Source organism: Maribacter orientalis (assembly GCF_900109345.1).
Lineage (GTDB): Bacteria > Bacteroidota > Bacteroidia > Flavobacteriales > Flavobacteriaceae > Maribacter > Maribacter orientalis.
The window spans coordinates 57672-115342 of record NZ_FNZN01000008.1; the positions used below are offsets into that span (position 1 = coordinate 57672).

Below are 57671 nucleotides of genomic sequence, written 5' to 3' on the forward strand. Positions count from 1 at the left end.
AATATTCTATTAGTTCCGTCTTTCGGGGACTGTAGATCTAATGGTTTTGAAAAAGTTAAATTAGGAAAAGCATTGCTAAGAGAAATTGAATCATCAACTATAGGCGTGAGAGCTAAATCTTCTTTATCACTACACGAAGTAATTATAAATGAAGATATACTCAAAAGTACGAGACCAATTCTTTTCATAGTTATAGATTTTACAACTATTTACGAATTAAGTTAGTCAATCAGATGTTAAAGGTATCTTGTATTTATAATAAAAAACTTTCAATGGCTAAATCGTAACTTTTAAGTCCGAAGCCAAGAATAACTCCACTTGCAGCAGCAGAAATATAAGAAACATGCCTAAATTCTTCGCGTTTATGGGTATTTGAAATATGAACCTCCACTACAGGTGTCTTTACTGCCTTTACCGCATCGCCAATACCAACCGAGGTATGCGTGTATGCCGCGGCATTTAAAACTATACCGTCATAGGTAAAACCTGTTTCTTGAATTTTTGAAATTAGTTCTCCTTCGATATTAGATTGAAAGTACTCTAACTCAACATCTTTAAATTTGAATTGAAGTTTTGAAAAGTAATCTTCAAATGTTTCAGCTCCATATACATCGGGCTCCCTTTTCCCTAACAGATTTAAATTGGGACCATTAATTATGATAATCTTCATGTATCAAAAGTAACAAATGTTGATTAACAAATTGATAAGAAATTGTAGAAGTACATTTACTTCATGTACTATTCGACCTTATCTCCGAGTTCTATATTTCGGCTCAAAATTATACACTATACCAAGAGTTAAAGTAGACCAAGTAGCCTCGTCTAATTCAATACCTGTATAGGAAAAATTAATTTCTACACTAGAGCTCATTAAATAGGCAATTGTAGGTCTGTAATACAAACCCCCATCATTACCTTCACTAACACCTAACGCCCAACCTACATTACCACCGAATGAGAAATCGTTTGATGTCCAAATACGTATACCTGCTGATAAAGGGGCAAACTGAACTGGTTTTAAATCAGCGCGTACAATATTAGATTGAAATGTTTCTGCAAAACCATGGATAAAACCTACTGCAGGCCCTATGTCTACTACTTCACCTAAAGGATACATGTATGAAACATCAGCACCAACAACTACGCTAAGTGCCTCATTAAAATCATTAAAAGGTAGACCTGCTTGAATACCCATCTTAAACCCTTCTTGAGCGAAAATCTGGCTCGTAAAAATGGCCATAACTAGTAATAACAAGGTTTTTTTCATGTTTAGTGGTATAATTTTCATTAACATAGAACGAATTGAAACAGCAAATAGTATACAACAAAAGCGTATAAAAAAGGGGAACTATGTTCCCCTTTTAAATTCAAATGACTTTAACACTTATTCAATTACATATCTAATACCTATAGCGAAAGCCCCAACTTCATTACCTAAATACTCCCCAAGACCAATAAAAGGTCTCCAATCGAAAGAAAAAGCTAAAGGAACATTGTTTATTTTATAATCAAGACCTGCTGCAGGTCTAAGAGCTACCTTTATACCAAAACCATCACCTATTAATAAAATTGATTTGGAATTAATTAGAGTAAATATAAAAACCAACAATAAATCTTCATATACCAGAAAACCAATATTTAATACCAAGTATACTTTAATTGTAATTAATGTAATATCTATCTTTAAACCATGAATTGGCATCATGCTCTTAAAGATTTTACCATGTATCTTAAGTTAGAACGTGGGTTATCAAAAAATTCTATACAAAGCTATACTCGAGATATTGAGAAACTAATGTCTTTCTTAGATTCACATTCGATCACTGTCAACCCTATTCAAATAGAAAAAGATATCGTTCAGCGATTTATATATGAAATAGCCAAAGTGGTCAACCCCAGATCACAAGCACGAATCATATCAGGCCTTAAAAGTTTTTTCAACTATCTAATTTTTGAGGATTTTAGAAAAGACAATCCGTTAGATTTAATTGAGTCCCCAAAAATAGGGCGAAAATTACCGGACACTCTTTCTGAAAACGAAATAGATAAATTAATTCAGGCTATTGATTTAGGATCTAATGAAGGGGAACGCAATCGTGCGATGCTTGAAACTTTGTATGGTTGTGGTTTACGGGTTTCTGAACTTATTGACTTGAAAATATCTGACCTATTTTTTGAGGAAGATTTTATTAAAGTTACCGGTAAAGGCGATAAACAACGTTTTGTTCCAATTAGCACCGTGAACAAAAAGTATATTAATATTTATAGAAATGAAATACGAGTACACGTTAATATTCAAGAAGGATTTCAAGATATACTTTTTCTTAACCGACGAGGAAAACAACTTACAAGAGCTATGATTTTCACCATTGTAAAAAATTTAGCGGTTACTATTGGGTTGCATAAAAATATAAGTCCGCATACTTTTAGACATTCCTTTGCCACTCATTTACTTGAAAATGGTGCCGATTTACGTGCCATTCAGCAAATGCTTGGTCACGAAAGTATTACTACGACAGAAATTTATATGCATGTGGATCGGTCACATTTGGCAGAGGTCATGAATACCTATCACCCAAGAAAAAGTAATTAAAATCTTATCTAACTACCTATAGTTTAAACTGCTGGCATTTCAATTAAACTTTCACCAAAAACACCAATTCTAGAATTATTCAGCTCAACATTACTTTTTACCTCTATCATAAAATTTTCGCTAATATCATAACCCGTACCAGCTATAAAACCAAGCCGATATGGACCTGGAACATTGATATAACTACCGGTTTCAGCTTCCAATTCCATTCCAGAGAATAAATAGAATTTATCATTTAAGAAGACTTTGCTCACCAAATTTGTTCTAAAGCTTTCTGTTAACAAATACGTATCATAAAACCCTTGAAGTTCAATTTGTGTAGATTTAGATATTCCATATTTTACCATGAACGATTTATGCACATCACCAATAGCAGAAACGGGATATGCATGCCCAGAAATTGATAATCCAGTTAATGATGAAAGACTATTCGTTGGAGATGTTTCTTCCGTAGTCTGACCAATAGCAATAATTACAAACAAAAATAAATAACCACACACCAATACTTTCAAATCACAGTTTTTTAAAGTGATGTTGATTTCCTGTAGTAGGTATTCTAAAAATAACGGTAAAAGAACTACTTATCAAAACTAACCTCCAAACTTCTAGGTATTAAAGCACTTTGACCTATAATCCTTAATGATTATATACTTTATGAATTGCCTTAATCCTTAAACTGACTGTAGTCTCTTCTAAAAGGTCTTATAATCAAACGAGCTTCACGATCAAACCTAATATAGTTATATACCCAGTTTATGAATACAACCATTTTATTTCTAAATCCGATTAGGAAAAACAAGTGTACGAACATCCAAACAAACCAGGCAAAGACGCCTTGAAAACGATATCCTTTTATATCACAAACAGCTTTATTTCGACCAATTGTCGCCATACTACCTTTGTCAATATATTCAAATGGTTTCATCGATTTCTGTGTCAGCAACCGCTCTAAGTTCTCCCCTAATAATTTACCTTGCTGTATAGCAGGTTGTGCAACCATAGGATGCCCACGAGGATAATCTTCAGTTACCATACAAGCAATATCACCAATGGCAAAAATATCAGGATGGCCTTTAACTTGATTAAATTCATTAACATTGATTCTATTACCACCTGCTATTAAATCTACTGCATCCAAACCTTTAATTCCTGCGCCTTTTACCCCTGCAGCCCATACTACAGTAGCAGTTTCGAAAACCAAATCAGTTTTTGTCGTTACTGTTTTACCATTATAACCAGTTACCCTAACTCCTTTCCAAACTTGAACTCCCAATTCCTCTAAAAAATCTTCCGCTTTTTTTGAAGCCTGAGCACTAAAACCTGGCAAAAGACAATCACCACCTTGTACTATGTTAATTTGCGCCCTTCTGGTATCTAAATCTGGATAATCTTTAGGCAGAATACCCTTCTTAATCTCTGCCAATGCACCAGAAAGCTCAACTCCTGTTGGACCACCACCAACGATAACAAAATTCATTAAAGCATCTCGCTCATGATAGTCGTCGGTTAAAAGAGCTTGCTCAAAATTTTCAAGAATTAAACTTCTAAGATTAAGCGATTGCGGTACAGACTTCATCGACATGGCATTTTTTTCAATCTCTTCATTTCCAAAGAAATTGGTTTCAGAGCCAGTAGCTACAACCAAATAATCATATGAAAGGTCACCTATATTTGTATTAATTTTCTTTTTAAGCGGGTCAACATTATCGACCTCAGCTAAACGAAAATAAAAATTATCATATCCGATTAAAACCTTTCGTAAGGGATAAGCAATAGAACCTGGTTCAAGACCACCTGTAGAAACTTGGTATAATAAGGGTTGAAAAGTATGGTAATTATTCTTATCTAAAAGCACGACTTGTACTTCTTTTTTACTTAGTTTTTTGGCTAAGGAAACTCCGCCAAACCCACCACCTATAATAACAATTCTAGGATAGCTCGAAAGTGGTATGTTCATAATGTATTACTTAAATGCAAAACTAAACAAATCCACTTCTACTTTAAAATAATATTCTGTTTTTAGTATATTTAAGGTCTAACTACAAACAATTACAAAAATGCAAAAAACCTTAGTTTTATTGGCGGTACTTAGTACTTCCTTTTTTACAATACAAGCTCAAAAGAGCGAAAAAGAAATTCTTAAAAATTTAGAGCAAAAAAGTGAAGATTATGGAAATATAGCCCAGAACATATGGGAATTCGCAGAAATGGGCTACCAAGAAGAGCAAAGTTCTGGCTTATTACAAAGGACATTACAAGATGCTGGCTTTACCATTAAAAAAGGAGTTGCGGGCATTCCAACAGCTTTCATTGCAGAATATGGTAGCGGAAGTCCTGTTATAGCTATTATGGGTGAATTTGATGCGCTACCTGGCCTTTCTCAAAAAGCGACAGCTGAAAAAGAATCGGCAGGGAAATCGGCCGGACATGCATGTGGTCACCATCTATTTGGCACAGCATCTACGGCTGCTGCGATTTCAACTAAAGAATGGTTAGAAGCTAATAAATCTAAAGGTACCATTCGTTTTTATGGCACACCAGCAGAAGAAGGCGGTTCTGGAAAAGTATATATGGTTCGCGAAGGTCTTTTCAATGATGTTGATATTGCCCTTCACTGGCACCCTGGAGACGAAAACGAAGCAAATGCAGGTGCAGCATTGGCGAACAAATCTGCTAAATTTAGATTTCATGGCATATCGGCCCATGCGGCGGGTTCTCCTGAAAAAGGCCGTTCTGCTTTAGATGGCGTGGAAGCTATGGATATGATGGTCAATTTGATGCGCGAGCATATTCCTCAAGAAGCTCGAATACATTATGTGATTACAGATGGCGGTAAAGCCCCAAATGTGGTTCCTGATTTTGCTGAAGTATATTACTATGCTCGCCATAATAAACGTGATGTTGTTATTGATATTTTCGACCGTATGGTGAAAGCAGCTGAGGGTGCTGCTTTAGGTACTGGCACGACAATGGATTATGAAATGATTGGTGGTACGCATGAACTATTACCAAACCTTACTTTACAGAAATTGATGCACGAGAATCTTTCTGAAGTAGGTGGTATTGAATACACTGCTGAAGAAAAAGTGTTTGCGGATAAAATTGCAATGTCATTAGGAATGGATAAAGCAGATTTAGATACTGCAAAAAATGTTCAACCTTATAAAACGGAAGCTAGAGCTTATGGCTCTACCGATGTTGGTGACGTTAGTTTCACTGTACCTACAGTTGGTTTTGGAACTGCAACATGGGTACCTGGAACCCCTGCACATAGCTGGCAAGCAGTTGCTGCCGGTGGAACATCTATTGGTAGAAAAGGAATGATGGTTGCAGCAAAAACGTTGACCAAAACAGCTATTGACCTGTTCAAGGATAAAAAATTGATAGAAATGGCAAAGGCTGAATTCCTAGAGCAAAGAGGTGCTGATTTTAAATACATACCTCTTTTAGGTGATAGAGCACCTGCATTAGATTATAGAAATTAGAATTCAATAAGTATAGTTAAAAAAAAAGTGCCAAGGTTTCCTTGAGCACTTTTTTTATTTATTTAAAGATTTATTGTAACAAATAAACCTTTTATATGACTAATCACATAAGATCAACCAACCAACAGTGAACAAAGAACTTGAACACAAATTTGTGACCGAGCTACAGAACAATCAAAATATTGTTCATAAAGTGTGTACGCTATATACAAACGACCGCGACTCTCACAACGATTTGTTTCAAGAAATTACTATCCAATTATGGAAAGCATACCCCAAATTTAGAGGTGATGCAAAATTTAGTACGTGGATGTATCGGGTAGCTTTAAATACAGCAATTACCTTGTATCGCAAGCACAAGAGAAGGATTGACACCGCTGATTATGAATCAATTATTTTTAAGATAAAAGCGGATGAATATGATGAAACAGAAGAAGTACAATTAAAATTGATGTATAAGGCAGTAAAACAATTAGGTGATATCGATAAAGCCTTGGTCTTTTTATATCTAGAGGATAAAAACTATACCGAAATTTCAGAAACTTTGGGTATAACAGAAGTAAATGCAAGAGTGAAAATGAACCGTATTAAAACAAAATTAAGAACCATTTTGAATCCATAAGCGTATGACGGATGAACTGGAATTATTAAAGAGAGACTGGCAGAAGAAGGAGTTTGATATTCCTAAATTGAGCTATGAGGATATTCATAAAATGATATGGAAGAAATCTTCTTCTATTGTGAAATGGATTCTAATCATAAGTATCTTAGAATTTACACTACCACATTTATTATACCTATTACCTTCGATGCAAGAGGGTATGGAGGTTTACAAAAAGATTGGAGTTTCCAAATACCTCTTTATTCTTTCTATTTTAACGTATTCTGTTGCATTTTACTTTATTTTTCAGTTTTATCAAAGATTTAAAGAAATTTCAGTACTCGATAATTCTAAAAATCTAATGCGTAAAATTATTAAAACACGAAGAACAGTTAAACACTATGTTATTTTTTCATTATCGATGATTATGGTAACTATAATCATAATGATTATAGGTGTTTATTTGAGTGACAATATTACCCTAGCTTTTCCTGAATTAAAAGAAGGGCTCAAAAACATATCCCAAGATAAATTAAAGATAACTGTAATGCTCTCAATAGGTATTTTTGGAATAATACTAACCTTATTCATGGGAGGTATTTACTTCCTTTTATACGGTCTTTTACTAAGAAAATTAAAGAAGAATTATAGTGAGCTAAGACAATTGGAATTTTAAGACTTTTTCCATTTACGTTTCTTATTCTCTTCTTCGTATGCCAATAAGTCTTGCTTAGAAATCACCTTTAAAAAAGATGGGTGCTGTTCAATAGCATACTCTAATTTTTCTATAATTGATTCCGAAGATTCATTATCATAATCTATATGCAAAGGTTCTTTAATAACCATTGATTGAAGTATCCCTTTTTTCTTGATACGAAGGCCTTTCTTATCAAAAGAACGCCGAAAACCATCAATTACTACAGGTACAACTACAGGTTTATATTTTTTAATGATATGCGCTGTTCCTTTTCGTAAAGGTTTCCAAGGTGTTGTAGTGCCTTGAGGAAAAGTAATTACCCAACCATCATTCAAAGCTTTACCGATGCTAGAAATATCGCTCATTTTAACCTGTCTTTTCACATCTTGTCCTTCTGACCGCCAAGTTCGTTCAACACTAACCGAACCTGCATACGCCATAATTTTGGTCAAAAGACTTTTCTTCATGGTTTCGGCAGCGGCCACATAGTACATATTCAATTTTGGCTGCCAGATGTATCCTAAGTTTTTGATAGAATCTTCACGACCGCTTAAACTTGCATTAAACACATGAAACATTGCCACCACATCCGCAAAATATGTTTGGTGGTTGCTAACGAATAGTACATTTCTATCTGGTAAGTTTCTAATAATTTCTGACCCTTCTATCTCTAAAGTGTTGAAACGTTTATAGCGCTGATGTGATAACACCGCTAGAATACGAATTAGCCATTTTTTTATAAATAAATTATGCCCGAAAGGGTTTGTCTTAAATAATCCCATAGAATGCTAAAATAAATAAATATGCCTTATAACACCTGCTTTAATAACTCTTTAATCTCGTTTAACATCATTGCGGTGGCTCCCCAAACAATATAACCGTTTAATTTAAAGGCAGGTACTTCAATATCGACGGCATATGAGGTAGATAATTTTTTTGTTACGATTTTATTTTCGTCTAAAAAATCAAATAAGGGTACCTCTAAAATCAATTCAACCTCATTATCCTGCTTAACAAATGGTTTTGGATTTTTATACAAGCCAATAAAAGGCTGCACTATAAAATTACTAGGTGGAATAAAAATTTCTGATATCTCTTTAATCACCGTTACATCAGTTGGCTTCACTCCTACTTCTTCATGCGTTTCTCGCAACGCAGTAGATAAAAGTCCGTCATCATATTTTTCAGCTTTACCACCAGGAAACCCTACTTGATTAGAATGAACTCCTTTATAGGTTTTACGAAGAATTAGCAATAAATTAGTGTTTTGACTAATTGTAGGATAAAACAATGCCATAACAGCTGCCTTTCTCGGGTTTCTAATTTTTAGATTTATTTCTCTAAATTCTTCGAATCGACCTTCTGGTGCCATTTTATATTGCGAAGCCTCCCCCGGAAGCGGTAGATCTTTTATTTTTGATATCCGTTGTTCAAAAAAATTGAAATCCATGAATTCACTTAAATTCTATTTGTATTTTATTATTACGTTTATACTTCTTAGTGTAGGTTGCAAAGATACTTCTAACAAATCTGAAAGTACAATATCTGTGCCAACGGCAACTATAGATTCGACACAAACTGAAGCAAACACAACATTGCAACAAGAGGAAGTAGAAAAATTTCAACTTACCGAGGATAATGCCATAGACTTCTTTTTCAATTATGAGAAAACCTTAAAATCGAATAAGGTAAAAATCACTACAAATTTAGGAAGCTTTACCGTAGAATTATATGACAATGTACCATATCACCGTGCAAATTTCATTTACCTAACCCGAAAAGGCTATTTTGATTTCACTCAATTTCATAGGGTTGTTAAGAATTTCATTATTCAAGGAGGAAATTCAGATGATCGAAAAACCGGAAAGAAAAGAACTGATATCGGTAGATACCTACTGCCACCTGATACCAGAAAAGGACATAAACACGACCGAGGAACTATTTCAATGCCAAGTAGTGAAATGGATAACCCGCATATGCTAGCATCACCCTTTGAGTTTTTTATAGTAGTTACAGATCCGGGTTCTTATCACCTAGACGATGAGTATACGCCCTTCGGTAGGGTCATTGAAGGAATGGACGTGGTTGACAAAATAAACAATCAGCCTGTTGGTGAAGGCGATTGGCCCATGCAGAATATTTATATTGAAAAGGCAGAAGTTGTTGAGTAGTAGATGTTGGTAAAATGATTTTTTATAAGATTAGCCGTATTCTAATTAATTGTTATCGCGATATATATTTGGTAATGAGATCTTAAACCGAACAGCCAAGACCCTCATAATAATTATGGTTAGAATCGCCAAGGAATAAGGTATGGTATTATCAATAGGAAATTGAATAAGAAGAAAATAAACTAATCCGCCTAAAATACATACCGTAGCATAAATTTCCTTTCTAAAAATTACTGGTATTTCATTGCATAATATATCTCGTATTACTCCACCAAAACACGCTGTTATGGTACCTAAGGCTATGCACATAACTGGTGATAAATCTGCAGCCAACCCTTTTTCAATACCCACCATGGTATAAAGACCAATACCAATGGTATCGAATAGAAATAGCGATTTTCTAACGTATTTTAATTGTTTTACAAATACTATTGCCAGTAAAACGGTAATGACTATTATAAGTAGGTGCATTGGTGTATTTAACCATCCTACGGGTCTAATACCTATTAATAAATCACGCAAAGTACCGCCACCAACAGCAGTAACAAAAGCTATTATCAGTACGCCGAAGACGTCTAACTTTTTATCCATAGCTACCAAAACACCTGATATAGCAAATGCAATGGTTCCTAATATATCAATGATAAAATAAAACATCACTTATAACTTTTGGGTAAAGTAATTATAGTCTTTAATAACGATATCAACAAAATCAATAGGTTTTAAATCTGAAGATATTTCTAGGACCTTTTTAATTCTGTCGCTAAGCGAAAGTATAACATTATGATTACCGTTTCTTTTGGCACTATCATAAAGTTCTTTAATAGTTTGCATTTCTCCGTCTTTAAAGATGGTAACATGAGAAAATGTTGGTATATAATCTGAAGGTAATTCTCTAAGTAACGTATCTTTTAAAAAGACCCGTTTTTTTTCGCTTATTACGGTCGTACCTGCTGCTATATCGCCAACCCTTTGTCCCTTACCACGAATAAGAATGGTTAACACGGCTATACCACCAGAGCTTATTGACACATCTATAATCCGAAGAATCCACCTCACAAAATAATTAGCAAAACTAGGCTTAGTGCCATCTAGTTTAACAACTCTGATCTTCATAAAACTCTTACCAATGGTTTTACCATCCATAAAAGTTTCAAATAACAAATAATATAAAAATGCTGGAAGGCCTAAAAGCATATAAACTGCCCATTTATCACCTAAATCAATATCAATTACGGAAAGAAACCATAACATTAAAATATAGTAAATTATAATAATGAGCGAATCTATAATAAAGGCCAATATACGATCTCCTAAATGAGCGGTATTTTGATCAATACTTATATTTTGCGCGGTTTCTATTTGAAATTGTTCCATAGTTTTGTTTCTTTGAGATAAACCCTAAGCTTATGCGCGAGGCTGCTTTTGTGAAGCAAAATAAAGATAAATGGTCTACTTTTGAAAGCGCTCTGGATAACAAAACGAATATTGCTCCAAATGTTTTGTCTGATTTGTATGTTGAAATCACAGATCATTTAAGTTATGCTAAAACGTTTTACCCTAAAAGCAATACTGAATTTTATTTAAATTCAATTGCCTCACAAGCACACCAAAAAATTTACACGTCTAAAAAAGAGCCTAAAAACAGAATTCTACGCTTTTGGAAAACTGAATTTCCAACCATGTTTGCACAACATCATAGAGAATTACTAATTGCTTTTTTAGTATTTTCATTTTTCACCTTTGTAGGTGCCTTTTCTGCGGCTAATGAAGGTGATTTTGTACGTTCTATTTTAGGAGATGGTTATGTTAATATGACATTGAACAACATAGAAAAGGGAGACCCAATGGCCGTTTACAAACAAATGGGTAAGTTTAATATGTTTTTGGGAATCACCATTAATAATATTAGGGTAGCACTAATGGCCTTTGCTTTTGGAATTATGTTAGGAATTGGAACGCTAATGGTTATGCTACAAAACGGAATAATGTTAGGTAGTTTTCAATACTTCTTTTATGAAAAGGGACTTTTATGGGAATCTGTTCGAACTATATGGATTCATGGAACTATAGAAATTTCGGTAATTATTATCGCTGGTTGTGCTGGATTAGTTATGGCCAACGGCATGCTTTTTCCTGGCACATTTACCAGACTAGAATCTTTTAAAAGAGGGGTTAAAAACGGATTAAAAATTATGGTAAGTACCATTCCCTTTTTCGTTATTGCAGGTTTTTTAGAGGGTTTTGTTACCCGCCATACGGAAATGCCAGACTGGCTTGCAATTTTAATCATATTAGGATCTTTAGTACTAATTCTTTTTTATTACGTTATATATCCATATCAACTAAACAGGAAAATCAAATTACATGAAAGCTGATTATATAGAATTTAAGAAACAACGAGAATTAGGTGATATTCTTACAGATACATTTGCATTTTTAAGAAGCGAATTCAAACCTTTTTTTACAACGTTTTTTAAGATTGTAGGCCCCTACTTATTAGCCATGATTTTGGCATTGGTATTTTACATGTTCTATGCGGGTAATTCCTTTAGTTTAATATTTACCGGCGTTGGCTCTGAACTAAATAACATAGCCTTAATTTTCGTTATTGCTCTTGTGTATATGATTTCTATTGTTTCAGTTTACACCATTTCGCAATCTACGGTACTGCATTATATTAAATCATATGCCAACGGTAAAGGAACCCCCGATTTTGAAACCATAAAAAAGGAAGTTTATGCTAGCTTTTGGAGTTTCATAGGCCTTGGAATTTTGGTAGGCCTATCTATTTTTTTTGGCTTGATGATTTGTATCATACCCGGTATTTATCTTTATGTCCCATTAATGTTAGCCTTTAGTGTTTTAGTATTTAATAAAATGGGGGCTTCAGATGCCTATGGGTATAGTTTTAAATTGGTAAAAGATGAATGGTGGATAACCTTTGCTACTTTTTTTGTTATTGGCATCATCGTGGTAGTAGCATCTTGGGCATTCTCCTTACCCTTAGCGATTTATCAATGGGCGAAAATGGGAATTTTATCTGGTGAAATGGATGCAGAAAGTATGATGAATATTTTTGAAGACCCTATATACATATTACTTAACGTAGTGGGTACGATAGGTCAGTTCTTACTAAATCTTATCAGCGTAATTGCAGGTGTTTTTATCTATTTTAACTTAAACGAGAAGAAGAATTTCACTGGAACTTACGAACGCATTGAAAATTTAGGTCAATCTCGAGATATTTAAGAATGCTGTATAGGTTAATGCTACTTTTTTTATTTGGATGTTGTTATACAATATCTGCTGCCCAAAAAGACACGCTTACCGTTAAACTTGACACCTTAGAACTTGTTCAAAAAAAGATTGACCAAAGCGAACTCGACGTTTTTAGAGACAATCCAGATTTTAATTATGAGATTGTTAAAAGTACCGCCCCAGATTGGTGGGTGTCTTTTAAAAATTGGTTATCCAATCTCATATTACAGTTCTTTGAATGGATTTTTGGAGTAGAGAAGGCGTCAGGTATTTTTAATGTTCTTTTAAGAATACTACCCTATCTTTTATTAGCGATACTTGTTTTTATTCTTATAAAGTTTTTCATTAACGTAAATGCAAGAGCTCTAATTTATAATCAGAAAGCGGAATCACTGGTCACCTTATCAGAAGAGGAACATATTATTAAAAATGAAGATATTCAAATGCTAATTCAAGAAGCACTTGAGCACAAAAATTACAGGCTAGCCATTCGTTACTATTATCTCTTAACGCTAAGGCTAATGAACCAAAAAGAGATTATTGTGTGGGAGTTGCAAAAAACAAATGCTGATTATTACAGAGAAATAGAAAAAATAGATCTAAAAAAACCTTTTGCTAACATTACTCGACTCTATGAATATATCTGGTATGGTGATTTTCCCATTGATGAAAACAAATACCTAAAAGCAGAAGCTAATTTTTTATCCTTAAAAAATATTTTACAAAATGGATAAGAAAGGAACTATCTATATTGTTATCGCTGTAATTTCTTTGGGTGCTTTGATGCTGCTTCAGTATAATAAAACAAAAGAAATAAACTGGTTTGAGTCGTATGTGCCTTCTCATAAAATACCATACGGCACTTATATTTTCAATCAAATTATTCCTAAATTATTTGATGGCCAAATTGAACATATAACTATTCCTCCTTTTGAATTTCTTCAAAATAATAAAGACATAAGTGGCACCTATTTTTTTGTAAATAATCAAATTGCTTTTGAAAAAACAGAATTAGAATCGCTCTTAGAATGGACTTCAAAAGGCAACATTCTTTTTATAGCTTCAAAAGGTTTCGAAAAAAAGTTACTTGACACCCTAAACTTAAAAACAGGAAATTTATATGGAGGTTTTGATGTAAGTCAACTTCAAAACCATGAGTTGGTGAACCCAAACCTAAGAATTCAAGATAGTATCACTTTTGACAGAGGTACCTATTCACCTTATTTTAATGAAATAGATACCTTACAAACTGTTGTCGTTGGCAAGTTTAAGGTTGAAAAATCAGAGAATAATGAATTGAAAGACCTGAACATCAACATTATCAAACAAAAATTTGGCGAAGGTGAAATTGTCTTATCAACCTTCCCCGAAGCATTTACGAATTACTTTTTATTAAATGGAAACAATAAGGATTATACAACAGGTTTAATTTCCTATTTTGAGGGTTCACCAACAATTTATATTGATAACCATTATAAAAGTGGAAAGTCTTTTTATACTTCTCCAATGTATATATTCTTGAATACAAAAGAGTTAAAATGGGCTTATTATACCGCTCTTATTGGGATTTTAATTTATATCGTTTTTGAAGGCAAGCGAAAGCAAAGGGCAGTACCAGTTGTAATTCCTTTGAAAAATCAAACATTGGCTTTTACTCGCACAATTTCAGATATGTATTTTGAAAAAAGTGATCAAAAGGCAATTAGTGAACACAAAATAAATTATTTTCTAGATCAACTACGGTCTAATTTCTTTATAAGTGCAATAACTTTTGACGATACTTTTTATACTAGTCTTGCGGGTAAAAGCGGACAGTCTTTTGAATCTGTTAAAAAGTTATTTACTTACATCAAACATCTTAAGAATAGAAGTCAAATCACAGATACCGAATTAATAGAATTGAATACCCTAATACAAAAATTTAAAGCGGATGGAAAATAACGAGCAAGCTACAGATGACCTAAATTTTGATAACCGTATACCTCTAGATGGACTTCAAAAGGCAGTTTCAGACATAAAATTAGAACTTTCAAAAGTAATTATAGGGCAAGAAAATTTTATTGAACTTTTAATTGTCTCCCTATTGGTAGATGGCCATGTTCTAATTGAGGGCGTACCTGGTATAGCAAAGACCATTACGGCTAAATTATTTGCAAAAACCTTAAAAACAGATTTTAGTAGAATTCAGTTTACACCAGACTTAATGCCTAGTGACATTCTTGGAACCTCAGTTTTTAATGCAAAAACTACAGAGTTCGAATTCAAAAAAGGACCCATATTTTCTAACATTATTTTAATTGATGAAATTAATCGAGCTCCTGCCAAAACACAAGCAGCCATGTTTGAAACTATGGAAGAACGGCAGGTAACCATGAACGGTACAACCTACCCTATGGATGCCCCTTTTATGGTTTTAGCAACTCAAAACCCAATTGAACAAGAAGGCACCTATGCCCTACCAGAAGCTCAACTTGACCGTTTTATTTTTAAAATTAAAGTAGAATATCCTAATCTAGAAGAAGAAATACTTATTTTAAAAACGCATCATGAGCGCAAAGGCGATTTGCCACAAAAAGAAATTAAAGGCGTTTTAACCCCTAAAGAATTACTTCGATTTAAAAAACAAATTCAAGAAATTATTGTCGAAGAAAAAATCTTTAAATATATCGCAGAGGTTATAAATAAAACACGAAATCATCCGCATCTTTATTTAGGCGGGTCTCCCAGAGCTTCTATTGCTGCCTTAAATAGCGCAAAAGCTTTTGCTGCATTAAACGGACGTGATTTTGTAACTCCTGAAGATGTAAAAAAAGCCATGGTCCCTATCTTAAACCATAGAGTAATCTTAACTCCTGAGCGTGAAATGGAAGGGATTACAACTGAAAGCGTAGTGAAAATGATTATGGAAAGTGTTGAAATACCTAGGTAAATGCAGTTTTTAAAATCATTATATATTAATAATACCTTTTTTATATACTTAGCTGTGCTTTGCGCTAGCTTTATATTATCGTTTTGGTTCAAAGTAATCTATCCTATTTCTTGGGTACTTCTGCTTTTATTAATTGCTTTTTTTATTTTTGATATATTTCTCTTGTTTGCAAACTCAAAAGGTATTTCTGCTCAAAGAGAACTCCCAAAAAAGTTATCTAACAGTGATTTTAATTCTATCGAAATTCGATTCGAAACCTTTTATCCTTTTAAAACCTTTTTAACAATTATAGATGAGTTACCGATTCAATTTCAAAAAAGAGATTTTGAATATAAAACGATTATTTTCAAAGGACAAAAAAATGAATTTAATTATAAAGTAAGACCAGTAGAGCGCGGTGAATATGTATTTGGAAATCTAAATATTTTCTGCTCATCTCCTCTACGAATTATCAAAAGGCGCTTTGTTTTTCAAAAAGACCAAATGGTTCCTGTATACCCATCTATAATTCAAATGCAACAATATGATTTTTTGGCCATAAGCAATCGGTTGTCTCAAATTGGCTTAAAAAAAATACGTAAAATAGGACATACCCAAGAATTTGAACAAATAAAAGAATATGTTCAAGGTGATGATATTCGTACCCTTAACTGGAAAGCTACTGCAAAATCTAACCAATTAATGGTTAATCAATACCAAGATGAAAAGTCGCAACCTGTTTATTCAATTATTGATACAGGAAGAGTTATGAAAATGCCCTTTAATGGTCTAAAATTATTGGATTATGCCATAAATAGCACTTTAGCATTCTCAAATGTTGCCTTAAAAAGAAACGATAAAACTGGATTAATTGCTTTCTCTAAAAACTTAGAAACCTATGTTCCGGCAGTTCAAAAAATAACGCACTTGAACACCATAATGGAAAAGTTATACAGTATTGGTAATGATTACACTGATGCTGATTTTGGTTTACTTTATGCTCATGTGAAACGAAAAATAAACCATCGAAGCCTTTTACTTTTTTATACCAATTTTGAGCACATCTCCGCCCTTAAAAGACAACTACCTTATTTACTGGCACTCTCTAAAAAACATGTATTGGTAGTTATATTTTTTGAAAATTCAGAATTAATAGAATTAATTTCTACGGATGCCGAAAACCTACAAACCATTTATCATAAAACCATTGCCGAAAAATTTGCTTTGGATAAAAAATTAATACAAAAAGAATTACAGAAATACGGTATACAAACTATTCTCACTAAGCCAGAAGAATTAACCATTAACACAATAAATAAATATTTAGAGATAAAGGCAAAGGGACTACTATAAGCCTACTTTAAAAAATAAGTAGCCTGTAATTCTGAAGTAATATCTCCAGTTCCATTTTCAACAAAAGTTGGCAAATCTAATTCTTGGTCCAAATCTAATTTAGCTACCAAGCAACCACATTTTTTTCCATTACCACTCCTTATTCTACTGTTACTAGTCAATATGTCTAAAGCCATACCAGAAAGCACTCCTCCTAATGTTGTATAAAGTACATCTTTCGCCTCCCATTCATTGCCCCTTGGTTTATCATATAATGTTTCTTTGGCCATTCCAACAGCAAAACTACTTCCCACTGCACCTACCCATTTCCAAACCCGTTGACCATTAGTTATCTTATCTGCAGCATACCCACCAGCAACACCAATAACGACTCCAGCTCCAATATGCTTAGCGGCATCACGTGGATTTTGCGCCACTAAATTTGATAAAAAAAACAAAAGAAATAGAGATATTATTAGTTTCATAATAATGGGAGAAATTCATCAGTATAACGCATTTTAGGAGACTAAATTATGTCAGGCTATGATTTGATTGAAAATCATTTGAATGCTGTAAAAGGCCATATTTAATTTTTAAATCATAGTATTACTAGCGTAAAGCTTAGAACAAAAAAACGACTAACTTTATAAATCAATATAAAATAATAATGAAGACAATTTTACATAAATCAGACACCAGAGGACATGCTGATCATGGATGGTTAAATTCATATCATAGCTTTAGTTTTGCTAACTATCATAACCCCGAGCGCATGAATTTTGGGGTATTAAGGGTATTAAATGATGATATGGTTGCTGCAGACCGTGGATTTGGAACTCACCCTCACAGTAATATGGAAATAATATCCATACCACTAGAAGGTGATCTTCAACATATGGACGATATGGGGAATTCTACAGTTATAAAATCAGGTGATGTTCAGGTAATGAGCGCTGGTACAGGAGTCTCACATAGTGAGTATAACAAGAATAAAAATGAACTGGTTAAATTTCTACAAATTTGGGTAATTCCGAATAAAAGAGACGTAACCCCTCGTTACGATCAAATTTCTATAAAAAATATAGAAACCAAAAATAGTCTATATCAAATTCTCTCTCCAAATGAAGATGATAATGGCGTTTGGATTCACCAAGATGCATGGTTTCATTTAGGAGAATATGAGCCTGGAAAAATGGATTCGTATTCCATAAAAAAAGAAGGAAATGGCGTATATATTTTTGTATTACACGGTGAAATCGTTGTGAATGACCAAGTATTAAATAAACGAGATGGTTATGGAATTTGGGAAACTGACTCATTTACCCTAAATACGAATAGCGCTGCTAAAGTATTGGTTATAGAAGTACCAATGAGTAATTAGCTATTTTGTAGACTTCATAAAAAATTAGAGAAAACTATTGTGTTTAAAAAAGGCGCCAAATAAAGGCGCCTTTTTGGTTTTTTAAACGGCTACTTTCTTATATTTAGGTAAAATATGACGCTAATATAAATTCCCCTCCTCCATATATTTTATAACTGAAAATAGAAATTTGGTGAACGAGCAGTTAAGTTTTTCTTAAATGGTAAACTTATGAGGATTGATGTATTACTTCTAATATTATAATTTGAACAACTTGTCCATAACCAATACAAAACCAACATGTAAACTCCTTGAAAAAGGCAAACTACTAGAAAATTTTGGTACAATAACCTTTATTTCTTTGATTTGCTCAATTATAGTACTTATTGACACTTTCTTCAATTATTCTAGTTTAGAACAAATAATTGCATCGGTCATTGCCATGGGCTTTGGAATAGGATTTCTTTTGAATCGATTAAAATACAATCATGCCACCAGATTATACATGACATTCTATCCGCCGACGATATTTATGTTACTCATTTTTCTAATTGGTGGATTTTTTGGTCAGGCAGTAGGTTTTGCTACTATGGCATTTTTGGCATTCATAGGGTTTCGGAATAATCCGAAAATGAGAATTATCATTATCACCTATGATATTCTAGCATTTATAATACCAACTGTTTATATTCAGATTTACGGACCTTTATTAGGTGTTATTGAAATTCCTTACGATGAAATACTTGTATTTATAGCTTGCTTAGGTTGGCTCTCGCTAATATTTCGAATGTATGATGAAACTAAAACCAGAACATATACTACCGCTTTAGAACTAAACAATAAAGCATTGAAAGAAAGTGAAATAAATCTTAAAAAAGCACAGATCGATTTAAAAAAACAAAATAAGGAACTGGCGGTATTAAATAATGAATTAAAATTAAAGAATAAACATATTGAGGAATTCACTTTTATTGTAACACACGATTTAAAAAGTCCTTTAAATAATATAAATATTATTGCCAAAGAATTACAATATCAACATTTATTAGCTGATTACACAAATTTTGATAGCTTTTTAAAACATTTAAATGATAGCTCTGCAAGATTGACAAACTTGGTTCAAGGCTTATTAAAATATGCGGAAATCGGCGGTTCCAGTGAAATGGAGACCATAGACATCAATGAAGTTATTAATGTTGTACTCGACGATTTATCAGAAAAAATAAAAGAAAGTAATGCCGAAATAATTGTGGAAGAGATGCCAGTTTTAATCGGCAAATCCAATGACCTTAGAATGTTATTCCAAAATTTAATTCATAATGCCCTAAAATTTAAATCATCGAATAAAATTCCGCGTATTACAATTCGGTCTGTAAAAGTACCTAGCTTTTTTCAATTTAGTGTCGAAGATAATGGCATAGGCATTGCTAAAAATCAACAAGACAATATCTTTAACGCCTTTCACAAATTACATAACCATGCAAAATTTGAAGGCTCAGGTATCGGACTTTACGGTAGTAAAAAAATTATCGATCACCACCAAGGTCAAATATGGGTGGAGTCTGAAGAACAAAAAGGCTGTAAATTTCACTTTACCATAAGTACTAATCTTATAGAACATAACACAATTGAAGATCCCATTTAAAATTTAAAAAACCTTCTTATGAAACAATTTTTAGCAACTCTAATATTAATACTGTCCATAAATAGTAGTATCGCTCAAGATAGTGCATTAAAATTGGGCGTTGCCGGTCTTACACATGGTCATGTTGGGTGGATTCTTAGTAGGGATTCTCAATCCGATATTAAAATGGTGGGTATTGTTGAACCCAACAAGCAATTAGCGCAAAGACTTTCTGATGAATTTGGCTTTTCCATGGAAATCGTTTTTGATACTATGGATGAAATGATAAACAAAGTAAAACCAGATGCTGTAGCTGCTTTTGGCAATATAAAGGAACATTTGAACGTAGTGGAGTCATGCGCCCCAAAGGGCATACATGTGATGGTAGAAAAGCCTTTAGCCACCAATCTTGAGGACGCTAAAAAAATTGAAGCATTGGCTAAAAAATATAAAATTCATGTGTTAACAAATTATGAAACTTCATGGTATGAGACCAATGTAAAGGCAAACGATTTATTAGAAAAGGGAACTATAGGCGATTTAAGAAAAGTTATCATTAGAGATGGTCATAAAGGCCCAAAAAAAATTGGTGTTTCTGATGAATTTTTAGAATGGCTATCAGACCCAATATTAAATGGCGGTGGTGCCATTACAGATTTTGGCTGTTATGGAGCTAATCTGATGACTTGGTTAATGAAAGGTAAACGACCAAATAGTATTACTGCCGTTACTCAACAGTTACAACCAGAAAATAACCCTAAGGTAGATGACGATGCTACCATCATTTTAACCTACGATAATGAAATGGCCATATTAGAACCTTCTTGGAATTGGCCTATAGGCAGAAAAGATATGGAACTTTATGGTACAAAAGGCGCTATATTTTCTGACAACCCTACTCAATTACGATTAAGACTTTCAAAAGGATATAGCGATTATACTGAAGAAACATTTCTTTTAGGGGAACGTGAACACCCTTATAATGATCCCTTTTCAGTTTTTGCCGCTGTCATCAATAAACAGTTAATTTTAGAACCATACAATGTTTATTCTTTAGAGAATAACATAATTACTATGGAGATTCTACAAGCGGCCATAACAAGTTCTAAAACTGGTAGAACCATTAAACTTTAATCAAATTCAACTTCTATATTTTTACACTATGAAACAAATTCTAACTACCCTATTCTTAATTACATGTCTCACAGGTTTTTCTCAAAAATCTATTATAGGATTTTCTCCTGAAAACACCGAAAAACAACTTCAACTAGAAAAAAGTTTTGAAGAAAAATTAAATGCCACCAACTTAGATCAGTGGATGCAGAAAATGGCTGCAGAGCCTCATTGGGTCGGTACTGAATTTGGTGAGAAAAATGCTAAATGGATTAAAAGTCAGTTTGAATCTTGGGGCTATGATACCAAAATTGAAACCTATCAAATTTTATTTCCTTATCCTACGGAAAGGGTTTTAGAACTAACCGGACCTACGAAATATACTGCAAAATTAACCGCAGTTCCTGTAGAAGGAGACCCATTTACTGCGCAAGGTGATGCACTTTTGCCGAGCTACAATGCATTTTCTACCGATGGTGATGTAGAGGCCGAATTAGTATTTGTCAATTATGGTATTCCTAAAGATTATGAAGAATTAGAAAAACTTGGCATAAGTGTAAAAGGGAAAATTGTTATCGCTAAATATCAAGGTTCATGGAGAGGTATTAAGCCAAAGTTAGCTGCTGAAAAAGGAGCTATCGGCTGTATTATTTACTCAGACCCTGAAGATGATGGTTATGGCCAAGGCGATGTGTACCCTAAAGGTGCTTATAAAAACAAAACAGGCGTGCAGAGAGGTTCTGTTATGGATATGCCTACTTACCCAGGTGATGTTTTGACTCCAGGTTATGCAGCTACTAAAGATGCTAAAAGATTAGATCGAAAAGATGCGCCGACCATTACAAAAATTCCTGTATTACCCATTTCATATGAAGATGCGCTACCTCTTTTATCTGCATTAGATGGTACGGTAGCACCTGAATCATGGCGAGGTGGTTTACCTATAACGTATCACATAGGTCCTGGACCAGCAAAAGTACACCTGAAACTTGCTTTCGATTGGAAACTGGTTCCTGCACATAATGTAATTGCCACATTAAAAGGTTCTGAATTTCCAGACCAATGGGTAATGCGTGGTAATCATCATGATGCATGGGTTCATGGTGCAAACGATCCTATTAGTGGTATGGTAGCCCTTATGGAAGAAGCCCGAGCAATCGGCGAACTTGCAAAAAAAGGACAGAAACCAAAACGAACTTTAGTGTTTTGTGCTTGGGATGCTGAAGAGCCGGGTCTTATCGGATCTACTGAATGGGTAGAAGATCATAAAAAAGAATTACAAGAAAAAGTGGTTGCCTATATCAATACCGATGGTAATGGTCGTGGATTTTTAGGTGCTGGTGGTTCACATTCATTACAAGCAATGGTAAGTGAAGTTGCTGGTTCTGTAATAGACCCACAAACCAAAGTATCGGTTAAAGAGCGAAAAATTGCTTCGAATATGGTTAATGGCGGCGCTGATTCTTTTGAACTATACGCACTAGGCTCGGGATCAGATTACACTCCTTTTATACAACATGCAGGTATCGCAGCGTTAAATTTAGGATTTGGCGGTGAAAATGGTGGTGGCGAATACCATACTATTTATGATACATACCCTCATTACAAAAGATTCAAAGATCCTGAATTTGCATATGGTGTAGCTTTAGCAAATACTGCCGGACTTATAACTTTACGTTTGGCAAATGCGGATGTGCTACCGTTAAATTTTACACAATGGCATTCTACTGTTTCAAATTACCTAACTGAAATAATCAATGAAACGGATAACATGAGAAAAGATGTTCTTAAGCATAACACAATGGTAGAGAAAAATACATATCAATTAGCAGCTGATCCAACAAAACAAATTAATAGCCCTACTAAAAAAGATAGGATTCCTTATATCGACTTTTCTCCTTTACAAAATGAATTGGTTTTACTAAATGAATCTATAACCGAATTCGAGAAAACAAATACAACTTCACTTTCTAGCAAAATGAGAAATGAACTCAATAAGAAACTCATGAAAGCTGAACATATGTTAACATCTGAAAAAGGACTACCAAGAAGACCATGGTTTAAACATCAAATTTATGCTCCTGGTTTCTACACAGGTTATGGCGTTAAAACACTACCTGGAGTTAGAGAAGCTATTGAACAAAAAGATTGGAAAGAGGCGCAAGAACAAATTGAATTATTAACTTCTACTTTCAAGAGTTTTAATACATTTATTAAAGAAATGAACGAGAGTATAAAATAAAAAATTATGGATTCAAAATATAAAAAGGTTTTTGGCGGTAATAGTATAGAAGCCCATAGAGTGGAACTTACCTTAAAGGATAACAATATTGAACCTATTCTAAAAGATGAAAGTGAGTCTGCACGTATGGCAGGTTTTGGAGCACCTTTATCTGATATCATTCAGATTTTCGTTCATGAAGATGAAGAAGTAAAAGCCTTGGCATTAATCACCCAATTAAATTGGGATGAATAAGAATAAAAAAAAGCCTCCATAATTGGAGGCTTTTTTCACTTAAAAGTATTTTATCCTTTAGATAAAGGTGTTATTTCTAACTTTCTGAATTCTACAGGGCCATGATCTCCTTGAATCATTATTGGTCCAGCTTCGGCTTCGTTATTATCCAAAGCACCACCTGTCATACCATCGATATTTTGGTTTGAAATAATTGTCTTACCATTTGCAACAATAGTTACTCGCCTACCAATTAAAGTGATATCGAACGATTGCCACTCCCCAGCCTTCATAGCCACATTCTCACTCGGAGAAAGTAAACCATAAATTCCACCAAAATAAATAGAAGAAGCTTCCAATCCTATATTATCTGCTATTTGAACTTCATAGCGACCTCTTAAATACAAGCCACTATTACTACCTTCAGGATATCGAAATTCTGCATGTAATTTAAAATCTTTAAACTTCTCTTCAGAAATAAGATTAACGCCCGATTTAGTACTCGTTAATACACCATCAATTACGGCCCATTGATTACCTTCCTTTATTTTCCATCCATTTAAATTCTTGCCATTAAAAAGCTTTATGGTCTTTCCTTCTTTTACATCGTCATAAAAAGGTAGAATCGGAGATTTTGTAGCCGTCCACTTATAGGTTTTACCATCAACATAAATCATAGTGCCTTCAAGTCCGTCACCAACTATTTTTCCTTCAAACTCCATATTAGAAGCTCCTGGTTCCCACTGTGGTGGAATTTTAAATGAGAATAAATCTCCATGTTTTTCTATTTCTGCAACAGGTCGTGCACTACCGAATGCATAAGTAAACCTACCTATTAGAGTATTTGTACCTGAATGTCTAATTTCTAGCCACGATGGTAATTCTTCTCCTTCTTGATCAATTGTTAAATTCCATTTTCCTTCTAAAGGATGCCCTTCTTGCCCAACCATAACGTTTATGCTTAGGGTAGCAAAGCAAAGAAGAGTAAAAGCTGTTTTTATTGTATTCATAGTATTAAATGTTTGATATGCTTTCAAATATACTGGAAGTTTTAACATACTGTTTCTACTCGAAGACTTAAATTCTATCAAAATCAAAAAAAATTCATATTTTATATATCATGTTAATAAATAAACTACAATAGTTTTTCATTATTGATTAATTACAATAATCGTTACATTTAAACTTTAAATCAACCTGAAATCAAAATGACATCATTTCAAAAGTTTTTGCTAGGCATTTTTACCATATGCCTTTTAACTATTTCCTGTGAACAAAAAAAACCAATTGAAATTCCTTTAACCATTCAACAAGATAGCACTGAGCTACTTGAAATGGCAAAACTTGCTAGGGAAAGTATTTCAGCGAAAGTAGCTGATGGTTTAAAATTGAGCCTTTGGGCCTCAGACTCTTTAGCACCAGATCCTATTGCCATGGATATTGATGATGATGGTAACATTTATATAACCCGATCTAACAGAAATAAAAATTCAGAATTTGACATCCGCGGACATAGAGATTGGATGACAGAATCCATAGCGTTGGAATCTGTTGAAGACAGAAGAGCTTTTCTTCATAAAACCTTCGCTCCTGAGCTTAGTAAAGAGAATGAGTGGTTTCCTGATTTAAACAATGATAGCATTCACGATTGGCATGACCTTGCAGTAGAACAAGACGAAGTTTGGATGTTAGAAGATACCGATAAAGATGGTATAGCCGATATCTCTACTCAAATAATGAATGATTTTAACGATGAAATCAATGATCAGGCAGGAGCACTTTTGGTTAGAGATGAAGATGTTTTTGTAGGTATTGGTCCGGGTATGTATCGACTTACCGATACTAACGGTGATAAAATTTTAGATACAAAAACGAGTATTGCAACTGGTTTTGCAGTGCATATTGGCTTTAGCGGTCACGGTATGTCTGGGGCAATTGAAGGACCAGATGGAAAAATTTATTGGGGAATCGGCGATATTGGAGCAAATATTACTACAGTTGATGGTGAAAACCATAAATACCCAAATGAAGGGGTTATCGTAAGAAGTAATCCTGATGGCTCTAATTTTGAAGTATTTGCACACGGACTTCGAAATACCCATGAATTTGTTTTTGATGCGTATGGTAATATTATTTCATCAGATAATGATGGTGACCACAAAGGTGAAAGTGAAAGACTGGTTCATATCGTAGAAGGCTCTGATGCTGGTTGGAGAGCTAACTGGCAATATGGAAAATATACAGACCCAAAGAATAATGGTTATAATGTTTGGATGGATGAAAAACTATTCGTTCCTCGTTGGGAAGGACAAGCAGCTTATATTATGCCTCCAATCCAAAATTTTCATAATGGTCCTACAGGAATGAGATATAACCCTGGTACCGCACTTGGTAAAAAATGGTTGGATAAATTCTTTTTGGTAGAATTCGTTGGCGACCCTAGCCGTTCTCATATTTGGTCTTTTGATTTGAAACCTAAAGGAGCTTCTTTTGAACTAAACACAGATGAATCTATTTTATCGGGCGTATTACCCACAGGAATTGATTTTGGCCCTGATGGGGCTTTATACTTGGCCGATTGGGTAAATGGTTGGGGAAGTAAAGATTATGGTAGGGTCTGGAAGTTAGATGTAACAGAAGAAACTAACGATCTAGCCCAAGAGCGATTAGAGACCCAAAGATTAATGAAACACAACTATAAAGATGATAAATCAGAAAATTTAGTAAAACTATTAAGTTACGGTGATATGAGAATTCGCCAAAAAGCACAGTTCGAATTGGCCAAGAGAACCTTTTGGGGCTACCGTGCATTAAAAGATGTCCTTAAGAACGACGAAAATCAGTTTGCGCGTATTCATGCCATTTGGGGAATAGGGCAAATTGCTGCCAATGATAAAGATGATGCAAAGCCATTACTTGAATTATTGAATGATAGCGATCCAGAAATTATAGCTCAAAGTGCAAAGGTTTTAGGTGATTTGAGATATGAGGCAGCAGCCGATACTTTAATTTCCTTAACTACTCATGAAAATGATAGAGTTAAATTTTTCGCAGCTCAAGCATTAGGTAGACTAAAATATGAAAAAGCCGTTGAACCTCTTTTAGCAATGATTGAAGCAAACAATGACCAAGACCTTTACCTTAGACATGCTGCCGTTTTAGCGCTTTCTAGAATCGGTAACGCAGAACCACTTTTAGCCCTTGCGAGTAGTGAAAATAGAGCTCTAAGACTTGCAGCCGTTCTGGTTTTACGAAAATTACAAGAGCCCAAAATCTCCATCTTTTTGTCTGATACAGATGAATATATCGTAACCGAAACTGCTAGAGCTATTAATGATGACCTTTCTATTGAAGGCGCCTTACCTTCATTAGCTACAATATTGAATAATGAAAAGTATACCTCAGAACCTCTTTTAAGAAGAGCCATAAATGCAGCATTACGAGTAGGTGGAGAACAAGAATTAGATATGCTAATTAATTTTGCAAAAAGAACAAGTGTAACTAGTAGCTTAAGAGGTGAAGCTTTAGCTGCATTAGGTACTTGGAACAACCCTTCTCTCTTAGACCGTGTGGATGGTAGATATAGAGGAGAAATTATTAGAGAAGGTAATTTACTGCAAGAAAAAATAGGGAAAGATATTCCAGCGTTACTAAAAGACCGACAACCTGAAATTCTCATCGGTATTTCAAAAACTCTAAGCGCCATTGGAATAAATACATATAATGATGAATTGTATTACATATTTAAAACAAACAAATCACCAGAGGTAAGAGCATCCGTCTTAAATACTCTAGGTCAACTTAACTTTGATAAGATGGAAGCTGCCATGATTATAGGCATGCAAGATTCAAACGAACAAGTGAGGACTTCTGCTGTGGGATTATTAGGTCAATTAAATCTTCCTAAAGAAAAGTTGCCTGCCATCGTCGGACCTATATTTAAAAAAGGTTCTGTTTCTGAACAACAACGAATGTTGAATGTTTTGGGTGATTTACCTGTAGAAAATAGCAATACCATTTTAGCTAGCCTTATTGATAAGGCAAGTAAAAATCAATTAGACCAAGGTATACTATTAGATCTTATGGAATCGGTAAATGCGACCGACAACCCTAACCTAATCGCTCAATTGGATAAACTCAAAAAAGCTGGCTATTCTGCAGATTCTTTTGAAGAGACCCTTCACGGGGGCAGCTGGTGGGCTGGTAGAAATGTTTTTAATAATAACCCTACTGCCCAATGTGTTAGATGCCATGCAGTCGACGGGTCAGGTGGTGAAGTTGGTCCGGCATTAGATAATATTGCCAATGTGTTAAATAGAAAACAAATACTTGAAGCTTTAATAGAGCCAAGTAAACGACTCGCGCCAGGTTATGGTACAGTAACACTGACACTTAAAGACGGTCAAAAAGTACAGGGTGTATTGATTGAAAAACGTGCGAATGATATGCTATTAAGAACTTCTGAAGCAGAACCATTAGAAATTCCTTTAGGAAGAATTGCTAAACAAGAAAATTCAATGTCCGCAATGCCTGCCATGGGTCGTATGATATCTAGAAGAGAATTACGAGATTTAATGGAATATTTAGGAAGTTTGAAGTAATAATGGGTGATTAACTACCTTATGAAAAAATAATTACAATAAAATTAATATTAAGAATAGTTCTTTAGTAAATATTTCAGTTTTATTACCTAAATTTAATTCGTTCTATTTGGCTAGAAACAAGAAAGTTATACACCAATGCTAAACAAGACTTTTTTCAACTTTTTATGTTAAAAATCAAATACTTGCAATATTTAAGACGATTTTGATAAAAGAAAGAAACATTAGTATCGATATAATTAAGTGTATTGCGGCTATACTTATTACCAACTCTAGTTTCGAAATATTATACCCAATTAGCTCGTTTGCAACGGGTGGAACAATGGGTAATAGTTTATTTTTCTTTGCCTCGGGATTCACTATTTTTTTGAAACCATTAGGACGATTTGACCAATTTTATAAAAAAAGAATTAATAGAATTTATCCAACAGTATTCGCTTGGGCCCTGTTAAGTACTATTTTTTTCGAGGATACTAAAAATATCTTTGAAATCATACTTTATGGAGGGGGATGGTTCATTTCATGCATTATGATACTTTACATCTTTCTTTATATAGTTAATAAAACAATGTCCGAAAGGTTAGTCTTAAGCGGAATTATATCGTTTTTAATTGTTCTTGTTTGGTTCTTTGTTATAGAAAAACATGCCGATAGTTCATTTTATGGAGATAATTCTTTTTTCAGATGGGCTTTCTATTTCCTGTTTATGCTTTTAGGGGCTATATCGGGGGTTTACCAAAAACAGATTACACATCATTTTACTAAAAATCTTATAGCCATTTTATTATTTATCTTGATATTTTATGTAATGCTTTATTATTCGAGACTAAATATCATCCCAAAACAAATAGAAATAATATCAATATTACCCTTATTAGGTATGACTTTATATTTTTATAAGTTAGGCAGCACAAAAATAATGAAGAGTATTTATAACCATAAAATCTTTGGTACAGCTATAAAAATAATCGGTGGGCTTTGTTTAGAAATTTATTTAGTCCAATCTTCTTTATTAACTGATAAAATGAATGACATTTTTCCTTTAAATATAATCGTAATGTTTATGATTATTTTAATAGCGGCATACATCCTTAGATGTGCCGCAAAGTTATTCTCCCAAATATTTAAAGAGCAAGATTTAGATTACAAAGAAATTTTTCGATTATATTAAAATGCGACTTTTGATGATAGTTTTACTATAACAATCTATCTTGAAAAACATATAACTCTTTTTGTAATAAGAGCTACAAATTCTCTGTATTAAAGATGGTATTGTAATTGAGATTATTATATAATCCAAATACTCATCCACAACACCAACCTACTTTAAAATAGTTTTCATGAACAAGGATATTGTATTTATTTTAGGGTTGATGACTGTTTTCTTTTATTAATTGTAAACCTGAATCAACGTTTAAAAATCAACTTAAATAGTGAGTTGAAATTTAAGTTTAAAAAACTTCTGAAAAAGAAATAAAAAATATCCTCTCGCTTTTGGAAAGCCATACCGGAGAAAATTCTACACTTGAAAATTTCAAGTTAAATGGATGAAATTTATTTTGAAGAAATAAGAAAGGATTAATTGGAAAACGATGCCTTAATTATGTGTCTATTAAAGCATATTTAATCTTCAATAGACTCCTCTTGCACGCAATATAATAGCACTTATGGTATAGATATGTAAGTAGAAACTTGTCTTAACAACGTTAAAAAATAGAAACCTGAATTTTAGCCTCGGCGAATTCCAGCATCATTTCTTTTATAATTTTACTAGCAGATTTAATGTCATGTATCAATGCAGATACCTGACCTATTTCTAGCTCGCCGTCTTCTAAATCACCTAAAAACATACCTTTTTTAGCTCGACCTCGTCCTAAAAGTGATTTTAGTTCTTCAGTAGTTGCTCCTTTTTGGTATGCACGTTGAACCTCATGATAGAACTTGTTTTTTATCAGTCGTACTGGGGCAAGTTCTTTTAAGGTTAATTGAGTATCTCCTTCTTGAGAATTTACTACCATTTTCTTAAAATCAATGTGATTCGACGCCTCTTCACTTGCAACAAATCGACTACCAACCTGCACTCCATCGGCGCCAAGTATCATTGCCGCTAACATTGCTTTACCTGTAGCTATACCACCTGCTGCAATCAAAGGAATAGTAATTTTTTCTCGCACTGTTGGAATCAAAACCATGGTAGTGGTTTCATCACGACCATTATGTCCGCCTGCCTCAAAACCTTCGGCAACAATAGCATCTACCCCAGACTCTTGTGCCTTCAATGCAAATTTTAAACTGCTGACAACATGTACTACGGTTATTCCTTTTTCTTTTAAAAACGTGGTCCAAGTTTTCGGGTTTCCTGCGGATGTGAATACAATTTTTACATCCTCCTCGATAATGATATCCATCAGTTTGTCAATATCAGGATATAACATGGGTACGTTGACACCAAAAGGTTTATTGGTTGCCTTTTTACATTTTTGAATATGCTCTCGCAAAACATCCGGGTACATGCTACCGGCACCTATAACACCTAAACCTCCTGCGTTTGAAACAGCACTGGCCAATCGCCAGCCGCTAGTCCACACCATACCACCTTGTATTATTGGAAATTCAATGTTGAAAAGTTTGGTGATTCTATTTTGCATAAACCAAATTTAAGAATATCATTTTCAAGGTATGATATTACGCCTTGATATAAGTACCCCTAATTTAAGAAATAACACCAGAACCAATAAGATCATCTTCTAAATACCAAGCTACGAACTGACCCTCGGTAATCGCAGATTGCATTTCCTTGAAATCAACGTACATACCACCTTCAACTCTATACAATGTAGCCTCTTGCAATTCTTGTCGGTATCTAATACGTGCTTTCACTTTTAACTTCTCATCGATTTTCAAGGCTAAATCTTGACGAACCCAGTGAATTTCCTCGTCAATTACAAATAATGTACGTCTGTATAAACCTGGGTGAGCTTTTCCTTGACCTGTATAAATGAGATTTTCCTTAACATCAGTATCGATGACAAAAAGGGGCTCTTTTGTGCCACCTACATGTAATCCTTTACGTTGACCTTTTGTAAAATAATGGGCTCCTTGGTGTTCACCAACTACTTTACCATCAGTTAATTGATAAACCGGTTTTTCGGAATAATATTCTAGCTCTGAATTTATATCGGTAAATGTTGGTGTAACCCTTTCATATCTTTCGAAGTCGGCAGGCACCTCAACAATTTTACCTGTTTTAGGTTTTAGTTGTTGCTGCAAAAATTCTGGCAAACGAACTTTACCTATAAAGCATAATCCCTGCGAATCTTTTTTATCCGCAGTTATCAAATTCATTTTCGACGCAATACGTCTAACCTCAGGCTTTGTCAACTCCCCTATCGGAAATAATGTTTTTGACAATTGCTCTTGTGATAACTGGCATAAGAAATAAGATTGGTCTTTATTACCATCTTTACCTGCCAATAACTGGTATGTTTCTGTACCGTCGGTGTTGTGCAAGATTCCCTTTCTACAATAATGACCTGTGGCTACATAATCTGCACCCAATTGCAAGGCTATTTTCAGAAAAACATCGAACTTTATTTCTCTATTACAAAGCACATCAGGATTGGGGGTGCGGCCCATTTCGTATTCCCTGAACATATAATCAACAATACGTTCTTTATACTCAACACTCAAATCAACGGTTTGAAAGGGAATACCTAATTTTTCAGCAACTATGAGAGCGTCATTACTATCTTCTAACCATGGACATTCTTCTGAAATCGTAACAGAATCATCATGCCAATTTTTCATAAACAAGCCAATAACATCATAACCTTGTTCTTTTAACAAGTATGCCGCAACGCTTGAATCAACTCCTCCTGAAAGTCCAATAACTACTTTTTTCATCTATGCATTTTGTCGTAACAAAATTACAAAATTTCATTTCAGATTAACTTTTTTCTAAGTGGAGAGATTTCTATTATTTGAGATAACGATATTCAAATAGAAATTTGAAATAAAATTACAAATCACATCTAATGATATCGTTAAAATTGTTAAACTTTTGTAAATAATAATTAAACGATAATTATATCAATATTTCCCAAAATGCTTAGATAATCTATATTTCAAAACGATTATTTTACTATAATCAGTTTAAAACCAAATTAATTTTAACATATCGTTAATTTTTACATTTAATATTTTGTTTAGTTTAGCTTTAAATAAGTTAAACAATAAATCTAAAAACATGAAAAATCTTGGTAAAATTCTAAAATCTACAGCATTGGTAATGCTGCTATTCTTCGCGACGTCTTGTAGCGATGATGACAATGAAAAACCCGTTATTATTGTAGATAACGATAATATTGTTGAAGCGGCGCAGAAAACAAGCGCTTTAAGTGCTTTGGTTTCCGCTTTAGCTAAAGCTGATGAGAGTGCGAACAACGACTTAATTGCAGCTTTAAGTAGTGAAGGTCCATTTACTGTTTTAGCCCCTACTAATGATGCATTTACATCTTTATTAGCTCGACTAGACGGATTTGATTCTCTAGATGATTTCAATAATGAACAGTTACAAGATTTATTGGCCACCATTCTAAAGTATCATGTTGTTTCTGGTGCAGCGGTAAGTTCAAGCGCACTAACAGAAGGTCAATCTATTACTACATTACAAGGTGAAAACCTTACTGTTAGCTTAACAAACGGTGTTACATTCACCGATGCTGCTGGTGAAATTGCTACAGTAACTTCGGCTGATGTAGAAACAGAAAACGGTATTGTACATATTATTGATAAAGTATTAATTCCTCAAGAGGCTTTAGACGCCCTAAGTGATGTCTTGTTAGTGTCAATTACAGATTTGGCCATTTCTGTACCAAGTTTGAGTATTTTAGTAGATGCCTTGCTTGCGGCTGATGGTGATTTACCAACGGTATTAGCAAACGATGGTCCATTTACTGTATTCGCTCCTACAAACGAAGCTTTCGAAGCATTTTTAGCTGCCAACAATTTTAATAGCCTTGATGAAATTCCCACTGAAGTACTTACGCAGGTTTTACTTAACCACGTTGTAGCAGGTACCATATTATCAACCGATTTGACAACTGGATATGCTTCTTCGCTATCAACCGCCGGTCCTAACGAGGCTAATCTTAGCATGTTTATTAATATAGAAGATGGTGTCGTTATTAATGGAACTTCCACGGTAACCGCTGCAGATAATAAGGCGATTAATGGAGTAGTGCATATTGTTGATGTAGTAATTGGTCTACCAAATATTGTTGATCATGCTGTGGCAAATCCTAATTTAACATCTTTAGTTGGTGCTCTTACAGCCGATAACAATACAACATTTACTACATTATTATCCGATTCAGAAACTGACTTCACAGTATTTGCTCCTCTAAATTCTGCTTTTGACAATTTTACAAATCCTTCAGGTAACGAGTTAAACACTATTTTGGCAAACCATGTTATTTCTGGTGCCGCCGCTAATGCAGCCAGTCTTTCAAATACTTATTTTAATACGGCAGCTACTAATGCAGATGGTGACAATTTGAGTATTTATGTGAATGTTGATGACGGAGTTAAATTAAATGGCGTAAGCTCAGTAGCAGCTGCTGATATAGTTGCAACTAATGGAATTATTCATGCTGTGGATACTGTAATCGACTTACCAACTGTAGTTACTTTCGCTACGGCAGACCCTAACTTCAGCTCACTAGTAGGAGCATTAACTGCAGAAGGTCAACCAGATTTCGTGAGTGTTTTAAGTACGCCTAACGGAACAGCTCCTGCCCCTTTTACGGTTTTCGCACCTATTAACGATGCGTTTGCCGCCTTAACAGAAGTGCCAAGCGGAGATGTGTTAACAGCAGTTTTGAATCATCATGTTATTGCTGGTGCTAATATTGTTTCTGGAGATTTAAGCGACGGATTAACGTCTCCTGCCACCTTAGAAGGTGATACCTTAACTTTTACTATAGATAGTGACAGCAATGTAACAATTACAGATGGTTCAGGTAATACTGAAATTGGTATTATTGCCGTTGACGTTCAAGCGAACAATGGTGTTATACACGCTATCAATACCGTTATGATTCCTAACACAACTAACTAACATTTAATATCATAAAATAAAAGAGCCGCAAATTGCGGCTCTTTTTATTTCGAATAGAGTTTTAAAGATGAACGTGTTTTCAAATCTATTATAGATGATATTGTACTTTTTGCTGACCATAGGACTAGTTACGGAATTGTTTATGTTGTTTATAAGGTTCTATTTCCACTAAAAATAATTGACGCTTTGCATTAAGTTGAACTGAATTGAAAAACAAAAAACCTTCCTCAATAAAGGAAGGTTTTTTTACTCATAAATATTCATACATCAGCAATCACTCCTTTAGCATACAATAACCTCTCCTTGACAACTAACTTTTTTGAGAACCTTAAATTAATTACATATTTACCATCCCAAATCTTACCAAACCAATCCTTAATCAATGGCAAAAGCCCTTTCAAATTTGAAAGGGCTTTTCTTTTATAAGTTGATAATGAAATAGTACTATTTCTTCTTATTAGATTCTGCCTGCTCCATCATTTCACGCATTTTCTTCTGAAACTTGTTCTCTTTCTTAGGTTTCTTTTTGTTCTCCTGTATCTGGGCATGAATTTTATCATTGTCCAATATAAAGTTCTTTATGACCAGCATAATACCAATAGTAATCATGTTAGATACAAAGTAGTACAAACTTAAACCACTCGCATAATTGTTAAAGAAAAACAACATCATAAAAGGCATTAAGTACATGATAAACTTCATGTTCGGCATACCTGGTTGTGTTGGCATATTCTGACCAGTAGTCATCATCATATAGAAAAAGATAGCTATAGACGCTAAAATCGGAAATAAACTAACGTGGTCTCCATAAAAAGGAATTGAAAACCCTTCTGGAAATTGATAAATCGTATCGAAAGATGAAAGGTCATCTGCCCATAAAAAAGATTTTTGTCGTAAAGCAAATGATGTCGGGAAAAACATGAAAAGCGCATAAAATATGGGCATTTGTATCACTGCAGGTATACAACCACTCATTGGACTCACGCCAGCCTTACCATACAATTTCATGGTTTCTTGCTGTTTTTTCATCGCATTGTCCTTATACTTTTCGCCTAGTTCAGTAATTTCAGGCTTCAACACCTTCATCTTCGCTTGAGACAAATACGACTTGTACGTTACCGGAGACATTGCCAAACGTACCAAAATTGTCATAATAACAATAGCTATACCATAGGGAAAATACGTACTAATTAAAGAGTAAAAAGGTGTAAATACATAACGGTTGATCCAACCGAATATACCCCACCCAAAAGGAATGGAATCAACCAAACCTAAGTCTTCATACTGTGACAGCGTATCAACATCTGTTGGCCCGAAATACCAATGTAAATCCTTAGATATCTCCCCTCCTTCTAATTCTAATGGTAGAACAGATGAATATTTTTTTGTAAAACCAAAAGTTCTACTTTCTTCTTCGACAAGATTAACAGAGGTTAAATCACCGCTTTTAAAAGGTTGATCAGCAGCAAGAATACTACTAAAGAAATGCTGTCTATACGAAATCCATTTTACATCTTCTTCCGTTTCTTCATCATCGCTACCTTCTGAAAGTTTGCTTATTTTATCATCTTCATGATTATAGGTTAAACGTGTATAACGATTTTCGTATTGAATACTTTTTGAATGACGTATGCCCTTTAATTTCCAATCTAACTGAACTGGCTTACTAGTACTTAGTACATTATCCAATCCTTTTGACTTGATTGTAAAATCGACCAAATACTCATTAGGCTTCATCACATATCTATATTCTAAATATTGATTAGTAGATGTTCTTGCCTTTAAAGAAAGTACTTGATTTCCGTTATCGTTGGTAAGTGTTGGTTCAAAATATAAATCTTGAGTATTTAATACTCGGTTGTCTGATGTAGAAAAATCTAACCCAAAAGAAGCATTACCATCTTTAATTAAATAAACCGGCACAGAATCATAGGTTACGAAATTCTTCATTTTCGCTTCCGTAATCTGTCCACCTTTATTACTAATCTTTAAAAGAAGCACATCGTTCTCTAATGTGGTAATTTCATTCGATGGTTTTGTAAAACCAAAAGCTCCAAGTTTTCCTTGGTAATTGGCTACGGCAGTTGAATCTTGCAAATCTAACTGAGGAACTTCATTGATTACAGTTTCAGTTTCTAAATTCTCAGATGCCTTTACAGCCTCAACTTGCTCTTGTTTTGCCCTTTCTGCCTCTACCTCTTCTGGAGTCGGTTGATTTTGGTAAAACATGAAGATCAGTATTCCGAAAATAAGCACGAAGCCTATGATGGATTGTACATCAAATTTCTTTTCTTCCATGTGGTATTTCTAAATTAATTGGGAATATTTGATTTTTAAGAAAGCAAATATATGTCCAAATATGAAGTTTATGCCAATGTGGCATTAGTTTGTGATTTTTTATGCTCTAAAGCCGCTTTAACGAAACCTACAAATAATGGATGTGGATTGGCTACCGTACTTTTATATTCTGGATGATATTGCACACCAATAAACCATGGATGGTCTTTTAGCTCCACTATTTCAACCAAATTAGTTTCCTTATTAAAACCAGTAGCTAGTAAACCCGCTTTTTCTAATTGCTCTAAATAGGCGTTATTAAATTCATATCTATGACGATGACGTTCAGATATTTGCGTGGCCCCATTATACATTTTCTGAACTAAACTACCTTCTTTCAAATCACAATCCCAAGCACCTAAACGCATTGTACCACCTTTATCTGTGACATTTTTTTGTTCTTCCATGATACTGATTACGGGATCTGGAGTATTCTCGTCCATCTCTGTAGAATTTGCTTCTTTAAGTCCTAATACATTACGAGCATATTCTATAACAGCCATTTGCATTCCCAAACAAATTCCTAAGAAAGGTATTTTCATTACACGTGCATACTCTACAGCTTTTACCTTACCCTCAATACCACGTTCGCCAAAACCAGGTGCAACCAAAATTGCATCTAAGCCCTTAAGCTTGTTTTGATAATTCGAAGAAGTAATGTATTCTGAATGTACAGATTTCACATTTACCTTAACTTCATTCGATGCTCCTGCATGTATAAACGACTCTAAAATAGACTTATAAGAATCTTGTAATTCAACATATTTACCTACTAAACCAATAGTAACTTCATTCTTAGGGTTTTTATGTCGTAAAAGAAATTCGTTCCAACGGTCTAAATCAGGTTCAACCGTATTTGGCAATGCTAATTTTTGTAATGTAACCGTATCAAGTCCTTCTTCTTGCATCATTAGAGGAACATCATAAATAGTAGAAGCATCTATACTTTGTATTACTGCCTCACGCTTTACATTACAAAACAGCGCCAATTTATCTTTGATTTCGTCAGATATCTCGTGTTCTGTTCTACACACAAGAATATCAGCTTTTATACCACTCTCCATTAAGGTTTTTACAGAATGCTGCGTAGGCTTGGTCTTTAACTCACCTGCTGCAGAAAGGTAGGGCACCAAGGTTAAATGAATAACTATGGCATTATTATCTCCCAATTCCCAAAGTAACTGACGTACCGCTTCTATATAAGGTAGTGATTCAATATCACCCACTGTTCCGCCTATTTCAGTAATAATAATATCATACTCACCACTATTTCCTAGTAACTGAACACGTTCTTTAATTTCATTCGTAATATGTGGAACTACTTGTACTGTTTTACCCAAAAACTCTCCTCTTCGTTCTTTCTCAATAACGCTTTGGTAGATTCTTCCGGTAGTAACATTATTCGCTTGAGAGGTACGAACATTCAAAAAACGCTCGTAATGACCCAAATCTAAATCAGTTTCGGCACCATCATCGGTTACATAACATTCGCCATGTTCATATGGATTTAGAGTTCCTGGATCCACATTAATATAAGGGTCCAATTTTTGTATGGTAGTTTTGTAGCCGCGAGATTGCAGTAATTTCGCCAAGGATGCAGCAATAATGCCTTTTCCTAAAGATGAAGTAACGCCTCCCGTAACGAAGATGTATTTGGTTTGTGCCATTTATAGAATTCTATGTTACGGGATACAAAGTTACAAATTGAGGTTAGAACTTAACGAGTTTACTTCGGAAAATGTTTTTGTATTTTTCGAATTATTGATTCTAGGCCGTTTGTTTTGATTTCTAGCATAGAACGCAATAAATCTCCCAATTTACCATCAGGAAATCCTTTTTGTTGAAACCACACCAAATAAGGCTCGGGTAAATCTACCAAATACCTACCCTTGTGTTTACCAAAAGGCATTCGGTAATGAGCCAATTCTATTAACTTTTGCTTATCTGGATTTATTTCCATTTTTAAATCTAAAAAATTTATCTTTAAGGAATCAACAATTCAATCAACATGAAAAGAAGAAATTTTATTGGAACCTCGGCAGCAGCCTCTGTTGGATTCTTAACCACTTCAGCTGCAATGGCGAACAATAATAAAGTAGCTCAACCTGACAAATTAAAGTACAATATAAACCATAGTGTTTGTTATTGGTGTTATGGAACGATACCATTTGAAGATTTTCTTAAAAATTTAGTAGAATTGGATATTCGGTCCATTGATTTGGTTGGCCCAGATGAATTTCCACTTCTAAAAAAATATAACATTCATGCTTCTATGTGCTGGGGTGCTGGCTTAGGAATAGAAAAAGGATGGAACGACCCTTCTTTACATGAAGAATTAATTAAGGATTATGAGAGAGTTATACCTTTAGTTGCAGAAGCCGGCTACACTAACCTAATTTGTTTTAGTGGCAATAGAAATGGAATGAATGATCTAGTAGGGATGCGCAATTGCGCTGAAGGTCTAAAAAAACTTATGCCACTTGCCGAAAAGCATGGGGTAGTATTACAAATGGAACTTTTAAATAGTAAGGTGAACCATAAAGATTATATGTGCGACACATCTGAATGGGGCGTATCGCTTTGTGAAACTATCGGTTCAGAAAATTTTAAACTTCTTTATGATATCTACCATATGCAAATTATGGAGGGAGACATCATTAGAAACATAGAAGATTATCATCAGTATTACGGTCATTACCACACCGGTGGAAACCCTGGCAGGCATGAAATTGATGAAACACAAGAGATTTTTTATCCAGCGGTAATGAAGGCTATTTTAAAGACGGGTTACACAGGTCATGTTGCTCAAGAATTCGTACCAAGTTGGGATGATAAATTAGCAGCTTTAAAACAAGGCGTTACTATTTGTGATGTTTAAAGAACATATTTTATGAAAAGCAAAAAAGCACTTCTACTTGAAGTGCTTTTTTTAGTTAAATCTGAAATATCATTGATTCTTAAGCCTAGTCTCAATTTCATTAACCCATCTCTCCTGTACAATTAAATTTCTAGAATAGTTGGTCTCCGAATCGTATTTGTTTTGAAAATCGTTTAGTTGACGAAGTGTAGTCTTATAGATTTTAAGCACTTCTTCTTTTACATTTTCAGTAAACTTTGTTTCAGCTAATTGTTTACTCATTTTACGAGCATATAACTCAGTAATATCAAAATGTAGTTGTTCGTGCATTAAGGTAACATCATTACAAACTTCTGGTTTATACCAAGAACGCGTAGGATAAAAATAAGCACTAACCGTATACTCTACTTTCAGCTCATTATTTTCATAGGATGTTGAAAAGTTGTAACTAATACCACTGGCAGTTGTTGCAGCAGCAATTGAAGTTATGGGTGCTGGTCCTTTAAAATCTGCCCATGTAAATCTAAAATCTGTCGACCATTCTACTTCCTCTTGACTTTGAACCAATGGAACAGAGAACAATATCAACAAAGAAAAAACGAGATATGTTTTATCTATAAATCCCAATGATAGGTTATTACTTTCTCTATATCTGGATGCAAACTATATAGCACGGGACAGGTATCTGCGGTGTGCTTTAAAATTTTTCTGTCCTTTTCAGATACTTTCTTAGGTAAATGAACTTCCACCTCAATTTTAGAAATTCTTCTGGGTGTAGCCGCCATGTGTTTGGTAACAGACGCTGTAGTGCCTTTTAAATTCACCTCAAGACCATTTGCTTTAATTCCCATCATGGTGAGCATACAACTTGCTAAACCAGTAGCAACAGTATCGGTGGGCGAAAATGCCTGACCTAAGCCATTATTATCTACAGGGGCATCAGTTACAAATGAATCATTCGATTTAAGATGAACACATTCTGTTCTTAATTCTCCGTTATAGGTAACTTTTGATGTCATTTATTCTAGTTCTATAATTCTTAAATCATCAATCATCATTATATAAGATGATTGATTATAGTAACCAGCAACCCCTTTTCTTTCATAATTGAACTTATTACCACTATATTCTGTTTCACCAATAAATCTAGAAACATCAATTAAATCGTTTTTATAAGCCAACTTCAATAACAAATCAAACGTTAGGTCAAAACCTCTAACTGCATATCGGTCAGGATAATCGCCAAAACGTTTTCTATAACGTTCAACAAATGAATTGTTCGCAACTTGACGATTTACTGAAGGGTACGTAAAATTTAAATTTGATAAGTGTGTGTTAGATATTACCTCATTCTCAAATGCTGAGTTCATATCGGTAGTAAACATTCGAACACTAACTTTATCATTTCCTGACAAAGCATCAAAAGCAGTATTATTGAAAGAATTTAAAATTGAAACTACACTTGCTATTAATTTGTAATTATCTGATTCGACAAATACCCAGTTTGGAACTTTATCTGAAAGTAGTGTTTGTAACTTATCTCTATTAATACCTATATTCTTTTCTTCTTCCTTTACAACAACAACTTTAGCTGCCGGAAAACGCTTTAAAATTGCTGTTTGCTCCAATTTACTATTCTCATCAGCAATTATCAATATTGTTTCATCTTCATGTTTAGATTCAGCATAATCTAGCATATGTTTTAACAAAACCTCTTCATCAGTATACGAGAAGAAAACATTATTTAAACTTATGTCACTTTTTGCAGGTACGGGAGCTATTACCGGAACATTAAATTTGGCCGCTTGTACAGCAGTTTCCTTTAACGATGGAATATCTAAAGGCCCGAAAATGGCACTATATCCTCCTAACTGCTCGGCTTGTAATATCTGCTTCGTTTTAATCAAGTCTAACTGATTATCAAACGTTTTTACATCAATTGAAACCCCTAAAGATTTCAATGAATCTAAGGCTACTAATGCACCTGAATAAAGACCCAAACTATATTTAAGGCTATTTCTAGAATCAATAGTCTTTTCAACAGCTTCCTTATCACTCAAATTCAACTTATCTAATCGAAAAGGCAACAAGAATAATACCTTAGGAACCACAGCAACATCGATACTATCAATTAAATTAACCTTATCTAACACCAAAGAATTCTTCACTTCAAAATCACCTACTTTATCTTTTGGTAATTTTAGAACCATACCTGCCTTTAGACCATCTTTTAAATCAGGATTCAATTGAACCAATTCTGCCCAAGTCATACCAAATTTTCTAGTTAATCTAAACTCATTTTGCTTTTGCTTAACCTCATAGAATATATAATTATCTGTATTTATAACCCCTGCCTCTACTTTCTGCTCAGGAATACGAATTACCATACCTTCTTTTAATCCGCCCCGTTCTGTAATTTCAGGGTTCAGACGAACGATTTCATCTGACTTTACTCCGAATTCCTGTTCTAAACGATAAAAATTCATCTTAGCCGGTACTGTATATGAGGTATATATTTGTGTTACCTGATTTTGAACACTGCTACCTGCAATTTTAGGCATCAAAAGCTCATACCCTTCAGAAAGATAATTATTGGTTTTAGATAAACCCGGGTTCAGCACCAACATACTATCAATGGTAATACCGTATTTATGTGCAATACTCCATCTCGTTTCTTTTGGTGCGACGATATATTTTTCAAAATCATTTTCATTCAACCCAATTTCTTCAATTTTTGATGCGTTATACTTAGGTATACGCAACTCCATCTTTTTTTGTAATGGAGAAGCATACAACTGGGTATTATATTTTTTAAGCTCTTCTTGGGTAATTTTATACTGTTGCGTTATACCGAAAATAGTTTCCTTTTTCCTTACCCTATGGGTCGTATAACCTATTGGCTCTCTTGCAACAATAGAATCTTGCATTCTATCGTTAATTGCACCAGAAACTGAATTAGCAGGCTTAGTAGCAGTTTTAGCTCCTGGCACTACTAAAATAGTATTAGGTCTTAATTGCTGACCTTGTTTTATCTCTTTATTATACTGAAGTATATTGGCAGGGGTAACTCCGTACATTTTTGAAATGCTTTCTAAAGTTTCTCCAGATTTAACTTCATGGGTATTGAACTTTTGACCCATGGCCGTGCACGAGACCAATAAGCAAAATGCCCCAATGATGTAAACTTGATTAAATATATATCTCATATTATTCCCATTCTATTGTTGCTGGAGGTTTTGAACTTATATCATATACGACACGATTTACTCCAGGGACTTTATTAATGATGTCATTTGACGTTTTTTGTAAAAACTCATACGGTAAATTCACCCAATCAGCAGTCATACCATCTGTACTTTCGACAGCTCTTAAAGCTACACATTTTTCATAGGTACGCTCGTCACCCATTACCCCTACACTATTTACAGGTAGAAGCATTGCGCCTGCTTGCCATACTTTATCGTATAAATCCCACTTTTTCAATCCATCTATAAAAATCGCATCCACTTCTTGTAAGATAGCTACTTTCTCTGGGGTGATGTCACCAAGAATTCTAATTGCCAAACCTGGACCTGGAAAAGGGTGCCTACCTAATAATGCTTTATCAATTCCTAAACTTGCTCCTACTCTTCTAACTTCATCTTTGAATAACATTTTTAAAGGCTCCACAACTTTTAATTTCATAAAATCTGGCAAACCTCCAACATTATGATGACTTTTTATCGTTTGCGATGGACCACCTGTCGCTGAAACAGATTCAATCACATCAGGATAAATAGTACCCTGTGCCAACCATTTTGCACCTTCTACCAAATGAGATTCATCATCAAAAACTTCTATGAATACACGTCCTATTATTTTTCTCTTAGTTTCTGGGTCACTCTCCCCTGCCAAATCATTCAAAAAACGTGCCGAAGCATCTACGCCTTTAACATTAAGCCCCATGCCTTCGTATTGCTTCAATACCTCTGTAAATTCGTTCTTTCTTAAAAGTCCGTTATTGACGAAAATACAATGAAGGTTTTTACCAATAGCTTTATGTAATAATACCGCTGCCACTGAAGAATCTACTCCGCCAGACAAGCCTAATATTACTTTTTCATCGCCAATTTTCTCTTTTAATTCTGCTACTGTCTTATCTACAAAAGCATCGGGAGTCCATGACTGTTCCATCTTGGCTATCTTAACTAAAAAATTTTCTAAGACTTGTTTTCCATCTGTAGAATGATACACCTCTGGGTGAAATTGAATAGCATAGGTGTCCTCACCATCAAATTTAAAGGCTGCATTCTCCACATCATGAGTACTTGCTAATAATGTAGTATTCTCTGGCAGGTGCTTAATTGTATCGGCATGGCTCATCCAAACTTGACTGCCTGTACTTATTTTATCTAAAAACGGGTCATTCTCTATAACAAAACTAAGATTAGCCCTACCATATTCCCTTGTATTAGATTTTTCCACACTACCACCATTAAAGTGTGCTAGGTATTGAGCTCCGTAACAAACACCCAATAAAGGTTTTTTACCACGAATTTCAGATAAATCAGGATGGACCGCATCTTCACCCCTAACTGATAAAGGTGATCCCGAAAGAATTACTGCTTTATACTCAGAAAGGTCTTTTGGTAATTTATTATACGGTTTAATTTCAGAGAAAATATTCAGCTCACGTACACGTCTACCAATCAATTGCGTGTATTGTGAACCAAAATCTAATATTAGGACTTTATTTTGCATGGGCAAAAATAGCAAATTGACCGTTCTTGAAAAGTATCTTTTAGTTATATTTAAACTGGATTTCAATATTTTTTATGAAACATGTAAGTGCAATTATTTTTGGAGCGGCTATCATCATTGCTGCCTATTTTTTAGGAAATGCTTATGTACAAAGAGCTAATCCACCTCAAATCATATCAGTAACTGGTTTAGGTAATGAAAATTTCACTTCTGACCTCATCGTTTGGGAGGGCCAATTTTCAACCAATAGTACGGTTTTGAAAACGGCATTCGACCAATTGAATAATGATAAAGAGATCGTACGCCAATATTTAGTTTCAAAAGGAATTGAATCGGGCAGTATTATCTTTAATAGCGTTCAAACCACTGAAATGCGTGATAACCAATATGAAAATGGAAATTATGTAGGAAGTATTTTTCGTGGGTATCAATTAATACAAACACTAAATATTGAATCTGAAAACGTTGCTTTAATTGAAAGTGTTTCTCGCGAAATAACAGAACTATTAAACAAAGGAGTGCAATTCAACTCTTCTCCTCCAAGATATTACTATACAAAATTGGCTGATCTAAAAATTGAAATGATATCTAAAGCTACTGAAGATGCACGAATACGGGCAGAGAAAATAGCTGAAAACGCAGGTAGTAAACTAGGTGACTTGGCTTCTGCCAATATGGGTGTGTTTCAAATTACGGGCCAAAACTCTGGAGAAGACTACAGTTGGGGTGGCGCCTACAATACCTCTTCTAAAAACAAAACCGCATCTATTACTATGAGACTAGAATATAAGGTGAAGTGACAGTATTACTTTGATCAATTGATTTTACCGATCTGGGAAAGAATTAATTATATAATTACTTGCCCCTTTAAATATTAATATTTTAAAACAAAAAAAGCCCGGGAATCAACCGGGCTTTCTATTCAACCAACCATTAAACCGAATACATTAAAAAATTCTTTTTCATAACAATCTGTATTCAACACTTAGTTCGATAAACTATCTACAACCTTACAATTAAAAAAAAGAAAAGCTCAGGAACCACCCTGAGCTTTCAACTAAATCAAAAACCAACTTTAAACCAAAAGTCAAAATTGAACTAATTCAATTTCTTTTTCATAGCTCTTTATTATATAACAACCTGCTTGTCTTTTACCCTACTTTTAAATCCTATTATTTTTACCTTTATATAAATTATAGGTATGATTGATTCATTTTTTGAAGAATTAAACAGTGAAATAAAAAAGGGTATATCAGAAAGAGGCCATCCGTTCAGGTTCATTACTATGGCAACAGTAGGTAATGAAACCATAGCTCGTTTACGTACCGTAGTGCTGCGGGAGGTTTCTGAAGATTTGCTTTTAACCATCTACACCGATAGTCGTACCCAAAAAATTAAGCACCTTGCGGTAAATAATGAAGTTAGCTTTTTGCTGTATCATCCAGAGAAATTGTTGCAATTAAAAGTCGAGGGCACTGCTGAAATAGTAACGGACACCAGCAGGGTTTCAAAAACATGGAAAAACATTCAACCTAACAGCAGAAAAGACTACATTACCCATACCAGTCCTGGGAGCTCTTTAAAAAATCCTGACCATGTGGAATATGTTGAAGATGAAAATTACTTTACCATAATCGATATTGTTCCTACAACAATTGAATACTTAAAGTTACAACGACCTAACCATATTAGAGCAGTCTTTAAAAAAGACGATGGTGATTGGAATGGAAAATTTTTAGTACCCTAGGCTAATGGAAATAATGATTTTCTTTTTCTTCCCCTAATCCTATAAAGCGATCAACTGAAGAGATGTTTTGTATGTTGGATGTAATTTATAGGCTAGTTATAATTAATTTTCTGCAACTAGACTTAAAAGAAACTATACAAAGACAAGTACAGATATCTTATTAAAAGATACACACTTACCCCTATTTATTTTTGGGTAATTACCGTAAAATCTAAATCTAATGGCTGTAATGCTTCGAACAACATCGGCACTAGGCCTTCACCATATTCCAGATAAAACTCAGAGAAATTAAGTTGACGTTCTTGCAATGATTGGTTAGGGAAAATCTCGTTCTGCAGTTCGGTCATACGAACTACTTGATCTCTTAGCTTTCTCTTTTGCGCTTGTAGCAAGCGTTTCTCCAAGGCATCCAATCCTTTTTTCTGTTTTACTTCTTGAGCTTTTACCGCACCTAAAAATGACTTATCCGTTTTTTCGGCAAGTGTATACATTGCTTTGAACTGCTCTTCCAACAATTTTTTCTGTGGAGAAAAATCGATATCGATATTTGAAATCTCTCGAATCTTTTTATTGATCAAGCTATTCTGCTTTAAGAATATATCAGATTTTGATATGTTCATTCGCTCAAGCTTATCGGCTTGTTTCTCAGTAATGATCAAGGCTGAATTTCTTACCAATAAAATTGGAAATGGCACATCCATTGCCTCAAACGCTGCCTTCAATTCTAACCAATAGGCTATTTCACCGCCTCCACCAATATAACAAAGGTTTGGTAAAATGACTTCTTGGTACAATGGTCTAGCAATAACATTAGGAGAAAATCTTTCTGGATGAGCATCCATCTCATCAATCAATTCTTCCTTAGTGAACGAAATTGTGGTATCGATTACGAGATACTTTTCTTTACTTTCTATTATACGTTCGCGAATGCCATCTTTCAAATAGAAATAGTTGATTTCACGCGGATTCACCTGTATTGGGTAATCAGATGAAATATGCGCTAATTCTTCAATAGTTTCAGATACTTTTTTAAAAGCCGTTTGCTCAAAAATATCTTTCTTCATGTAAGGCACTAACAACTTTTTTAAATCGGCATCATCACCGTCAACAATTACCAAGCCGTAGTCCTTAAAAATTTCATTGGCCAAATACCTAGTTGCATCCGTTAGGTTATCATGTTTTAAATAAGCATTTTCGAAGAGATGCTTTAATTGATTGGCGTTTTTACTTTCACCTATAGTTTGCGCAAACAAATCAAAAACTTCCTCTAATCCATTTGTTTTCAAATGGCCTACAGCCCCTGATGCATCTTTGTTCCACTGAAATTTTAATCCTTTGAAATTGAAATAATTGATTTCATCGAAATCGTGATCTTCTGTAGCCATCCAGTAGATAGGCACAAAATTGTTATCTGGATATGCTGCCTTTAACTGCTTAGTTAAATTAATTGTAGAAATAATCTTATATAGAAAATATAAGGGACCAGTAAATAGATTTAACTGGTGCCCTGTAACTATGGTAAATGTGTTTTTTTCTTTTAAAAGCTCAATATTGTCAGCTGTCCCTTTAGAAGTATCCGTATTCGCATACTGCGCAAGCATTGAATTATGCAGGACATCTCTATGGGCTTGAGTAAAATGCTGTCCTTTTTCTTCTAGCTGTCCTTTAAATCCTTCTATATCGGGAAACCGATTATATAAAGGTTTAAGCTTAGTTACTGCGGCAACGTAATCGCAAATCAATTTCGAAAAATAGCCCGTTTTCGCTATGGGCAAACAGTCAATATCCATATAAAAATTAAATACTTGGTAAATATAAAACCCTTTCGTTTTACATTTCCTAAATATAAGTTAATTACCACTAGTATTAATTACCCAATTAGTCGGTGAAATACCATATAAATCACTTTCATTTTGCATTTATTTTAATAGATTTGGCTGACTCAGAATACAAATAGCAACATGAAACTAATTTTACGCTACGCAATACTTTTTATTCCGCTTTTAAGTTTAGCACAATTAAAATCTCCATCAGAGTTTTTAGGCTATGAACTAGGAACACAATTCACCAGACACCATGAAGTTGTTGATTATTATCAATATTTAGCAGAAGCTGAACCACAACGCATGAAACTAATTGAATATGGTAAAACCAATGAACGAAGACGTTTGTTATTGGCTACCATTTCCACTAAAGAAAATATGCAGAATCTTGAAAAAATTCGAGAAGAGCATATGAAGGGATTGAATGGTGAAGGCACACCGGACAAGGCTATTGTATGGCTTAGTTACAATGTTCATGGAAATGAAAGTGTAAGTACGGAAGCTTCTATGCAAACTATTTACGATTTATTCACTACTAAAAGTAGTTACCTAGAAAACATAGTTGTGTTAATTGACCCATGTATTAATCCTGATGGTCGAGATCGTTATGTAAACTGGTACAACCAATTCAAAAACTCACCGAACCAAGTAGACCCAAATAGCAAGGAACACCATGAGGGTTGGTGGAGCGGACGTAGCAATCACTATATGTTCGATTTAAATAGAGATTGGGCATGGTTGACACAGGTTGAAAGTCAGCAACGCTTAAAACAATTCAACAAATGGTTACCTCACGTACATGTAGATTTTCATGAACAAGGCGTTGATAACCCGTATTATTTTGCTCCTGCGGCAGAACCGTTTCACGAAGTTATTACCGGTTTTCAAAGAGAATTTCAAAAAACTATAGGCAAAAACCATGCGAAGTATTTTGATGAGAATGGATGGTTCTATTTTACAAAAGAGGTCTTCGACCTTCTTTACCCTAGTTATGGAGACACATACCCTACTTATAACGGTGGTGTGGGGATGACTTATGAACAAGGAGGTGGTGGTCGTGCAGGTTTAGGTATCATTACCAGTATTGGAGATACCCTTACCCTAAAAGATAGAATTGCGCATCATCATACCACAGGTTTATCTACCGTAGAGGTGGCTTCAAAAAATATAACTAAGCTGAATGAGGAATTCATAAAATTCTATAAAAACAAGAATTACAAATACAAAAGCTATGTATTGAATGGGAATCCTGATAAACTAGAAGCACTAACTGATTTATTGAGTAAACACGAAATAAAGTATAAAGTTGGTAACAATAGCACTGTTAAAGGCTATAATTATGCAACTGGAAAATCTGGATCTTTAAAAAGTAGTGATAAGAGTATTATAGTTTCTACAGATCAAGCGAAGAGCACCTTAGTCAAGGTATTGTTTGAACCTACTGCAAAACTTAGTGATTCTGTTACCTATGATATTACAGCATGGTCATTACCTTATGCATATGGTCTCGATGCAATTGCGAGTGAGAGTAATGTCGCAGGCACTATTTCAAGCACACAAAACATCACTTCTGCAATTATAAAAGCTGATAGTTATGCATATTTAGCTGATTGGAACAGCATGAAAGATGCAAGGTTCTTGGCTGAACTGCTAAGAAATAAAATTCGTGTTCGTTATGCCCACAAACCTTTTACATTAGATGGCATTTCACATGAAAGAGGAACTCTTATTATCACTAAAAGCGATAACAAACAAATAAATAATTTCAATACCATATTAACAAATACCTCTAAAAACCATAATAAAACCCTAATCTCAACAAACACTGGTTTTGTTGAAAGTGGAAAAGATTTTGGTTCAGGATACGTAGATGTTATACAAGATCTGAATATTGCCGTACTATCTGGCGAACCTACCTCTACCTTACGTTTTGGTGAAATATGGAACTTTTTTGAGCAACAATTGAATTTCCCTATTTCAGTTTTAGACGAGGATTATTTCAGTAGAATTGATTTAACAGCATATGATATTTTAATTTTGCCTGATGGTAGAGGTTATAACAGTTTTTTATCCAGTAATATCAAAGAAAAAATCAAGGATTGGGTAAAACGTGGAGGAAAACTTATTGTGATGGGAGGTGCCATTAATGCCCTTACCTCATCAGATAAAGATTTTAACATTAAGGAAAAAGAAATCGAAAAAGATTCAACTAACACTATTTCATCTTTTGAAGTATCTGAACGCGAACAGATTAAGTTTGAAATTACTGGAGCCATTTTCAAAGCTACGGTAGACAATACAAATCCGTTAGCTTACGGTTACGACGACACTTATTTTACTTTGAAATTGGGAGATAGAGCATACAAGTATTTAGAAAATGGAAGTGCTGTATATCTTAGTGAAGGTGCCAACCAACCTGTATCTGGTTTTGCAGGTAGTGAAGCAAAAAAGAAAATTGCAGAAACATTAATTTTCGGAACTGAAGAAATGGGTCGAGGTCAAATAATATATATGGTCGATAATCCGCTATTTAGAGGTTTTTGGGAAAATGGAAAGCTATTTTTCGCCAATGCGCTTTTTATGGTTCAATAAAAAACATCTATGAAAGAATACAAAGTTGAAACCCTTATTTATTATTCTAAATTAACTTTTGATAAATATCATATTGTCGATTCATCGAATAAAGAAATTCAAGAAAAATTGAATGATTACGCAAAAGAAGGTTGGCGTTTGGTTTCTACTGATGCCTCAAACTTTGGCGCAGCTATGTACATCTATTTATATTTTGAAAAATAGCCCCAAGCATAAATTTTCATTGAAAATTAATTTTAACTAAATATCCCTGAAACACCTAAACCTGTTTCAGGGATATTTTATTTAAGATGAGGTATACACAATAGCCAACATATTTAAATCTTTTACGTTTATCTTGAAACAACTTTCTATAAAAACTACAATAAACCAACCCATATGGCTAACGACCAAGATTCAATTAACGAGCTATTACAAAAACTTGAACTTCTTCTTAAGAAGCAACAAGATTTTAATATTGAGGTTAATGAAATTCGTAGAGATATTCAAATACTAAGAAATACTCAAGCAATTAAGTTTAACCAAGCACAAGAACCAGCCATTGAACCTAAAAAGGAATACGTTAAAGAATCTATTGTTTTTAATAAAGCTGAATTAACCAACACCCAAAAAGAGACCATTGAAGCCCCAGTTGCGCCTCAAGAACAGCCTATTAATGTTCCCGTTAAGAAAATTTCCGCTCCAAAAGGAAAATCAAACCTTGAAAAATTCATAGGTGAAAACCTCATCAATAAAATTGGAATTTTAATTACAGTAATTGGTGTTGTCATTGGCGCGAAATATTCAATAGAAAATAATTTAATAAGTCCGCTTACTCGAATAATTCTTGGGTATTTAATGGGCTTAGGCTTATTAGGTTTTGCTTTTAAATTAAAAAGAAAATATGAAAGTTACAGTGCCGTTTTAGTAAGTGGTGCATTGGCCATCCTATATTTTATCACATTCGCTGCTTATGACTTATATGGACTATTCCCTCAACTATTCGCATTCGGCATTATGCTATTATGCACTGTTTTTGGGGTCGTAGCGTCCCTTAACTACAATAAGCAAGTCATAGCGCATATTGGTTTGGTTGGTGCATATGGTGTGCCATTTTTACTAAGTAATAATTCTGGAAACGCCACTGTATTATTTAGCTACATGGCACTAATAAATATTGGAATATTAGTCATCTCTTTAAGAAAATATTGGAAAGCTCTTTATTATGTATCGTTTGCATTTACTTGGCTGATATACGGAGCTTGGTATGTGTTTAATAGCCTAAATACAGATTTTTACATGGGCTTTACATTTCTAACAGTCTTCTTTCTCATTTTTTATGCTACATTTTTAGCATTTAAATTGCTGAAATCTGAACAGTTTAAGGTTGGTGATATCATCTTAATTTTATTGAATTCATTTATATTTTATGGTTTTGGAATTGCTTTTTTATACGGTTATGAAAATGGAGAGTCCTATTTAGGGCTCTTTACCTTAGCAAATGCATTAATACATTTTGCGGTAACCCTATTCATTTACAAGAAAAAATTAGCAGACCGAAAATTATTCTTTTTAACCTCTGGCTTTGTACTCACTTTTATAACCATTGCCATACCAGTGCAATTAGATGGCAACTGGGTAACCTTAATTTGGGCAGTTGAAGCTGCGCTTCTTTTTTGGATAGGGCGAACTAAAAAGGTTTCGTTCTACGAACATTTATCTTACATAATGGTAGTACTTGCCATTTTTAGTTTGATTATGGATTGGACAAATACCTATCAACAATTTCGTATATATGATAGTTTAGCAACTTCGAAACCATTTTTCAACATCACCTTATTAACTTCGTTACTTTGCGCTTCTGCTTTTGGATTTATGACTTGGATTCAAACGAAATTCAATCTTGAAAAGATGACTGTAGCCCATAAATTAATGGAGTTTGGCCTGCCTGTAATTTTAATTCTAACTCTTTATTTCTCATTTTATTTAGAAGTTGATTATTACTGGAACAATGCTTTAGAGGCATCAAAAGTTCAAATTTCGGAAACTGATGGTTATTATCCTTATTTCAATTACAACTTAAGAGATTTAGGCATTACATGGAAAATTTTCTACACCATGCTATTCGTTAGTTTGCTTAGCCTACTCAATTCCTTCAAAATTAAAAATAAAGTTTTAGGCATAGTTGCCACTTGTTCTAGCTTATTAGTTGCACTCGAATTTCTTAGTATCGGCCTTTACACCTTGAGTGAACTTAGAGAGAATTTTCTGTCGCAAGAGCTTTCTAAATATTTTGAGATAGGCGATTACAACCTATATATAAGATATATTGGTTTCGCTTTTTTCGCATTCTTATTTTTCGCGATTCGAACTTTAGTTCGACAAGACTTTATGAAAATCAACTATAAAATACCTTTTGAGATTGTAATGCACATTACTATTGTCTGGATCTCAAGTAGTGAACTATTAAATTGGATGGACTTATCTGGCTCAGAGCAATCGTATAAATTAGGCTTAAGTATCTTATGGGGGCTTTATGCTCTTTTACTAATTGCATTAGGCATCTGGAAGAAGAAAAAACACCTACGTATTGGTGCGATAATTCTTTTTTCTTTCACTTTGATTAAGCTATTTTTCTATGATATTTCATCGTTGAATACTATTTCTAAAACTATTGTGTTTGTTTCTCTCGGAGTTTTATTACTGATCATTTCTTTTCTTTACAATAAATACAAACACATCATATCAGATGAAACCAAATAATATTCTATTCTTATTTTTTATCGTTCTAACCACATCATTTTGCTATGGTCAGATGAAATCCTATTCAAAAAAAATAGAATTAAAAGGAATAGAGAACCAATGGCATACCATTCAATTACCCAACGAAGTGTTTCAAAACATGAATTCGAATTTAACCGATATTCGAGTTTATGGAGTAACAGCCACAGACACCATTGAGGCACCTTATATTCATAATGTTTCAAAAGCTATAGATGCAAATTCATTTATTTCTTTTAATTTATTGAATACTGTCAATAACGCCAAAGGATTTTTCTATACCTATGAAGTACAAGAAAAAGAAACTATTAATGAGATAAAATTAAGTATTAAAGACACGAATTTTAATTGGCTTGTTACCCTTGAAGGAAGTCAAAACCAACAGGAATGGTTTACACTTTTAGATGATTACCGCATTCTTTCTATAATGAACGATCAAACAGAATATTCATTTACTACATTGAAATTTTCTGATGCTAATTTCAAATTTTACAGATTACTGATTAAAAGTCCAGAAAAGCCCAATTTAGAATCTGTTAAAATTCTAAAGAAAGCAAAGAAGGCTCCTCAATATCGCGATTATACCAATAGATCGTTTAATGTTTTTGAAGAAGAAAAAAATACTATAATTAATGTCGATTTAAAAAGTAGAGCTCCGCTTAATCTATTAGAGCTTTCTGTCGATGATAAAATTGATTATTACAGACCTATTACCATACAATACCTTATAGACAGTGTTAAGACAGAAAAAGGATATCATTATAATTATAGAACAATGGCTACAAGAACTCTTTCTTCTATCGAAGAAAATAGTTTTCAATTACCAGGTACCATGGCGCAAAAGCTTCGCATTATTGTTTCTAATAATGATAATCAGCCTTTGATATTTTCTAATATTAGCATTAAAGGATATATACATAGTCTGACCACCCGCTTTACAGAACCAGCAACATATTTTCTTGTATATGGTAAAATAAATGATAAATCGCCTAATTATGATATAGCGAAAACTTCTATTTCTATTCCAGAAAATATTTCAAGTCTTGAATTCGGAGATACAATCAACATTCCTAAATCGGCAATTAAAACCACACCACCACTCTTCGAAAATCAATGGTGGCTATGGTCTATTCTCACTATTATTATACTTTCATTGGGTTATTTCACCATTAGAATGATGAAGAAAGAGATTTAGAAAATCTAACATATCACTTAATTTCATTTTGGTTTAAAACCATTTCTTTTCAATTCTACACAGAATTTATCTATGAATTAATTTCTAGTTTTTACCGTTTTAGCTGTACACTATCATATTGATGAAAACGTGTATACTTGTGCGATTATTCCTTTTGTAAATATCACTTTCTAAATTGGCTTATCAACTCTCTAAAAACCTAGATCCATTTTATTTGGAGCTAGATTTTTTTGTTTGACAGAAATCACAATTACTTAAAACCTATTCAAATTTTTTCCGTAAGTGGTTTGATGAAGTTAATAGTAATTTTTTTATTTGTTTTACCGACGGTACTTTTAAGTCAAAAAATAAACAATGCCTCCTCTTATAGAGATATGGGCAGTGAAACCTATTTTCGTTTTCATTATGACAATGATTTTTTTGCTGCTACGGATAAGAACTATACCCAGGGATATAGCTTTGAATTTGCAAACCCTCTCTTTAAGAAAAACCCTGTAAATCACATTTTTATAAAATTAAAAGGACAATCAAATACATACGGTCTAGCAATTGAACATATAGGGTTTACTCCTAGTAATTTTGTAAGCATAGATATACAAACAGGAGATAGACCTTTTGCCGCTGCAATATACCTTAAGAGTTTTGCCACGTCTACAGACACACTTAAGAAGAGTCGTTTATCTCAATCATTGAGCTTAGGATTCATTGGGCCTGGTGCATTTGGAAAAGAAATGCAGACGGAAATTCACAGACTTACAGGAAACAAAATCCCCGGTGGTTGGGATAATCAAATTCAAAATGACCTAGTACTTAACGTCAAATTTGATTACGAAAAGCAGCTATTTCGCTATAATGAACTTTTATCGCTACAATCTGTGGCGGCATTTCAATTGGGAACTTTATTTTCGAATGCCATGGTAGGGTTCAATACTACTTTCGGACTTATAGATTTACCCTTTTCCGGATCTGGTTATTCTTCAGCTTTTAAACTATTTGCTTATGCCCAACCTGTAGTTTCGATTATTGGATACGATGCTACCTTACAAGGTGGTATTTTCACCAATGACAATCCTTATGAAATCTCTTCAAAAGATATAGAAAGAGTTACCTCACAAATAGATTACGGCCTAATATTAAAATACAAAAGACTCTATTTAGAATATACCAGAACATCTATTACCCGAGAATTCAAATCAGGTAACGCTGCAAAATGGGGAGGATTTAGAGTTGGGTACGTTTTCCTTTAAATACTTAGAAAAGTTATGATTAAACCATAAACCTATACCGGCTCACCATACAGGTCAAAATCAGCAGCTTCGGTAATTTTCACATTCACGAACTCGCCTTGTTTTACATAATGCTTTGCAGCATCTATAAGTACTTCGTTATCAACATCTGGTGAATCAAATTCAGTTCTACCTATAAAATAGTTTCCTTCTTTACGGTCTATAATACAACGAAAAGTTTCCCCTACTTTCTTTTGGTTTAGCTCCCAAGATATTTGAGATTGAATTTCCATTATAATATTGGCACGCTCTTGCTTGGTTTCTTCGGGAACATCGTCTACTAAAGAAAAAGCATGTGTATTTTCTTCATGGCTATAGGTGAAGCATCCTAATCGCTCAAAACGCATAGCAATAACCCAATTCTTCAAGGTCTCAAAGTCTTCTTCGGTCTCACCTGGGTAACCAACAATTAAGGTAGTTCTTATCGTCATTTCTGGAACCGTTGCTCTAAACTCTTGTAATAACTTCGTAGTTTTAGCTTCTGTAGTTCCGCGACGCATACTCTTTAGAATACGGTCAGAAATATGTTGTAAGGGTATATCCAAATAATTACAAACTTTTGGTTCTCTATTCATAACATCTAAAACATCCATCGGAAAACCTGCCGGAAATGCATAATGTAAACGTATCCATTCAATACCTTCTATCTTTACTAAAGCTTCTAACAGTTCAGCAAGGTTTCTTTTCTTATAAAGATCTAAACCGTAATAAGTAAGATCTTGTGCAATAAGAATTAATTCTTTTACTCCCTTAGCAGCCAGCTTTTCAGATTCAGTCACCAAATCTTCAATAGATTTACTTTTATGCTTACCACGCATTATAGGTATGGCACAGAATGAACAAGGTCTATCACAACCTTCAGCTATTTTAAGATACGCATAGTTCTTCGGTGTAGTCGTTAATCGCTCACCTATCAACTCATGTTTATAGTCAGCACCCAATGCTTTTAACAAACCTGGTAATTCACTGGTACCGAAGTATTCATCTACATTCGGTATTTCTTTTTGTAAATCTGGCTTATAGCGTTCGCTAAGACATCCGGTTACAAAAACCTTATCCACTACTCCATCTTCTTTCTTTTGAACATACTCCAAAATGGTATTAACACTTTCTTCTTTAGCATTCGCAATGAAGCCACAAGTATTAATAACTACTATGTTTCCTTCCTCCTCATGCACAACTTCTTTGTTGTTGGCCTTTAATTGACCCATGAGTACTTCAGAATCATAAACATTCTTTGAACAACCTAGAGTTACTACGTTGATTTTGTTCTTCTTAAGAGTTTTTGTCCGCATAATTTAAATTGGGGTGCAAAAATACGATTTGGGTCTTTAAAAACGTTAGATATGGACAAAATTACTAGTAATCTTTAATCGATTATTAAAAATAACGTCCCAAACTAAAATATGACCATGAAATTTCCCCAATATTTCAGCCTACTTATCATGTCATCATTACTTTTTGCCTGTTCTAGCGAATCTGATTCTGAAACCGAAAAAAGTGGAACACCAGCTATTATTACGCCAGTACCTCTTGACACGTATTTTCCATCAATAACAAGAACCGACGAATGGGATACGATTTCAATGGAAACTCTTGGATGGAATGAAAATCAAGTAGATAATTTATATAGTTATTTAGAAGATAACGACACTGATGCTTTCCTAATTTTGAAAAATGGAAGAATTGTAATTGAAAAATATTTTGGCGATTTCACACAAGATGATAACCATGCCTGGAATTCTGCCGGAAAAAACCTAACATCAATGCTAACCGGTATTGCCCAACAAGAAGAATTTCTTAGCATTACCGAACCTACTTCGAACTATTTAGGTGAAGGTTGGTCAAGCCTGACAGTTGATCAAGAATTAAGCATTACGATAGAGAACCAACTAACGATGACCACTGGTTTAGATTATAATGTCGAGGATGCTTTTTGTACTGACCCTGAATGTTTAATTTACTTAAATGATATAGGTACGACTTGGTACTATCATAATGCACCTTACACTTTA

General features: G+C 34.1%; 51 protein-coding genes (2 of these 51 cut by a window edge). 28 read left to right on the top strand and 23 right to left on the bottom strand.

Annotated elements, in window-relative coordinates; genetic code table 11:
- The 4 genes from BMY56_RS15115 to BMY56_RS15130 form a co-directional block, all read right to left on the bottom strand.
- Positions 1 to 188: the beginning of a PQQ-dependent sugar dehydrogenase gene (locus BMY56_RS15115; RefSeq protein WP_091626088.1), read on the bottom strand. Its footprint begins 970 nt before the window's first position; 188 of the gene's 1158 nt are visible here — the first part of the coding sequence; it begins with the start codon at positions 186 to 188; its stop codon lies beyond the left edge, outside the window.
- A 65-nt stretch (positions 189 to 253) separates the two neighbouring features.
- The gene (gene aroQ, locus BMY56_RS15120) at positions 254 to 670 is read right to left on the bottom strand and encodes a type II 3-dehydroquinate dehydratase (protein WP_091626091.1); all 417 of its coding nucleotides are present in this window, start codon (positions 668 to 670) and stop codon (positions 254 to 256) included.
- Between the two features lie 78 nt (positions 671 to 748).
- Positions 749 to 1267 carry an outer membrane beta-barrel protein gene (locus BMY56_RS15125; RefSeq protein ID WP_091626318.1) on the bottom strand — a complete coding sequence of 173 codons (519 nt, stop codon included), beginning with the start codon at positions 1265 to 1267 and terminating at the stop codon, positions 749 to 751.
- 117 nt (positions 1268 to 1384) lie between these two features.
- The gene (locus tag BMY56_RS15130; protein ID WP_143057831.1) at positions 1385 to 1705 is read right to left on the bottom strand and encodes a hypothetical protein; all 321 of its coding nucleotides are present in this window, start codon (positions 1703 to 1705) and stop codon (positions 1385 to 1387) included.
- Here BMY56_RS15130 and xerD point away from each other — a divergent pair.
- Positions 1691 to 2593 (top strand): site-specific tyrosine recombinase XerD, encoded by a 903-nt coding sequence (gene xerD / locus BMY56_RS15135; RefSeq protein WP_091626096.1) that lies wholly within the window; start codon positions 1691 to 1693, stop codon positions 2591 to 2593. The genes BMY56_RS15130 and xerD overlap by 15 nt on opposite strands.
- A gap of 23 nt (positions 2594 to 2616) precedes the next feature.
- Here the strand turns inward: xerD and BMY56_RS15140 are convergent, their stop codons facing one another.
- Together BMY56_RS15140 and BMY56_RS15145 are read right to left on the bottom strand one after the other, a co-directional pair.
- Complete coding sequence (locus BMY56_RS15140) at positions 2617 to 3105, bottom strand: hypothetical protein (RefSeq protein WP_091626098.1); 489 nt, start codon at positions 3103 to 3105, stop codon at positions 2617 to 2619.
- A gap of 152 nt (positions 3106 to 3257) precedes the next feature.
- Positions 3258 to 4550, bottom strand: a complete 1293-nt coding sequence (locus tag BMY56_RS15145) for an NAD(P)/FAD-dependent oxidoreductase (protein WP_091626101.1) — start codon at positions 4548 to 4550, stop codon at positions 3258 to 3260.
- A gap of 100 nt (positions 4551 to 4650) precedes the next feature.
- On the opposite strand from BMY56_RS15145, the gene BMY56_RS15150 reads away from it, so the two are divergent.
- The 3 genes from BMY56_RS15150 to BMY56_RS15160 all read left to right on the top strand — a co-directional run bounded on the left by BMY56_RS15150 (position 4651) and on the right by BMY56_RS15160 (position 7355).
- Entirely contained in the window at positions 4651 to 6078 is a 1428-nt protein-coding gene (locus tag BMY56_RS15150; RefSeq protein ID WP_091626104.1) for an amidohydrolase, read from the top strand.
- A 127-nt stretch (positions 6079 to 6205) separates the two neighbouring features.
- Positions 6206 to 6700, top strand: a complete 495-nt coding sequence (locus tag BMY56_RS15155) for an RNA polymerase sigma factor (RefSeq protein ID WP_091626106.1) — start codon at positions 6206 to 6208, stop codon at positions 6698 to 6700.
- A gap of 4 nt (positions 6701 to 6704) precedes the next feature.
- A complete protein-coding gene (locus tag BMY56_RS15160) occupies positions 6705 to 7355 on the top strand; it encodes a hypothetical protein (RefSeq protein ID WP_091626109.1) in 651 nt (216 codons plus the stop codon).
- On the opposite strand, the gene BMY56_RS15165 is transcribed toward BMY56_RS15160, so the two are convergent.
- Both BMY56_RS15165 and BMY56_RS15170 read right to left on the bottom strand, forming a co-directional pair.
- Positions 7352 to 8158 carry a lysophospholipid acyltransferase family protein gene (locus BMY56_RS15165; RefSeq protein ID WP_091626111.1) on the bottom strand — a complete coding sequence of 269 codons (807 nt, stop codon included), beginning with the start codon at positions 8156 to 8158 and terminating at the stop codon, positions 7352 to 7354. The two genes, BMY56_RS15160 and BMY56_RS15165, sit on opposite strands and share 4 nt — an antisense overlap.
- A gap of 26 nt (positions 8159 to 8184) precedes the next feature.
- Positions 8185 to 8826, bottom strand: a complete 642-nt coding sequence (locus BMY56_RS15170) for an NUDIX hydrolase (protein ID WP_091626114.1) — start codon at positions 8824 to 8826, stop codon at positions 8185 to 8187.
- Here BMY56_RS15170 and BMY56_RS15175 point away from each other — a divergent pair.
- Entirely contained in the window at positions 8825 to 9547 is a 723-nt protein-coding gene (locus BMY56_RS15175; RefSeq protein WP_091626117.1) for a peptidylprolyl isomerase, read from the top strand. The genes BMY56_RS15170 and BMY56_RS15175 overlap by 2 nt on opposite strands.
- A gap of 45 nt (positions 9548 to 9592) precedes the next feature.
- Here BMY56_RS15175 and BMY56_RS15180 read toward each other — a convergent pair whose 3' ends face one another.
- Both BMY56_RS15180 and BMY56_RS15185 read right to left on the bottom strand, forming a co-directional pair.
- Positions 9593 to 10204, bottom strand: coding sequence for a trimeric intracellular cation channel family protein (locus BMY56_RS15180; protein ID WP_091626119.1), 612 nt, complete (start codon positions 10202 to 10204; stop codon positions 9593 to 9595).
- A gap of 3 nt (positions 10205 to 10207) precedes the next feature.
- Positions 10208 to 10924, bottom strand: coding sequence for an RDD family protein (locus tag BMY56_RS15185; RefSeq protein WP_091626122.1), 717 nt, complete (start codon positions 10922 to 10924; stop codon positions 10208 to 10210).
- A gap of 32 nt (positions 10925 to 10956) precedes the next feature.
- Here BMY56_RS15185 and BMY56_RS15190 point away from each other — a divergent pair, with 32 nt between their 5' ends.
- The 6 genes from BMY56_RS15190 to BMY56_RS15215 are packed head-to-tail and all read left to right on the top strand — an operon-like array spanning position 10957 to position 17069.
- Positions 10957 to 11925, top strand: a complete 969-nt coding sequence (locus tag BMY56_RS15190; protein ID WP_091626126.1) for a stage II sporulation protein M — start codon at positions 10957 to 10959, stop codon at positions 11923 to 11925.
- Positions 11915 to 12799 (top strand): hypothetical protein, encoded by an 885-nt coding sequence (locus BMY56_RS15195; protein ID WP_091626129.1) that lies wholly within the window; start codon positions 11915 to 11917, stop codon positions 12797 to 12799. Before BMY56_RS15190 ends, BMY56_RS15195 begins: the two co-directional genes overlap by 11 nt.
- Before the next feature lie 17 nt (positions 12800 to 12816).
- Positions 12817 to 13542, top strand: coding sequence for a DUF4129 domain-containing protein (locus BMY56_RS15200; RefSeq protein ID WP_245737238.1), 726 nt, complete (start codon positions 12817 to 12819; stop codon positions 13540 to 13542).
- On the top strand, positions 13535 to 14749 hold the full coding sequence (locus BMY56_RS15205) for a DUF4350 domain-containing protein (protein WP_091626134.1): 1215 nt from the start codon (positions 13535 to 13537) through the stop codon (positions 14747 to 14749). The genes BMY56_RS15200 and BMY56_RS15205 overlap by 8 nt, the downstream gene beginning before the upstream one ends.
- Complete coding sequence (locus BMY56_RS15210) at positions 14739 to 15737, top strand: AAA family ATPase (RefSeq protein ID WP_091626137.1); 999 nt, start codon at positions 14739 to 14741, stop codon at positions 15735 to 15737. Before BMY56_RS15205 ends, BMY56_RS15210 begins: the two co-directional genes overlap by 11 nt.
- Positions 15738 to 17069: a DUF58 domain-containing protein gene (locus BMY56_RS15215; protein ID WP_091626140.1), complete on the top strand. Its 1332-nt coding sequence runs from the start codon at positions 15738 to 15740 to the stop codon at positions 17067 to 17069.
- Between the two features lie 2 nt (positions 17070 to 17071).
- Here the strand turns inward: BMY56_RS15215 and BMY56_RS15220 are convergent, their stop codons facing one another.
- The gene (locus BMY56_RS15220) at positions 17072 to 17533 is read right to left on the bottom strand and encodes a hypothetical protein (RefSeq protein ID WP_091626143.1); all 462 of its coding nucleotides are present in this window, start codon (positions 17531 to 17533) and stop codon (positions 17072 to 17074) included.
- Positions 17534 to 17715: 182 nt separating this feature from the next.
- On the opposite strand from BMY56_RS15220, the gene BMY56_RS15225 reads away from it, so the two are divergent.
- The 5 genes from BMY56_RS15225 (at position 17716) to BMY56_RS15245 (ending at position 23621) form a co-directional block, all read left to right on the top strand.
- The gene (locus tag BMY56_RS15225; protein ID WP_091626145.1) at positions 17716 to 18429 is read left to right on the top strand and encodes a pirin family protein; all 714 of its coding nucleotides are present in this window, start codon (positions 17716 to 17718) and stop codon (positions 18427 to 18429) included.
- Positions 18430 to 18769: 340 nt separating this feature from the next.
- On the top strand, positions 18770 to 20053 hold the full coding sequence (locus tag BMY56_RS15230) for a sensor histidine kinase (protein WP_143057833.1): 1284 nt from the start codon (positions 18770 to 18772) through the stop codon (positions 20051 to 20053).
- A gap of 18 nt (positions 20054 to 20071) precedes the next feature.
- Positions 20072 to 21166 carry a Gfo/Idh/MocA family protein gene (locus BMY56_RS15235; protein WP_091626151.1) on the top strand — a complete coding sequence of 365 codons (1095 nt, stop codon included), beginning with the start codon at positions 20072 to 20074 and terminating at the stop codon, positions 21164 to 21166.
- A 28-nt stretch (positions 21167 to 21194) separates the two neighbouring features.
- Positions 21195 to 23387, top strand: coding sequence for a transferrin receptor-like dimerization domain-containing protein (locus tag BMY56_RS15240; RefSeq protein WP_091626154.1), 2193 nt, complete (start codon positions 21195 to 21197; stop codon positions 23385 to 23387).
- A gap of 6 nt (positions 23388 to 23393) precedes the next feature.
- On the top strand, positions 23394 to 23621 hold the full coding sequence (locus BMY56_RS15245; RefSeq protein WP_091626157.1) for a putative signal transducing protein: 228 nt from the start codon (positions 23394 to 23396) through the stop codon (positions 23619 to 23621).
- A 50-nt stretch (positions 23622 to 23671) separates the two neighbouring features.
- Here BMY56_RS15245 and BMY56_RS15250 read toward each other — a convergent pair whose 3' ends face one another.
- Positions 23672 to 24610, bottom strand: coding sequence for a 3-keto-disaccharide hydrolase (locus BMY56_RS15250; RefSeq protein ID WP_091626321.1), 939 nt, complete (start codon positions 24608 to 24610; stop codon positions 23672 to 23674).
- A 198-nt stretch (positions 24611 to 24808) separates the two neighbouring features.
- Here BMY56_RS15250 and BMY56_RS15255 point away from each other — a divergent pair, with 198 nt between their 5' ends.
- Both BMY56_RS15255 and BMY56_RS15260 read left to right on the top strand, forming a co-directional pair.
- Positions 24809 to 28201 carry a HEAT repeat domain-containing protein gene (locus BMY56_RS15255; protein WP_091626160.1) on the top strand — a complete coding sequence of 1131 codons (3393 nt, stop codon included), beginning with the start codon at positions 24809 to 24811 and terminating at the stop codon, positions 28199 to 28201.
- A 205-nt stretch (positions 28202 to 28406) separates the two neighbouring features.
- Positions 28407 to 29372 carry an acyltransferase family protein gene (locus BMY56_RS15260; protein WP_218144572.1) on the top strand — a complete coding sequence of 322 codons (966 nt, stop codon included), beginning with the start codon at positions 28407 to 28409 and terminating at the stop codon, positions 29370 to 29372.
- A gap of 535 nt (positions 29373 to 29907) precedes the next feature.
- Here BMY56_RS15260 and BMY56_RS15265 read toward each other — a convergent pair.
- Both BMY56_RS15265 and mnmA read right to left on the bottom strand, forming a co-directional pair.
- The gene (locus BMY56_RS15265) at positions 29908 to 30849 is read right to left on the bottom strand and encodes an NAD(P)H-dependent flavin oxidoreductase (protein WP_091626163.1); all 942 of its coding nucleotides are present in this window, start codon (positions 30847 to 30849) and stop codon (positions 29908 to 29910) included.
- 64 nt (positions 30850 to 30913) lie between these two features.
- On the bottom strand, positions 30914 to 32104 hold the full coding sequence (gene mnmA / locus BMY56_RS15270; protein WP_091626165.1) for a tRNA 2-thiouridine(34) synthase MnmA: 1191 nt from the start codon (positions 32102 to 32104) through the stop codon (positions 30914 to 30916).
- A 343-nt stretch (positions 32105 to 32447) separates the two neighbouring features.
- Here mnmA and BMY56_RS15275 point away from each other — a divergent pair, with 343 nt between their 5' ends.
- A complete protein-coding gene (locus BMY56_RS15275) occupies positions 32448 to 34319 on the top strand; it encodes a fasciclin domain-containing protein (RefSeq protein WP_091626168.1) in 1872 nt (623 codons plus the stop codon).
- 444 nt (positions 34320 to 34763) lie between these two features.
- On the opposite strand, the gene yidC is transcribed toward BMY56_RS15275, so the two are convergent.
- From yidC to BMY56_RS15290, 3 genes are all read right to left on the bottom strand, one after another.
- The gene (gene yidC / locus BMY56_RS15280; protein ID WP_091626171.1) at positions 34764 to 36617 is read right to left on the bottom strand and encodes a membrane protein insertase YidC; all 1854 of its coding nucleotides are present in this window, start codon (positions 36615 to 36617) and stop codon (positions 34764 to 34766) included.
- A gap of 68 nt (positions 36618 to 36685) precedes the next feature.
- The gene (locus tag BMY56_RS15285) at positions 36686 to 38323 is read right to left on the bottom strand and encodes a CTP synthase (protein WP_091626174.1); all 1638 of its coding nucleotides are present in this window, start codon (positions 38321 to 38323) and stop codon (positions 36686 to 36688) included.
- 59 nt (positions 38324 to 38382) lie between these two features.
- Positions 38383 to 38616: a DUF3820 family protein gene (locus BMY56_RS15290; RefSeq protein ID WP_091626176.1), complete on the bottom strand. Its 234-nt coding sequence runs from the start codon at positions 38614 to 38616 to the stop codon at positions 38383 to 38385.
- Between the two features lie 48 nt (positions 38617 to 38664).
- Here BMY56_RS15290 and BMY56_RS15295 point away from each other — a divergent pair, with 48 nt between their 5' ends.
- On the top strand, positions 38665 to 39534 hold the full coding sequence (locus BMY56_RS15295) for a hydroxypyruvate isomerase family protein (protein ID WP_091626179.1): 870 nt from the start codon (positions 38665 to 38667) through the stop codon (positions 39532 to 39534).
- Positions 39535 to 39603: 69 nt separating this feature from the next.
- On the opposite strand, the gene BMY56_RS15300 is transcribed toward BMY56_RS15295, so the two are convergent.
- Genes BMY56_RS15300 through guaA form a run of 4 tightly spaced genes read right to left on the bottom strand, consistent with a single transcriptional unit; the run spans position 39604 to position 44253 of the window.
- A complete protein-coding gene (locus BMY56_RS15300) occupies positions 39604 to 40140 on the bottom strand; it encodes a DUF922 domain-containing protein (protein WP_245737239.1) in 537 nt (178 codons plus the stop codon).
- Positions 40128 to 40532 (bottom strand): OsmC family protein, encoded by a 405-nt coding sequence (locus BMY56_RS15305; RefSeq protein WP_091626180.1) that lies wholly within the window; start codon positions 40530 to 40532, stop codon positions 40128 to 40130. Before BMY56_RS15305 ends, BMY56_RS15300 begins: the two co-directional genes overlap by 13 nt.
- Positions 40533 to 42719: a LysM peptidoglycan-binding domain-containing protein gene (locus BMY56_RS15310; RefSeq protein ID WP_091626183.1), complete on the bottom strand. Its 2187-nt coding sequence runs from the start codon at positions 42717 to 42719 to the stop codon at positions 40533 to 40535.
- Position 42720: 1 nt separating this feature from the next.
- On the bottom strand, positions 42721 to 44253 hold the full coding sequence (gene guaA / locus BMY56_RS15315) for a glutamine-hydrolyzing GMP synthase (RefSeq protein WP_091626186.1): 1533 nt from the start codon (positions 44251 to 44253) through the stop codon (positions 42721 to 42723).
- A 74-nt stretch (positions 44254 to 44327) separates the two neighbouring features.
- Here guaA and BMY56_RS15320 point away from each other — a divergent pair, with 74 nt between their 5' ends.
- Entirely contained in the window at positions 44328 to 45053 is a 726-nt protein-coding gene (locus tag BMY56_RS15320; protein ID WP_091626188.1) for an SIMPL domain-containing protein, read from the top strand.
- Positions 45054 to 45454: 401 nt separating this feature from the next.
- On the top strand, positions 45455 to 46000 hold the full coding sequence (locus BMY56_RS15325; protein WP_091626191.1) for a pyridoxamine 5'-phosphate oxidase family protein: 546 nt from the start codon (positions 45455 to 45457) through the stop codon (positions 45998 to 46000).
- 185 nt (positions 46001 to 46185) lie between these two features.
- On the opposite strand, the gene bshC is transcribed toward BMY56_RS15325, so the two are convergent.
- Positions 46186 to 47790 carry a bacillithiol biosynthesis cysteine-adding enzyme BshC gene (bshC, locus tag BMY56_RS15330; protein ID WP_091626195.1) on the bottom strand — a complete coding sequence of 535 codons (1605 nt, stop codon included), beginning with the start codon at positions 47788 to 47790 and terminating at the stop codon, positions 46186 to 46188.
- A 171-nt stretch (positions 47791 to 47961) separates the two neighbouring features.
- Between bshC and BMY56_RS15335 the strand changes: the two genes are divergently transcribed.
- The 5 genes from BMY56_RS15335 (at position 47962) to BMY56_RS15355 (ending at position 55617) form a co-directional block, all read left to right on the top strand.
- On the top strand, positions 47962 to 50415 hold the full coding sequence (locus tag BMY56_RS15335; protein WP_091626198.1) for a M14 family metallopeptidase: 2454 nt from the start codon (positions 47962 to 47964) through the stop codon (positions 50413 to 50415).
- Between the two features lie 9 nt (positions 50416 to 50424).
- A complete protein-coding gene (locus BMY56_RS15340) occupies positions 50425 to 50619 on the top strand; it encodes a DUF4177 domain-containing protein (protein WP_091626201.1) in 195 nt (64 codons plus the stop codon).
- 174 nt (positions 50620 to 50793) lie between these two features.
- Positions 50794 to 53157: a DUF2339 domain-containing protein gene (locus tag BMY56_RS15345; RefSeq protein WP_091626204.1), complete on the top strand. Its 2364-nt coding sequence runs from the start codon at positions 50794 to 50796 to the stop codon at positions 53155 to 53157.
- A 52-nt stretch (positions 53158 to 53209) separates the two neighbouring features.
- Positions 53210 to 54370, top strand: a complete 1161-nt coding sequence (locus BMY56_RS15350; protein ID WP_218144573.1) for a DUF3999 family protein — start codon at positions 53210 to 53212, stop codon at positions 54368 to 54370.
- 290 nt (positions 54371 to 54660) lie between these two features.
- Positions 54661 to 55617: a lipid A deacylase LpxR family protein gene (locus tag BMY56_RS15355; RefSeq protein ID WP_091626210.1), complete on the top strand. Its 957-nt coding sequence runs from the start codon at positions 54661 to 54663 to the stop codon at positions 55615 to 55617.
- Positions 55618 to 55649: 32 nt separating this feature from the next.
- On the opposite strand, the gene rimO is transcribed toward BMY56_RS15355, so the two are convergent.
- The gene (rimO, locus tag BMY56_RS15360) at positions 55650 to 56951 is read right to left on the bottom strand and encodes a 30S ribosomal protein S12 methylthiotransferase RimO (RefSeq protein ID WP_091626212.1); all 1302 of its coding nucleotides are present in this window, start codon (positions 56949 to 56951) and stop codon (positions 55650 to 55652) included.
- 150 nt (positions 56952 to 57101) lie between these two features.
- Here rimO and BMY56_RS15365 point away from each other — a divergent pair, with 150 nt between their 5' ends.
- Positions 57102 to 57671 carry the 5' portion of a serine hydrolase domain-containing protein gene (locus BMY56_RS15365; RefSeq protein WP_218144574.1) on the top strand. Its footprint extends 513 nt past the window's final position, so the window shows 570 of its 1083 coding nt (coding positions 1-570); the start codon lies at positions 57102 to 57104; its stop codon lies off the right edge, out of view.

Coding starts and splice junctions, on each gene's coding strand:
- BMY56_RS15165 (WP_091626111.1), bottom strand. CDS start 8,158: ATGGGATTATTTAAGACAAACCCTTTCGGGCATAATTTATTTATAAAA.
- BMY56_RS15130 (WP_143057831.1), bottom strand. CDS start 1,705: ATGATGCCAATTCATGGTTTAAAGATAGATATTACATTAATTACAATT.
- BMY56_RS15295 (WP_091626179.1), top strand. CDS start 38,665: ATGAAAAGAAGAAATTTTATTGGAACCTCGGCAGCAGCCTCTGTTGGA.
- BMY56_RS15210 (WP_091626137.1), top strand. CDS start 14,739: ATGGAAAATAACGAGCAAGCTACAGATGACCTAAATTTTGATAACCGT.
- BMY56_RS15345 (WP_091626204.1), top strand. CDS start 50,794: ATGGCTAACGACCAAGATTCAATTAACGAGCTATTACAAAAACTTGAA.
- BMY56_RS15150 (WP_091626104.1), top strand. CDS start 4,651: ATGCAAAAAACCTTAGTTTTATTGGCGGTACTTAGTACTTCCTTTTTT.
- BMY56_RS15240 (WP_091626154.1), top strand. CDS start 21,195: ATGAAACAAATTCTAACTACCCTATTCTTAATTACATGTCTCACAGGT.
- BMY56_RS15320 (WP_091626188.1), top strand. CDS start 44,328: ATGAAACATGTAAGTGCAATTATTTTTGGAGCGGCTATCATCATTGCT.
- aroQ (WP_091626091.1), bottom strand. CDS start 670: ATGAAGATTATCATAATTAATGGTCCCAATTTAAATCTGTTAGGGAAA.
- BMY56_RS15225 (WP_091626145.1), top strand. CDS start 17,716: ATGAAGACAATTTTACATAAATCAGACACCAGAGGACATGCTGATCAT.
- mnmA (WP_091626165.1), bottom strand. CDS start 32,104: ATGAAAAAAGTAGTTATTGGACTTTCAGGAGGAGTTGATTCAAGCGTT.
- BMY56_RS15305 (WP_091626180.1), bottom strand. CDS start 40,532: ATGACATCAAAAGTTACCTATAACGGAGAATTAAGAACAGAATGTGTT.
- guaA (WP_091626186.1), bottom strand. CDS start 44,253: ATGCAAAATAAAGTCCTAATATTAGATTTTGGTTCACAATACACGCAA.
- BMY56_RS15355 (WP_091626210.1), top strand. CDS start 54,661: ATGAAGTTAATAGTAATTTTTTTATTTGTTTTACCGACGGTACTTTTA.
- BMY56_RS15175 (WP_091626117.1), top strand. CDS start 8,825: ATGAATTCACTTAAATTCTATTTGTATTTTATTATTACGTTTATACTT.
- BMY56_RS15160 (WP_091626109.1), top strand. CDS start 6,705: ATGACGGATGAACTGGAATTATTAAAGAGAGACTGGCAGAAGAAGGAG.
- BMY56_RS15245 (WP_091626157.1), top strand. CDS start 23,394: ATGGATTCAAAATATAAAAAGGTTTTTGGCGGTAATAGTATAGAAGCC.
- BMY56_RS15290 (WP_091626176.1), bottom strand. CDS start 38,616: ATGGAAATAAATCCAGATAAGCAAAAGTTAATAGAATTGGCTCATTAC.
- BMY56_RS15325 (WP_091626191.1), top strand. CDS start 45,455: ATGATTGATTCATTTTTTGAAGAATTAAACAGTGAAATAAAAAAGGGT.
- BMY56_RS15335 (WP_091626198.1), top strand. CDS start 47,962: ATGAAACTAATTTTACGCTACGCAATACTTTTTATTCCGCTTTTAAGT.
- BMY56_RS15180 (WP_091626119.1), bottom strand. CDS start 10,204: ATGTTTTATTTTATCATTGATATATTAGGAACCATTGCATTTGCTATA.
- BMY56_RS15350 (WP_218144573.1), top strand. CDS start 53,210: ATGAAATCCTATTCAAAAAAAATAGAATTAAAAGGAATAGAGAACCAA.
- BMY56_RS15275 (WP_091626168.1), top strand. CDS start 32,448: ATGAAAAATCTTGGTAAAATTCTAAAATCTACAGCATTGGTAATGCTG.
- BMY56_RS15265 (WP_091626163.1), bottom strand. CDS start 30,849: ATGCAAAATAGAATCACCAAACTTTTCAACATTGAATTTCCAATAATA.
- BMY56_RS15285 (WP_091626174.1), bottom strand. CDS start 38,323: ATGGCACAAACCAAATACATCTTCGTTACGGGAGGCGTTACTTCATCT.
- BMY56_RS15195 (WP_091626129.1), top strand. CDS start 11,915: ATGAAAGCTGATTATATAGAATTTAAGAAACAACGAGAATTAGGTGAT.
- BMY56_RS15185 (WP_091626122.1), bottom strand. CDS start 10,924: ATGGAACAATTTCAAATAGAAACCGCGCAAAATATAAGTATTGATCAA.
- BMY56_RS15200 (WP_245737238.1), top strand. CDS start 12,817: ATGCTACTTTTTTTATTTGGATGTTGTTATACAATATCTGCTGCCCAA.
- BMY56_RS15205 (WP_091626134.1), top strand. CDS start 13,535: ATGGATAAGAAAGGAACTATCTATATTGTTATCGCTGTAATTTCTTTG.
- BMY56_RS15170 (WP_091626114.1), bottom strand. CDS start 8,826: ATGGATTTCAATTTTTTTGAACAACGGATATCAAAAATAAAAGATCTA.
- yidC (WP_091626171.1), bottom strand. CDS start 36,617: ATGGAAGAAAAGAAATTTGATGTACAATCCATCATAGGCTTCGTGCTT.
- BMY56_RS15310 (WP_091626183.1), bottom strand. CDS start 42,719: ATGAGATATATATTTAATCAAGTTTACATCATTGGGGCATTTTGCTTA.
- bshC (WP_091626195.1), bottom strand. CDS start 47,790: ATGGATATTGACTGTTTGCCCATAGCGAAAACGGGCTATTTTTCGAAA.
- BMY56_RS15235 (WP_091626151.1), top strand. CDS start 20,072: ATGAAACAATTTTTAGCAACTCTAATATTAATACTGTCCATAAATAGT.
- BMY56_RS15190 (WP_091626126.1), top strand. CDS start 10,957: ATGCGCGAGGCTGCTTTTGTGAAGCAAAATAAAGATAAATGGTCTACT.
- BMY56_RS15340 (WP_091626201.1), top strand. CDS start 50,425: ATGAAAGAATACAAAGTTGAAACCCTTATTTATTATTCTAAATTAACT.
- BMY56_RS15220 (WP_091626143.1), bottom strand. CDS start 17,533: ATGAAACTAATAATATCTCTATTTCTTTTGTTTTTTTTATCAAATTTA.
- BMY56_RS15255 (WP_091626160.1), top strand. CDS start 24,809: ATGACATCATTTCAAAAGTTTTTGCTAGGCATTTTTACCATATGCCTT.
- BMY56_RS15125 (WP_091626318.1), bottom strand. CDS start 1,267: ATGAAAAAAACCTTGTTATTACTAGTTATGGCCATTTTTACGAGCCAG.
- BMY56_RS15215 (WP_091626140.1), top strand. CDS start 15,738: ATGCAGTTTTTAAAATCATTATATATTAATAATACCTTTTTTATATAC.
- BMY56_RS15145 (WP_091626101.1), bottom strand. CDS start 4,550: ATGAACATACCACTTTCGAGCTATCCTAGAATTGTTATTATAGGTGGT.
- rimO (WP_091626212.1), bottom strand. CDS start 56,951: ATGCGGACAAAAACTCTTAAGAAGAACAAAATCAACGTAGTAACTCTA.
- xerD (WP_091626096.1), top strand. CDS start 1,691: ATGAATTGGCATCATGCTCTTAAAGATTTTACCATGTATCTTAAGTTA.
- BMY56_RS15250 (WP_091626321.1), bottom strand. CDS start 24,610: ATGAATACAATAAAAACAGCTTTTACTCTTCTTTGCTTTGCTACCCTA.